General features: G+C 72.3%; 52 protein-coding genes and 1 pseudogene. 20 read left to right on the top strand and 33 right to left on the bottom strand.

The annotated features are described in order from the left end of the window. Positions 1–225 precede the first annotated feature (225 nt). Positions 226–1,779, bottom strand: coding sequence for an acyl-CoA synthetase (locus tag ABZ193_RS25785; RefSeq protein WP_354711782.1), 1,554 nt, complete (start codon positions 1,777–1,779; stop codon positions 226–228). A 90-nt stretch (positions 1,780–1,869) separates the two neighbouring features. On the opposite strand from ABZ193_RS25785, the gene ABZ193_RS25780 reads away from it, so the two are divergent. From ABZ193_RS25780 to ABZ193_RS25770, 3 genes are read left to right on the top strand one after another with little or no spacing between them, the layout of a single operon-like run. After that, positions 1,870–2,826, top strand: coding sequence for an OB-fold domain-containing protein (locus ABZ193_RS25780; protein WP_354711781.1), 957 nt, complete (start codon positions 1,870–1,872; stop codon positions 2,824–2,826). Between the two features lie 12 nt (positions 2,827–2,838). Beyond that, positions 2,839–3,888: a thiolase domain-containing protein gene (locus ABZ193_RS25775; protein ID WP_020418756.1), complete on the top strand. Its 1,050-nt coding sequence runs from the start codon at positions 2,839–2,841 to the stop codon at positions 3,886–3,888. A 2-nt stretch (positions 3,889–3,890) separates the two neighbouring features. After that, positions 3,891–5,048: a thiolase domain-containing protein gene (locus ABZ193_RS25770; protein WP_237338134.1), complete on the top strand. Its 1,158-nt coding sequence runs from the start codon at positions 3,891–3,893 to the stop codon at positions 5,046–5,048. Here the strand turns inward: ABZ193_RS25770 and ABZ193_RS25765 are convergent. Next, on the bottom strand, positions 5,045–5,989 hold the full coding sequence (locus ABZ193_RS25765; RefSeq protein WP_354711779.1) for a sigma-70 family RNA polymerase sigma factor: 945 nt from the start codon (positions 5,987–5,989) through the stop codon (positions 5,045–5,047). The two genes, ABZ193_RS25770 and ABZ193_RS25765, sit on opposite strands and share 4 nt — an antisense overlap. 81 nt (positions 5,990–6,070) lie before the next feature. Between ABZ193_RS25765 and ABZ193_RS25760 the strand changes: the two genes are divergently transcribed. After that, complete coding sequence (locus tag ABZ193_RS25760; RefSeq protein WP_237338132.1) at positions 6,071–6,643, top strand: dihydrofolate reductase family protein; 573 nt, start codon at positions 6,071–6,073, stop codon at positions 6,641–6,643. Here the strand turns inward: ABZ193_RS25760 and ABZ193_RS25755 are convergent. Next, a complete protein-coding gene (locus tag ABZ193_RS25755; RefSeq protein WP_237338131.1) occupies positions 6,601–8,121 on the bottom strand; it encodes an amidase in 1,521 nt (506 codons plus the stop codon). The two genes, ABZ193_RS25760 and ABZ193_RS25755, sit on opposite strands and share 43 nt — an antisense overlap. A 43-nt stretch (positions 8,122–8,164) precedes the next feature. Continuing rightward, a complete protein-coding gene (locus tag ABZ193_RS25750) occupies positions 8,165–9,391 on the bottom strand; it encodes a cytochrome P450 (protein WP_237338130.1) in 1,227 nt (408 codons plus the stop codon). A 221-nt stretch (positions 9,392–9,612) separates the two neighbouring features. Here ABZ193_RS25750 and ABZ193_RS25745 point away from each other — a divergent pair, with 221 nt between their 5' ends. Further along, on the top strand, positions 9,613–10,776 hold the full coding sequence (locus ABZ193_RS25745; RefSeq protein ID WP_237338129.1) for a steroid 3-ketoacyl-CoA thiolase: 1,164 nt from the start codon (positions 9,613–9,615) through the stop codon (positions 10,774–10,776). Positions 10,777–11,230: 454 nt separating this feature from the next. On the opposite strand, the gene ABZ193_RS25740 is transcribed toward ABZ193_RS25745, so the two are convergent. Continuing rightward, positions 11,231–11,674, bottom strand: coding sequence for a pyridoxamine 5'-phosphate oxidase family protein (locus tag ABZ193_RS25740; RefSeq protein WP_354711777.1), 444 nt, complete (start codon positions 11,672–11,674; stop codon positions 11,231–11,233). Positions 11,675–11,746: 72 nt separating this feature from the next. Between ABZ193_RS25740 and ABZ193_RS25735 the strand changes: the two genes are divergently transcribed. Further along, positions 11,747–12,472 (top strand): class I SAM-dependent methyltransferase, encoded by a 726-nt coding sequence (locus tag ABZ193_RS25735; RefSeq protein WP_354711776.1) that lies wholly within the window; start codon positions 11,747–11,749, stop codon positions 12,470–12,472. Here ABZ193_RS25735 and ABZ193_RS25730 read toward each other — a convergent pair. Further along, positions 12,469–13,326 carry a TIGR03620 family F420-dependent LLM class oxidoreductase gene (locus tag ABZ193_RS25730; RefSeq protein ID WP_354711775.1) on the bottom strand — a complete coding sequence of 286 codons (858 nt, stop codon included), beginning with the start codon at positions 13,324–13,326 and terminating at the stop codon, positions 12,469–12,471. The two genes, ABZ193_RS25735 and ABZ193_RS25730, sit on opposite strands and share 4 nt — an antisense overlap. Positions 13,327–13,416: 90 nt before the next feature. Here ABZ193_RS25730 and ABZ193_RS25725 point away from each other — a divergent pair, with 90 nt between their 5' ends. Further along, positions 13,417–14,277, top strand: a complete 861-nt coding sequence (locus ABZ193_RS25725; protein ID WP_354711774.1) for a LysR family transcriptional regulator — start codon at positions 13,417–13,419, stop codon at positions 14,275–14,277. An 11-nt stretch (positions 14,278–14,288) separates the two neighbouring features. On the opposite strand, the gene ABZ193_RS25720 is transcribed toward ABZ193_RS25725, so the two are convergent. Then, positions 14,289–14,687 (bottom strand): helix-turn-helix domain-containing protein, encoded by a 399-nt coding sequence (locus tag ABZ193_RS25720; protein WP_020418768.1) that lies wholly within the window; start codon positions 14,685–14,687, stop codon positions 14,289–14,291. A 120-nt stretch (positions 14,688–14,807) separates the two neighbouring features. Between ABZ193_RS25720 and ABZ193_RS25715 the strand changes: the two genes are divergently transcribed. After that, positions 14,808–15,659 carry an SDR family oxidoreductase gene (locus ABZ193_RS25715; RefSeq protein WP_354711772.1) on the top strand — a complete coding sequence of 284 codons (852 nt, stop codon included), beginning with the start codon at positions 14,808–14,810 and terminating at the stop codon, positions 15,657–15,659. A gap of 49 nt (positions 15,660–15,708) precedes the next feature. Here the strand turns inward: ABZ193_RS25715 and ABZ193_RS25710 are convergent, their stop codons facing one another. Further along, on the bottom strand, positions 15,709–16,359 hold the full coding sequence (locus ABZ193_RS25710; protein ID WP_354711771.1) for a hypothetical protein: 651 nt from the start codon (positions 16,357–16,359) through the stop codon (positions 15,709–15,711). 73 nt (positions 16,360–16,432) lie between these two features. On the opposite strand from ABZ193_RS25710, the gene ABZ193_RS25705 reads away from it, so the two are divergent. Then, a complete protein-coding gene (locus ABZ193_RS25705; RefSeq protein ID WP_354711770.1) occupies positions 16,433–17,236 on the top strand; it encodes an alpha/beta fold hydrolase in 804 nt (267 codons plus the stop codon). A gap of 203 nt (positions 17,237–17,439) precedes the next feature. Here ABZ193_RS25705 and ABZ193_RS25700 read toward each other — a convergent pair whose 3' ends face one another. Together ABZ193_RS25700 and ABZ193_RS25695 are read right to left on the bottom strand one after the other, a co-directional pair. Continuing rightward, positions 17,440–18,660, bottom strand: a complete 1,221-nt coding sequence (locus tag ABZ193_RS25700) for an amidohydrolase family protein (RefSeq protein ID WP_020418772.1) — start codon at positions 18,658–18,660, stop codon at positions 17,440–17,442. Next, complete coding sequence (locus ABZ193_RS25695; protein WP_027935984.1) at positions 18,657–19,856, bottom strand: M20 family metallopeptidase; 1,200 nt, start codon at positions 19,854–19,856, stop codon at positions 18,657–18,659. The genes ABZ193_RS25700 and ABZ193_RS25695 overlap by 4 nt, the downstream gene beginning before the upstream one ends. 396 nt (positions 19,857–20,252) lie before the next feature. Between ABZ193_RS25695 and ABZ193_RS25690 the strand changes: the two genes are divergently transcribed. Further along, positions 20,253–21,626 (top strand): MFS transporter, encoded by a 1,374-nt coding sequence (locus ABZ193_RS25690; protein ID WP_354711769.1) that lies wholly within the window; start codon positions 20,253–20,255, stop codon positions 21,624–21,626. Here the strand turns inward: ABZ193_RS25690 and hsaB are convergent. From hsaB to ABZ193_RS25665, 5 genes are all read right to left on the bottom strand, one after another. Continuing rightward, the gene (hsaB, locus tag ABZ193_RS25685) at positions 21,595–22,125 is read right to left on the bottom strand and encodes a 3-hydroxy-9,10-secoandrosta-1,3,5(10)-triene-9,17-dione monooxygenase reductase subunit (RefSeq protein WP_020418775.1); all 531 of its coding nucleotides are present in this window, start codon (positions 22,123–22,125) and stop codon (positions 21,595–21,597) included. The genes ABZ193_RS25690 and hsaB overlap by 32 nt on opposite strands. Further along, positions 22,122–23,024 carry an iron-dependent extradiol dioxygenase HsaC gene (gene hsaC, locus ABZ193_RS25680; RefSeq protein WP_027935034.1) on the bottom strand — a complete coding sequence of 301 codons (903 nt, stop codon included), beginning with the start codon at positions 23,022–23,024 and terminating at the stop codon, positions 22,122–22,124. The genes hsaB and hsaC overlap by 4 nt, the downstream gene beginning before the upstream one ends. A gap of 1 nt (position 23,025) precedes the next feature. Further along, positions 23,026–23,871: a 4,5:9,10-diseco-3-hydroxy-5,9,17-trioxoandrosta-1(10),2-diene-4-oate hydrolase gene (hsaD, locus tag ABZ193_RS25675; RefSeq protein ID WP_354711767.1), complete on the bottom strand. Its 846-nt coding sequence runs from the start codon at positions 23,869–23,871 to the stop codon at positions 23,026–23,028. A 1-nt stretch (position 23,872) separates the two neighbouring features. After that, positions 23,873–25,051 (bottom strand): 3-hydroxy-9,10-secoandrosta-1,3,5(10)-triene-9,17-dione monooxygenase oxygenase subunit, encoded by a 1,179-nt coding sequence (hsaA, locus tag ABZ193_RS25670; RefSeq protein WP_237338118.1) that lies wholly within the window; start codon positions 25,049–25,051, stop codon positions 23,873–23,875. A 69-nt stretch (positions 25,052–25,120) separates the two neighbouring features. Continuing rightward, on the bottom strand, positions 25,121–26,704 hold the full coding sequence (locus ABZ193_RS25665) for an FAD-binding protein (RefSeq protein ID WP_354711766.1): 1,584 nt from the start codon (positions 26,702–26,704) through the stop codon (positions 25,121–25,123). A gap of 99 nt (positions 26,705–26,803) precedes the next feature. On the opposite strand from ABZ193_RS25665, the gene kstD reads away from it, so the two are divergent. The 5 genes from kstD to ABZ193_RS25640 are packed head-to-tail and all read left to right on the top strand — an operon-like array spanning position 26,804 to position 31,748. Then, positions 26,804–28,471, top strand: a complete 1,668-nt coding sequence (kstD, locus tag ABZ193_RS25660; protein ID WP_354711765.1) for a 3-oxosteroid 1-dehydrogenase — start codon at positions 26,804–26,806, stop codon at positions 28,469–28,471. After that, complete coding sequence (locus tag ABZ193_RS25655) at positions 28,471–29,604, top strand: Rieske 2Fe-2S domain-containing protein (RefSeq protein ID WP_020418781.1); 1,134 nt, start codon at positions 28,471–28,473, stop codon at positions 29,602–29,604. The genes kstD and ABZ193_RS25655 overlap by 1 nt, the downstream gene beginning before the upstream one ends. Beyond that, positions 29,601–29,867, top strand: a complete 267-nt coding sequence (locus tag ABZ193_RS25650; protein ID WP_020418782.1) for a hypothetical protein — start codon at positions 29,601–29,603, stop codon at positions 29,865–29,867. Before ABZ193_RS25655 ends, ABZ193_RS25650 begins: the two co-directional genes overlap by 4 nt. Beyond that, entirely contained in the window at positions 29,857–30,879 is a 1,023-nt protein-coding gene (locus ABZ193_RS25645; protein WP_354711764.1) for a ferredoxin--NADP reductase, read from the top strand. Before ABZ193_RS25650 ends, ABZ193_RS25645 begins: the two co-directional genes overlap by 11 nt. An 11-nt stretch (positions 30,880–30,890) precedes the next feature. After that, the gene (locus tag ABZ193_RS25640) at positions 30,891–31,748 is read left to right on the top strand and encodes a MaoC/PaaZ C-terminal domain-containing protein (RefSeq protein ID WP_354711763.1); all 858 of its coding nucleotides are present in this window, start codon (positions 30,891–30,893) and stop codon (positions 31,746–31,748) included. Here ABZ193_RS25640 and ABZ193_RS25635 read toward each other — a convergent pair. After that, complete coding sequence (locus ABZ193_RS25635) at positions 31,735–32,304, bottom strand: DUF5134 domain-containing protein (RefSeq protein WP_020418785.1); 570 nt, start codon at positions 32,302–32,304, stop codon at positions 31,735–31,737. The genes ABZ193_RS25640 and ABZ193_RS25635 overlap by 14 nt on opposite strands. Before the next feature lie 88 nt (positions 32,305–32,392). Between ABZ193_RS25635 and ABZ193_RS25630 the strand changes: the two genes are divergently transcribed. Both ABZ193_RS25630 and ABZ193_RS25625 read left to right on the top strand, forming a co-directional pair. Next, the gene (locus ABZ193_RS25630; RefSeq protein WP_354711761.1) at positions 32,393–32,800 is read left to right on the top strand and encodes a hypothetical protein; all 408 of its coding nucleotides are present in this window, start codon (positions 32,393–32,395) and stop codon (positions 32,798–32,800) included. 94 nt (positions 32,801–32,894) lie between these two features. After that, complete coding sequence (locus ABZ193_RS25625; protein WP_354711759.1) at positions 32,895–33,122, top strand: hypothetical protein; 228 nt, start codon at positions 32,895–32,897, stop codon at positions 33,120–33,122. Positions 33,123–33,291: 169 nt separating this feature from the next. On the opposite strand, the gene ABZ193_RS25620 is transcribed toward ABZ193_RS25625, so the two are convergent. Genes ABZ193_RS25620 through ABZ193_RS25595 form a run of 6 tightly spaced genes read right to left on the bottom strand, consistent with a single transcriptional unit; the run spans position 33,292 to position 39,323 of the window. Further along, the gene (locus tag ABZ193_RS25620; RefSeq protein WP_354711758.1) at positions 33,292–34,461 is read right to left on the bottom strand and encodes a lipid-transfer protein; all 1,170 of its coding nucleotides are present in this window, start codon (positions 34,459–34,461) and stop codon (positions 33,292–33,294) included. Then, positions 34,458–34,844 (bottom strand): MaoC family dehydratase, encoded by a 387-nt coding sequence (locus ABZ193_RS25615; RefSeq protein WP_354711757.1) that lies wholly within the window; start codon positions 34,842–34,844, stop codon positions 34,458–34,460. The genes ABZ193_RS25620 and ABZ193_RS25615 overlap by 4 nt, the downstream gene beginning before the upstream one ends. After that, positions 34,841–35,707 (bottom strand): OB-fold domain-containing protein, encoded by an 867-nt coding sequence (locus ABZ193_RS25610; RefSeq protein WP_354711756.1) that lies wholly within the window; start codon positions 35,705–35,707, stop codon positions 34,841–34,843. Before ABZ193_RS25610 ends, ABZ193_RS25615 begins: the two co-directional genes overlap by 4 nt. After that, complete coding sequence (locus ABZ193_RS25605; RefSeq protein ID WP_354711754.1) at positions 35,704–36,846, bottom strand: acyl-CoA dehydrogenase family protein; 1,143 nt, start codon at positions 36,844–36,846, stop codon at positions 35,704–35,706. Before ABZ193_RS25605 ends, ABZ193_RS25610 begins: the two co-directional genes overlap by 4 nt. Continuing rightward, positions 36,846–37,868 (bottom strand): acyl-CoA dehydrogenase family protein, encoded by a 1,023-nt coding sequence (locus ABZ193_RS25600; RefSeq protein ID WP_354711753.1) that lies wholly within the window; start codon positions 37,866–37,868, stop codon positions 36,846–36,848. The genes ABZ193_RS25605 and ABZ193_RS25600 overlap by 1 nt, the downstream gene beginning before the upstream one ends. A gap of 57 nt (positions 37,869–37,925) precedes the next feature. Beyond that, a complete protein-coding gene (locus ABZ193_RS25595; RefSeq protein ID WP_027935986.1) occupies positions 37,926–39,323 on the bottom strand; it encodes a wax ester/triacylglycerol synthase family O-acyltransferase in 1,398 nt (465 codons plus the stop codon). Positions 39,324–39,361: 38 nt separating this feature from the next. On the opposite strand from ABZ193_RS25595, the gene ABZ193_RS25590 reads away from it, so the two are divergent. Further along, positions 39,362–40,606 (top strand): alpha/beta hydrolase, encoded by a 1,245-nt coding sequence (locus ABZ193_RS25590; protein WP_354711752.1) that lies wholly within the window; start codon positions 39,362–39,364, stop codon positions 40,604–40,606. Between the two features lie 159 nt (positions 40,607–40,765). Here the strand turns inward: ABZ193_RS25590 and ABZ193_RS25585 are convergent, their stop codons facing one another. Then, positions 40,766–43,417: a DEAD/DEAH box helicase gene (locus ABZ193_RS25585; RefSeq protein ID WP_354711751.1), complete on the bottom strand. Its 2,652-nt coding sequence runs from the start codon at positions 43,415–43,417 to the stop codon at positions 40,766–40,768. Positions 43,418–43,440: 23 nt separating this feature from the next. Beyond that, complete coding sequence (locus tag ABZ193_RS25580) at positions 43,441–45,435, bottom strand: acyl-CoA dehydrogenase (RefSeq protein ID WP_354711749.1); 1,995 nt, start codon at positions 45,433–45,435, stop codon at positions 43,441–43,443. Positions 45,436–45,552: 117 nt separating this feature from the next. Here ABZ193_RS25580 and kstR point away from each other — a divergent pair, with 117 nt between their 5' ends. Beyond that, positions 45,553–46,191: a cholesterol catabolism transcriptional regulator KstR gene (gene kstR, locus ABZ193_RS25575; RefSeq protein ID WP_020418797.1), complete on the top strand. Its 639-nt coding sequence runs from the start codon at positions 45,553–45,555 to the stop codon at positions 46,189–46,191. Positions 46,192–46,319: 128 nt separating this feature from the next. Beyond that, on the top strand, positions 46,320–47,267 hold the full coding sequence (locus ABZ193_RS25570; RefSeq protein WP_354711748.1) for a hypothetical protein: 948 nt from the start codon (positions 46,320–46,322) through the stop codon (positions 47,265–47,267). Here the strand turns inward: ABZ193_RS25570 and ABZ193_RS25565 are convergent. The 9 genes and pseudogenes from ABZ193_RS25565 to ABZ193_RS25525 all read right to left on the bottom strand — a co-directional run bounded on the left by ABZ193_RS25565 (position 47,260) and on the right by ABZ193_RS25525 (position 54,932). Further along, positions 47,260–48,069, bottom strand: a complete 810-nt coding sequence (locus tag ABZ193_RS25565) for an LLM class F420-dependent oxidoreductase (RefSeq protein ID WP_237338104.1) — start codon at positions 48,067–48,069, stop codon at positions 47,260–47,262. The genes ABZ193_RS25570 and ABZ193_RS25565 overlap by 8 nt on opposite strands. After that, complete coding sequence (locus ABZ193_RS25560) at positions 48,066–48,896, bottom strand: LLM class F420-dependent oxidoreductase (protein ID WP_020418800.1); 831 nt, start codon at positions 48,894–48,896, stop codon at positions 48,066–48,068. The genes ABZ193_RS25565 and ABZ193_RS25560 overlap by 4 nt, the downstream gene beginning before the upstream one ends. A 61-nt stretch (positions 48,897–48,957) precedes the next feature. After that, complete coding sequence (gene ptsP, locus ABZ193_RS25555) at positions 48,958–50,631, bottom strand: phosphoenolpyruvate--protein phosphotransferase (RefSeq protein ID WP_354711746.1); 1,674 nt, start codon at positions 50,629–50,631, stop codon at positions 48,958–48,960. Further along, positions 50,624–50,890, bottom strand: a complete 267-nt coding sequence (locus ABZ193_RS25550; RefSeq protein ID WP_017983790.1) for an HPr family phosphocarrier protein — start codon at positions 50,888–50,890, stop codon at positions 50,624–50,626. Before ABZ193_RS25550 ends, ptsP begins: the two co-directional genes overlap by 8 nt. Before the next feature lie 18 nt (positions 50,891–50,908). Beyond that, complete coding sequence (locus ABZ193_RS25545; protein WP_020418802.1) at positions 50,909–52,393, bottom strand: fructose-specific PTS transporter subunit EIIC; 1,485 nt, start codon at positions 52,391–52,393, stop codon at positions 50,909–50,911. Continuing rightward, positions 52,390–52,842, bottom strand: coding sequence for a fructose PTS transporter subunit IIA (locus tag ABZ193_RS25540; RefSeq protein WP_020418803.1), 453 nt, complete (start codon positions 52,840–52,842; stop codon positions 52,390–52,392). The genes ABZ193_RS25545 and ABZ193_RS25540 overlap by 4 nt, the downstream gene beginning before the upstream one ends. A 5-nt stretch (positions 52,843–52,847) precedes the next feature. Continuing rightward, positions 52,848–53,789: a 1-phosphofructokinase gene (gene pfkB, locus ABZ193_RS25535; RefSeq protein ID WP_237338101.1), complete on the bottom strand. Its 942-nt coding sequence runs from the start codon at positions 53,787–53,789 to the stop codon at positions 52,848–52,850. Between the two features lie 122 nt (positions 53,790–53,911). Further along, positions 53,912–54,061: pseudogene (locus ABZ193_RS25530) on the bottom strand (1-phosphofructokinase); the annotation flags it as partial. A 109-nt stretch (positions 54,062–54,170) separates the two neighbouring features. Continuing rightward, entirely contained in the window at positions 54,171–54,932 is a 762-nt protein-coding gene (locus ABZ193_RS25525; protein WP_354711744.1) for a DeoR/GlpR family DNA-binding transcription regulator, read from the bottom strand. Between the last annotated feature and the right edge of the window lie 254 nt (positions 54,933–55,186).

Here is a 55,186-nt window from a genome sequence, read left to right as displayed (position 1 = left end):
CGGCCTCATCGAGGTCCGACACCCGGCGCCAGTCACCGTAGGCATCCCGCGCTCCGGCATCACCGATCCGCACCGACCGCAGCGCGCGGCTACCCGCAGCGCGCGGCTACCCGCAGGGTGCGGGCAGCCCACGGGGCGCGCCCATTTCCGGAACACCGAGCCGAGCCGTGCCCGGCCGGCCGCCCGCCCGCTGCGGCCCGCCCGCCCGCGCGGGCCGCAGGAGGGTCAGATCTTCCGGTCCGTCCAATAAGGATCCCGCAGCTTGCGCTTGTACAGCTTCCCGTTGGGATCCCGCGGCAGCTCCTCGGCGAAGTCCACACTCCGCGGCCACTTGAACTTCGCCAGCCGGCCGCGCACCCAGTCCAGCAGCTCCTCCGCCAGCTCGGGCCCCGGCTGAACTCCCGGCGCCGGCTGGACGACCGCCTTGATCTCCTCGCCCCAGTCCTCGTGCGGGATGCCGAACACCGCCACGTCCGCGACCTTCGGGTGCATCACCAGTTCGTTCTCGATCTCGGCCGGGTAGATGTTCACCCCACCCGAGATGATCATGTCGTTCTTGCGGTCGTGCAGGAACAGGTAGCCGTCCTCGTCCAGGTAACCCACGTCGCCGAGGGTGAACAGGTTCCCGACCCGCGCCTTGCGCGTCTTCTCGGCGTCCTTGTGGTACTCGAACGTCGACGAGCCCATCCGCATGTACACCGTGCCGGGCTGGCCCGCGGGCAGCTCGTTGCCGTCGTCGTCCAGGATCTTGATCACCGAACCCGGCCACGGCAGCCCCACCGAGCCGGGTTTGCGCAGCCACTCCTCGCCGGTGATCATCGTCCCGCCGCCCTCGGTCGCGGCGTAGTAGTCGGTCACCACCGGGCCCCACCACTCCAGCATCCGCCGCTTCACCTCGGGCGGGCACGGCGCCGCGCCGTGGATCATGTTCCGCAGCGACGACAGGTCGTACCGCGACCGCACCTCCTCCGGCAGCGCGAGCAGGCGCCGGAACTGCGTGGGCACCATGTGGCTGTGCGTGACGCGGTACCGCTCGATCAGCCGCAGCATCTCCTCCGGGTCCCACCGGTCCATCAGCACGACCGTGTGCCCCAGCTGGATCGAGATCGACGCGAAGTTCAGCACCGCCGTGTGGTAGAGCGGCGAACCGCACAGGTGGACGTGGCCGTCGAACGGCTTCAGCCCGAAGATCCCGAAGAACCACGTGGACGCCGCCGGCACGCTGTCCGGATCAGCCCCGCTCAGCGGCCGCCGCACACCCTTGGGCCGTCCCGTCGTGCCGGAGGTGTAGAGCATCGGCGACCCCGCCGTCCGCCCCTCCGGGCGCCCGCTCCCCCCGGCGCCCAGCTCGGCCACAGCGCGGAACCCCTCGATGCGCCCCACCGCGAACCGGCCGGAAGCGGGCACCCCGGCTTCGTCCGCCGCGGCGATCGCCACGTCGGCGAACCGCTCGTGCGCGAGGAACGCCTTCGCCCCCGAATCGGACAGGATGTAGGCCACCTCGGGCCCGACCAAGTGCCAGTTGACCATCACCACGTACAGCCCGGTCTGCAGCGCGGCGAAGTACGCGGCCAGCAGCTCGTCGCTGTTGGGCTGCAGCACCACCACGACGTCGCCGGTCTCCAGGCCCAGCTCGCGCAGGCCGCGCGCGTAGGCGTTGGCCTTGTCGGCGAGCGCGCCGTAACCGACCTCGCTGCCGTCGGGGTTCACGATCGCCGTCCGGTCCGGCTGCCCGGCCGCGATGTTCCACAGGCCGATCGTCTCCAGTGCAGTGGTCATGCACCCGAATCTAGAACTTGTTCCACTTACCGCGCAACCTTCCGGCAGAGCGTCTTGCCGCCAGATCGAGAACGTGTTTCACTTCGATTCGTGAGTACACCGCTGTCCGCGCCGCTGGATCTCGCCTTCGACTACACCCGCTCCCTCGGGCCCGTGCTCGGCCGGTTCGCCGCCGGACTGCGCGAGCGCCGCATCGAGGGCGTGCGCGGCTCCGACGGCCGCGTGCACGTGCCGCCGGTGGAGTACGACCCGGTCACCGCCGCGGCGCTCACCGAGTTCGTGCCGGTGTCCGACGAGGGCACCGTGCTGAGCTGGTCCTGGATCCCCGAACCGCTGGACGGCCAGCCGCTGACCACGCCGTTCGCGTGGGCGCTGGTCCGCCTGGACGGCGCCGACACCGCGATGCTGCACGCCGTGCACGTGAACAGCCCAGCGGAGATGCACACCGGGATGCGGGTGCGCGTGCGCTGGGCCGACGAACCCGCCGGCCACATCCGCGACATCGCCTACTTCCTGCCCGTCGGCGCCGAAGACGGGCCCTCCCCCGCGCCACCACCGAAGTCCGAACAGGACGGTGTGATGGTCACCCCGATCGAGCTGCACTACCAGCACTCGGCGTCGCCGGAGGAGAGCCGTTACCTGCGCGGCCTCGCCGAGGGCAAGCTCATCGGCCAGCGCTGCCCGAAGTGCGAGAAGGTCTACATCCCGCCACGCGGCGCCTGCCCTACCGACGGGGTGCCCACAGTGGACGAAGTGGAGCTGCCGGACACCGGGATCGTCACCACGTTCTGCATCGTCAACGTGCCGTTCCTCGGCCAGCGCATCAAGCCGCCCTACGTCGCGGCGTACATCCTGCTCGACGGCGCCGACATCGCGTTCCTGCACCTCGTCCTCGGCTGCGACGCGTCCGAGGTCCGGATGGGCATGCGGGTGAAGGCGAACTGGAAGCCACGTGACGAGCGGTGGACGAGCCTGGAGAACATCAGCCACTTCGAGCCGACCGGCGAGCCGGACGCGCCCTACGAGTCCTTCGCCCACCACCTGTAGAGGGGAACTGCCATGCGAGACGTCGCGGTGGTCGGGTTCGCCCAGGCCCCGAACGTGCGCTCCACACCGGGCACCACGAACGGCGTGGAGATGCTCGTGCCCATCTTCGCCCAAGTCTACGAGCAGACCGGACTGTCCAAGTCGGACATCGGGTTCTGGTGCTCCGGCTCGTCGGACTACCTGGCGGGCCGGGCGTTCTCGTTCATCTCCGCGATCGACGCGATCGGCGCGTTCCCGCCGATCCACGAGTCGCACGTGGAGATGGACGCGGCCTGGGCGCTGTACGAGGCGTGGCTGAAGATCCGCACCGGCGAGGTCGACACCGCGCTGGTCTACGGCTTCGGCAAGTCCTCCGCCGGGCAGCTGCGCCGGGTGCTGGCCCTGCAGCTCGACCCGTACACGGTCGCGCCGCTGTGGCCGGACTCGGTGAGCATCGCGGGCCTGCAGGCGCGGCTCGGGCTGGACGCCGGCCTGTGGAGCGAGAAGGACCTGGCCGAGGTGGCCGCACGCAGCCGCGCCGACGCCACCCGCAACCCGCACGCCCAGTTCTCCGGCGCCAGCGAGATCGCCGACCTGCTGGACGCGCCCTACGTCGCGGATCCGTTGCGGGCGCACGACATCGCGCCGGTGACCGACGGCGCCGCGGTGATCGTCCTCGCCGCGGCCGAGCGGGCGCACGAGTTCGCCGAGCGGCCCGCGGTCATCACCGGCATCGAGCACCGGGTGGACACGCCCGTGCTCGGCGCGCGGGACCTGACCCGGTCGCCGTCCACCGAAGCGGCCGGGCAGGCGGTCGGCACCGGTGACGTGGAGGTCGCCGAACTGCACGCGCCGTTCACCCACCAGGAACTGATCCTGCGGACCGCGCTCGGGCTCGGCGACGACGTGCGCGTCAACCCCTCGGGCGGTGTGCTCACCGGCAACCCGATGTTCGCGGCCGGGCTGGCGCGCATCGGCGAGGCCGCCACCCGGATCCTCACCGGCCAGGCCTCGAAGGTGCTCGCGCACGCGACCAGCGGCCCGGCCCTGCAGCAGAACCTCGTCGCGGTCCTGGAGGCGTGAGAATGGCGAAGCAGCTCGCCGCGGTGCTCGGCACCGGGCAGACCCACCACCGGGCCAAGCGGACCGACGTGTCCATGCCCGGCCTGCTGCGGGAGGCGATCGACCGCGCGATGGCCGACGCGCAAGTGGAGTGGCCGGACATCGACGCGGTGGTCATCGGTAAGGCGCCCGACCTGTTCGAGGGCGTGATGATGCCCGAGCTGTTCCTGGCCGACGCGCTCGGCGCGACCGGGAAACCGTTGCTGCGCGTGCACACGGCCGGTTCGGTGGGCGGGTCGACGGCGCTGGTGGCGACGAGCCTGGTGCAATCCGGCATCCACCGGCGGGTGCTGACGGTGGCGTTCGAGAAGCAGTCCGAGTCGAACGCGATGTGGGCGTTGTCGATCGCGCCGCCGTTCACGATGCCGGTCGGCGCGGGCGCGGGCGGGTACTTCGCGCCGCACGTGCGGTCCTACATCCGGCGGTCCGGCGCACCCGAGCACGTCGGGGCGATCGTCGCGGCGAAGGACCGGCAGAACGGGGCGCTGAACCCGTACGCGCACCTCAAGCAGCCGGACATCACGGTGGAGAAGGTGCGGGCCTCGCAGGTGCTGTGGGACCCGATCCGCTACGACGAGACCTGCCCGTCCTCGGACGGCGCGTGCGCGATGGTGATCGGCGACGAGGCCGCTGGCGACGCGGTGCAGGGCGCGGCGTGGGTGCACGCGACTGCGATGCGCACCGAGCCGACCACGTTCGCCGGCCGGGACCAGGTGAACCCGCAGGCGGGCCGGGAGGCGGCCGCGGCGCTGTGGCGCGAGGCGGGGATCACCGATCCACTGTCCGAAATAGACGCAGCCGAGATCTACGTGCCGTTCTCCTGGTTCGAGCCGATGTGGCTGGAGAACCTCGGTTTCATGCCCGAAGGCGAGGGGTGGAAGCTGACCGAGGCCGGGGAGACCGCGCTGACCGGGCGGCTGCCGGTGAACCCGTCGGGCGGGGTGCTGTCGTCGAACCCGATCGGGGCGTCCGGGATGCTGCGGTTCTCCGAGGCGGCGAAGCAGGTGATGGGCCGGGCGGGCGACTACCAGGTCGACGGCGCACGCCGAGCGCTGGGCCACGCGTACGGCGGCGGCTCCCAGTACTTCGCGATGTGGGTGGTGGGCTCGGAGAAGCCCTAGACGGCGGTGGGCAGATCGAAGGCCGCGAACACCGCCGGGTCCTGAAAGACGACCGTGCGGGTGATCCGCTCGCCGGCGACGGTGAACACCTGCAGGGTGTGCAGGCGGTGCCCGCCCGCGGGATCCGGGGCGTAGGCGGCCGCGGCCGGCTGGCCGTTCGCCCCGGTCGGGACCATCCGCCAGCCCACGCCGCGCATCGCGAACACCCGCCGGATGAACGCGGCGTAGTCGTCGCGGCCGCGGTACCACAGGGGCACCGGCGGCATCTCCAGCACGGCATCGTGGGTGAGCAACTCGACCAGCGCGTCCACGTCGGCCGCCTCGAACGCTCGGACGTAGGCCTCCACGGTGCGGCGCGCAGCGGGGTCGCCGGACGGGGCGACGTCTTCGAGGGCCGCGACGGACAACCCCGCCCGCGCCCGCTGCAGGGCGCTGTTCACCGAAGCGACCGACGTGTCCAGCAGTCCGGCCACCTCGGCGGCGCTGAAAGCCAGGACCTCGCGCAGCACCCAGACGGCCCGCTGCCGCGGCGGCAGCGTCTGCATGGCCGCGACCAGCGCCAGCCGCATGCTGTCCCGCCGCACGGCCTGGTCCGCCGGATCGCCGAGCCGGGCGTCGGGGAAGGGCTGCAACCAGGGCACGTCGAAGGCCGGCCGCAGCGGCTCCCCCGGGTCGGTGCTGGGCGCGCCCAGCCCGGACGGGAGCGGCCGGCGCGCCTTGCCCGCCAGCGCGGTCAGGCAGGCGTTGGTCGCGATGCGGTACAGCCAGGTGCGGATCGACGCCCGCCGCTCGTCGTAGCGCTCGCGGGCCTGCCACGCCCGCAACATGGTCTCCTGCACCAGGTCCTCGGCCTCGTGGACCGACCCGAGCATCCGGTAGCAGTACGCCAGCAGCTCCGCCCGGTGCGGTTCGGTCAGCGCTGCGAAATCCACCGTGGCCATCGCGATGAGTATGGCGGCACCCGCCGGTATGTACCTCCGCCGGGCCACACCGGGCCGGCAGAGGACAACCGAGGAGTGCACATGGGCACGTTGATCGTCATCGAGTTCGTCACGCTGGACGGCGTCGTCGAGGACCCGGACGGATCCGGCGGCACACCGGGCGGCGGCTGGGCGTTCCGGCACGGCCCCGAGGCGGTGGCCGGCGACAAGTTCGGGCTCGGCGCGCTGCTCGACACCGGCATGCTGCTGCTGGGCCGCGTCACGTGGGAGCTGTTCGCGAAGCTCTGGCCGGGCCGGACCGACGAGTTCTCGGCGAAGATGAACGCCATCCCGAAGCTCGTCGTGTCCCGCTCGCTGACCAGCGCGGACGCGTGGCAGAACTCGTCCGTGCTCGACGGGGACCTGGCCTCGGCGGTGCGCGGGACGGACCGGGACCTCATCGTCACCGGCAGCATCGGCGTCGTGCACGCCCTCGCCGCCGAGAACCTCGTCGACGAGTACCGGCTCCTGGTGTTCCCGACGGCGCTCGGCACCGGGCGGCGGCTGTTCACCGCGCCCGCGGATCTGCGGCTCCACGCGGTCCGGCAGCAGGGCGCCGCGGCGCTCCTGACCTACCGGGCGGCGACCGGGAAACCGCCCACCTCCCGCTCATAAGCAGCCGCCACCCGGAGGCACATCGCGTCGTCGAAGCGGCGGCCCGCGATCATCAAGCCCGTCGGCAAGCCGTCCACCGGCGCGGCGGGCACCGAGATCGCCGGGTGGCCGCTCGCGTCGAAGGGTGCCGTGTTGCCGACCATGCCCAGCGCGTTGACCATCCGCTCCTCGCGCGTCGCGTCCGGGCCGGGCAGGGGCTTCGCCACGTACGGGACCGTCGGCAGCACCAGCACGTCCACCTCGGTCAGCGCCGCGTCGTAGCCGGCGCGCAGCTCCCACGCCAGCTCGCGCGCCATCGCGTAGTGGCGCATGTCGTAGCGTTCCGCGGCGTACGCGCCGGTGAGGATCATGGTCTTGAGCGTGTCCGACATGTCGTCGGCGTGCACGCGCCGCCCCTGCGCGAAGTGCACCATCAGCTCCGGGTCGTACCGGCCGGGCACGTTCATGCCGTAGCCGTTGCCGTCGATCATCTGGCGCGCCGTGCCGTCCGTACCGATCACGGTCCACACGTCCAGCCCGTCGCGGTGCCACGGCACGCTGACCTCGGACACCACGGCGCCCGCCGCCGCGAGCCGGTCGGCCGCGGCGCGGACCGCGTCGTCGACGCCCGGTTCGGACATCGGCAGGCCGAAGCCCTCGGTGAGCACGCCGACCCGCACGCCGCGGATGTCCTGCTCGACCGCGGCCAGGTAGTCCGGCGGCTCCGGCGTGCGGAACTGGCGCGGGTCGAAGCCGTCGTCACCGGCGAGGACGCTCAGCAGCAGCGCGGCGTCCCGGACCGTGCGGGTCATCGGGCCGAGGTGGTCGATCGTGGTTTCGATGGGGAACGCGCCGGTGTAGGGCACGAGCCCGTGCGTCGGCTTGTGCCCGACCACGCCGCAGAACGCCGCCGGCATCCGCACCGAACCGCCCTGGTCGCCGCCGATCGCGAAATCGGCTTCACCGGCGGCGAGCAGGGCCGCGTTGCCGGACGACGAGCCGCCGGCGTGCCGGGTGGGGTCCCACGGGTTGCGCACCGGACCGGAGGCGGAGGTGAAGCTGGACCCGGAGTAGCACAGGTCCTCGCACACCGCCTTGCCGACGATCGTGCCGCCCGCCGCGAGCACCCGGCTCACGACGGTCGCGTCCCGGCGCGGCACGAACCCCTCCACCGCGCGGGATCCGTTCATCATCGGCACCCCGGCGACCGCGATGTTGTCCTTGATCACGACCTCGCGGCCGCTCAGCGGACCGTCGCCGGTCGGCGGGATCCGGGTGCGCACGTACCACGCGCCCAGCGGGTTGTCCTCCGGCCACTCGTAATCGCGGTGCGGGGCGCTGGGCGCCGAGCGGGTGTACAGGCGCTCGACGGCCTCGTGGGCGGCGAGGTTGGCCTCCACGAGACCGGCGAAGGACTTGCGGTCGGCTTCGCCGAGGCGGAAGCCGTGACGGGCGGCGAGCTCGGCGAGTTCTTCCGGGGTGGGCGGGACGACGGGCACCGGGCACCTCCTGGCGACGAGGACCAGAGGTGCAGCGTAACCCCTATTCGTAGGCGACCCGGTAGTGCTTGATGCCGTTGAGCCAGCCCGACCGCAGCCGCTCCGGCGCCGCGATTTCGCGGATACCAGGCATTTCGTCGGCGATGGCGTTGAAGATCAGGTCGATCTCCAGGCGCGCGAGATTCGCCCCGATGCAGTAGTGCGAGCCGGTGCCGCCGAAGCCGACGTGCGGGTTCGGATCCCGCAGCACGTCGAACTTCTCGGGCTCGTCGAACACCTCGGGGTCGAAGTTGGCCGAGCTGTAGAACATGCCGACCCGGTCGCCCTTGCGGATGTGCTGGCCGCCCAGCTCGGTGTCGGCGGTCGCGGTGCGCTGGAAGGCGATCACCGGGGTGGCCCAGCGGACGATCTCGTCCGGCGCCGTCTTCGGCCGCTGCTCGCGGTAGAGCTCCCACTGGTCGGGGTGGTCGAGCATGGCCTTCATGCCGTGGGTGATGGCGTTTCGGGTGGTCTCGTTGCCCGCCACGGACAGCAGGATGACGAAGAACCCGAACTCCTCCGAGCTGAGCGACTCACCGTCCACATCGGCCTGGACGAGCTTGGTGACGATGTCGTCCATCGGGCACTTCCGGCGTTCCTCGGCCATGTTCCATGCGTAGCCGACGAGTTCGGCGGAGGCAGCGATCGGCTCGACGTCGTACTCCGGGTCGTCGTAGCCGATCATCTGGTTGGACCAGTCGAAGATCTTGCGGCGGTCCTCCTGCGGGATGCCGATGAGCTCGGCGATGGCCTGCAGCGGCAGCTCGCACGCGACGTCCTCGACGAAGTCGCCGGAGCCCTTCTTCTTCGCCTCGTGCACGATGCGCGCGGCGCGGTCGCGGAGGGTGTCCTCCAGGCGCGCGATGGCCCGGGGCGTGAAGCCCTTCGACACGATGCGGCGCAGCTTGGTGTGCTGGGGCGCGTCCATGTTGAGCAGGACGAGGCGGTTCGCGTCGAGACCCTCGTCGGTCATGTTCTCGTCGAACCGGATGATCGCGAGCTTCTCCTGCGAGGAGTACAGCTCGCTGTCCCTCGACACGGTCTTGACGTCCTCGTGCCGGGTGACGACCCAGAACCCGTCGTCGCGGAAGCCCGCGCGGTTGTGCGGCTGCGCGTTCCACCAGACCGGCGCGGTCTTGCGGAGCTCGGCGAACTCCTCCAGCGGAAGCCTTGCCGCGATCAGGTCGGGGTCGGTGAAATCGAAGCCGGCGGGGATCAGGGGCGTGGCCACGGCTACCTCCCGAGGTGCCTCACGTCGTCGTGGAACACGTTCTAAACCCGATTAGAGCATACGGTGTTAACTAAGTCGAGAGGTTGAGTGAAACCCGTTTACTCGATCTTGAAAGCCCTGGTGGTCCGATTGGTCACCAAATGGCGGTTGACCTGGGTCACACTTGCTCAATATTGAAACAAGTTCTACTTTGAACGAGAGTCGAGTGGAGGAGAGCTGCCGTGGGTGAACCCGTCATCGTCGAGGCCGTGCGGACCCCGATCGGGAAGCGGCGTGGCTGGCTGGCCGGGTTGCACGCGGCCGAGCTGCTGGGCGTGGCGCAGCGGGCGCTGGTCGAGCGGGCCGGGCTGGACGCCGCGATCGTGGAACAGGTTATCGGCGGTTGCGTCACGCAGGCGGGTGAGCAGTCGGGCAACGTGACGCGCACGGCGTGGCTGCACGCCGGCCTGCCGGAGACGACCGGCGCGACGACGATCGACGCGCAGTGCGGCTCGGCCCAGCAGGCCGCGCACCTGGTGGCCGGGTTGATCGCGGCAGACGCGATCGAGGCCGGCATCGCGTGCGGGGTGGAGGCGATGAGCCGCATCCCGCTGGGCGCGAACCGCGGCGTGGACGCGGGCGCGCCGAAGCCCGCCTCGTGGGCGATCGACATGCCCAACCAGTACGGCGCGGCCGAGCGGATCGCCGAGCGGCGCGGCATCACCCGGGAGGACGTCGACCGGTTCGGGGTGGCGTCGCAGACCAAGGCGGCGACGGCGTGGGCGCAGGGCCGGTTCGACCGCGAGGTGACGCCGGTGAAGGCGCCGGTGCTCGACGCGGAGGGCAGGCCCACCGGGGAGACCCGGCTGGTCACCCGCGACCAGGGTCTGCGCGACACCACGCTGGAGGGGCTGGCCCGGTTGAAGCCGGTGCTCGACGGTGGCGTGCACACCGCCGGCACGTCGTCCCAGATCTCCGACGGCGCGGCGGCCGTGCTGATCATGGACTCCGCGCGGGCGGCGGCGCTGGGCCTGCGTCCCCGGGCGCGGATCCGCGCGCAGGCACTGGTCGGCGCCGAGCCGTACTACCACCTGGACGGCCCGGTGCAGGCGACGACGCGGGTGCTGTCGCGCGCCCGGATGGCGGTCGGTGATCTCGATGTGTTCGAGGTCAACGAAGCGTTCGCCTCGGTGGTGCTGTCCTGGCAGCAGGTGCACGAGCCGGATCCCGAGCGGGTGAACGTCAACGGCGGCGCCATCGCGCTGGGGCACCCGGTGGGCAGCACCGGCGCGCGCCTGTTGACGACGGCCCTGCACGAGCTGGAACGCCGCGACGGCGCGACCGCGCTGGTGACGATGTGCGCGGGCGGAGCGCTGTCGACGGCGACCATCCTGGAACGGCTGTAGGGCGCCTCGAGCCGAACCGACGGAGTGGTCGCCATGACGACCAACCCGGGGCCGCTGTAGCGCGGGCACGGGCTCCAGAGGCAACGCTCGCCCTGACCCGCATCCCGCGGCAGTCGCACGTCCCCGGCGCGGGAAAGGCCAACAGTGCACCACCGGCACGGCCGCCCACGGCCCGCCGACGGGCACCACGCCAACCCTCACGTCGGCCGCGTGCGGGGTGTCCTCATACCTGTCTCACGTGCGCTCGAAACGCAGCGCACCACCGGCACGGCCGCCCACGGCCCGCCGACGGGCACCACGCCAACCCTCACGTCGGCCGCGTGCGGGGTGTCCTCATACCTGTCTCACGTGCGCTCGAAACGCAGCGCACCACCGGCACGGCCCCCCACGGCCCGCCGACGGGCACCACGCCAACCCTCACGTCGGCCGCGTGCGCGGTGTCCTCGTACCTGTCTCACGTGCGCTCGAAACGCACCACCTCCCGGCCCGGCCACCAGGTGGTCGCCACCAGCTTGTCGCCCTCGACCGTCGTCAGCACCGCCTGCCGGAGGTCCAGCCGGAAGAGGTGGCTCGGTTGCATGTCGCCCTGGATGGCGTTCAGGACGGCCTTCTCGGTGACCTCGATCGCGACCCCGGACAGCTTCGCGTCGCCCTCGCCGGACGGGAAGGCGTGCAGCGCGAACCGGCCGTCGCGCTGCAGGTCGCGCGCCTTGCGCGCACCCCACATCGACCCGATGTACAACTCGGGCTCCCGGAGGTCGACCTCGGTGCCGCTCACCCGGGGCGACCCGTCCCGCCGCAGAGTCGCCAGCACGTGTGTCTCCGCAGCCGTCAACCGCTCACGCACCGCCGCCGCCAGTGCCGGTGCCTGCTCTTCGAATTCCCGCCAGTTCGCCACGTCCGCAGTGTGACAGGGGGCACCGACAAAAACCGGACGCGCGCGGACCGCCGCCCGGCTAAGGTGCGTGCCGTGCCCGACGCGATCTTCGCCCACCCGCGCCTCGCCCAGGTCTACGACACCTTCGACGGCGAGCGCGACGACCTCGACCTGTACCTGTCGATCGCCGACGAGCTCGAGGCCGAACGCGTGCTGGACGTCGGTTGCGGCACGGGCAGCCTCGCCGTGCTCCTCGCCGCGAAGGGACGCACCGTCGTCGGCGTCGACCCGGCGGAGGCGTCGCTGGCGGTCGCCCGGACGAAGGACCCGGACGGGAACATCACCTGGATCCACGGCGACGCCACGGATCTGCCCCCGGCGGCCGGTGATCTCGCTGCCATGACGGGGAACGTCGCGCAGGTGTTCCTCACCGACGAAGACTGGGGCCGGACCCTCGCGGGCATCCGGACCGCGCTGCGCCCCGGCGGCCACTTCGTGTTCGAGACGCGCCGCCCGGACCGGCGCGCCTGGGAGGACTGGGCCGCGGCGACCGCCCCGCTGGTGCTCGACGTGCCCGGCACCGGCCGCGTGGAGCGCCGCATGGAGGTCACGGACGTCAGCCTGCCGCTGGTGTCGTTCCGCTTCACGTACCGGTTCCTGGCCGATGGCGAAGTGGTCACATCGGACTCGACGCTGCGGTTCCGCGAGCGCGACGAGGTCGAGGAAAGCCTCGCCGCACACGGGTTCCGCGTGGCCGACGTGCGGGACGCCCCGGACCGGCCCGGCATGGAGTTCGTGTTCCTCGCCCAGCGGGACTAGCTCTGGCGCCGCGGCCCCGGTTCACCACTGAGCTGCACCGCCTCCGCGATTTCGACGAGCGTGGCGATCGGGTCGTCGCCGAGGGGGTAGACGCCGACGTGGTCCGCGCCGGCCGCTCGATGGGCCAGCAGCCGCGTCGCCGTCGTGGCCGGGTCGCCGTGTGCGACGAGTGCGTCGATGAGCCGGTCGCTGCCCGCGCCGGAGAGATCGTCCTCGGTGAAGCCGAGACGCCGGAGGTTGCTCGCGTAGTTGTGCACCCCCAGCGCGGTTCCGGGCGGCGCGGACCGGGCGACCGCGCGGGCCCGGTTCACGTCCGGCTCGACGAGGGCGAAATGCCCGGGCAACAGCACCTTCCCGGGGCCGAGGATCGAGCGGGCTCGCCGGGTGTGCTCCGGGGTGACCATGCCGGGAATGGCTCCGGCGGTGCGCTCCCCTGCCATGCGCAGCATCCGCGGCCCGAGCGCGGCCACCACGATGCGGCCGGACGGCACGCCCGCACTGGCGAGCCGGTCCAGGTAGGACACCAGTGTGTCGTACGGGGAGGCGTATTCGGCGTGCACTTCGCGGTGGCCGATTCCGACGCCGAGCAGGAAGCGCCCGGGGTGCCTGGCTTCGATCCGGTGGTAGGAGGCCGCGACGGTGTCCGCGTCGGCGGTCCAGACGTTCACCACGCTCGTGCCGACGGTCAGCCGGGTGGTCGCGTCGAGCAGCTCCTCCGCGAGGGTGAGGTCCGCCGGAGGCGAGGCGTCCAGCCAGAGCGTGCCGTAGCCGGCGCGCTCCACCTCGATGGCGCGGTCCGGGTTCACTGCGTGCTCGCGCAGGTGCGCGCCGAGCAGACCGAGATCGATGTCCATGTCCCGACTCCACCACCAGGGCTTGCCGGGAACCAGAACCAAGGCTGCCGCACAGCGATAACCTCGAAGCATCGTCGCAGAGGAGACCGGGTGGAACTACGGGCGTTGCGGTACTTCGTCACAGTCGCCGACGAGCTGCACTTCGGCCGGGCCGCCGAGCGGCTGCACATCGCCCAGCCGGCGGTCAGCAGGCAGATCGCGGCACTGGAGCGCGAGCTGGGGGTCCGCCTCTTCGACCGCTCACCGCGCCTGGTCCGGCTGACCGAGGCGGGACACCGGGTGCTCGCCGTCGCGCGGGAGGCGCTCGCGGCCGCCGATCGGGTTCGGGTCGCGGCGCGCGAGCGGGCGGGTGTCATGCGCATCGGGACCGGCGCGGGGCAGTTCACCGCGCGGCTGGAACGCGGGATCGACGCGTTGCGGGAGAAGGCCCCGGGATTCGATGTTGTGCTCGTCGACCTGCCCCTGACCGCACGCTTGAACGCTCTGCGGCAGGGGGAGATCGACCTGGCCCTGGCGAGGGAAGTGCGTTCGGCGCCCGGGCTGCGGGTGTTGCCGAGCTGGACCGAGTCCCTGTTCGCGGTCGTGTCCACCCGGCACCCCGCCGCCGGGCGCGGGGCCGTCGGCGTTGCGGAACTGGCCGCCGGTCCCTTGAAGACCTCCCAGGACCACGATCTGTCGGTGCTCGGCGCGCTGCCGGACGTCGGACTCCAGGGACCACCGGCGCACCGCGCGGGGACGGTGCAGGACACGATCGTCGAGGTCGGCTCCGATCCACGCAGCTGGACCGTGTTGCCCGCCGACCAGGTGACCGAGATCCGCTCCACCCGGGTGCGCGCGATCCCGCTCGAGCCGCGAACGACGATCACGGGCAGCGTCGTCGTGCCGGACGACCTCCCGTGCTCCTGCGCGGCGGCCCACGTGACGGCCTTCGGCGACGCCACGGCCGCCTGATCCCAGGACGTCTAGCGCGCGACCGCCGACTTCGCCTCGTCGTAGGCCCGGCGCGCGGCCTCGACCTCCGGCACCCGGCCCTCGACCAGCTCGATCAGCTCCCGCAGGCGGCCGGCCACCTCGGCGCCCAGCGGCGTCAGGCTGTACTCGACGCGCGGCGGGATCGTCGGCTCGGCCTCGCGGTGCACGAAACCGTCGCGTTCGAGCGCCTGCAGCGTCTGGGCCAGCATCTTCTCGCTGACGCCGTCCACCTTGCGGCGCAAGGCGTTGAACCGGAACGGCCCCTCGGCGAGCGCGGCCAGCGCGAGCGTGCCCCAGCGCCCCGTCACGTGCTCCAGCACCCCGCGCGAGGTGCACGCGCGCGCGAAGACGTCGGCGACCAACTGGTCGTGCTCGGCGTCGCAACTCATGACACCGAGGATACCTGGTGGCCCCACGATGCCTGGTGACGGTACTCACCCATGGTTGGCACTTTCCAGAAGTTAGTACTAACTTCAGCGGGGAGCAGTCGTCCGAGGAGGAGCGAAAACATGACCATCGTCGTCACCGGAGCCACCGGCCAGCTGGGCCGCCACGTCGTCGCCGGGTTGCGGGAGCAGCTGCCCGCCGGCCGGATCGTCGCCGCGGTGCGCAGCCCGGAGAAGGCCGCGGACCTGGGCGTCGAAGTTCGGGAGGCCGACTACGACCGGCCGGAGACGCTCGCGGCGGCGTTCGCGGGCGCGACCAAGGTGCTGCTGATCTCGGGCAACGCCGTGGGCCACCGGGTTCCGCAGCACCAGGCCGTGGTGGACGCCGCGAAGGCCGCCGGTGTCACGCACCTGGTCTACACGAGCGCGCCACACGCGGACGACACGCCGCTCGTGCTGGCGCCCGAGCACAAGGCGACCGAGGAGATCATCCGTGCGTCCGGCGTGCCGTTCACGATCCTGCGCAACAACTGGTACACCGAGAACTACGTGCAGAACGCCCAGCAGGCCATCGCGACCGGCGTGCTGATCGGCAGCGCCGGGGCGGGCCGCGTCGCGAGCGCCACGCGGGCCGACTTCGCCGCGGGCGCCGTTGCGGTCCTCACCGGCGAGGGGCACGAGGGAAAGGTGTACGAACTGGGCGGCGACGTCGCGTGGACGTTCGACGACCTCGCCGCCGAGATCTCCGCCATCGCGGGCAAGGAGGTCCGCTACCGCGACCTGACCGCCGACGAGCACCGCGCGGCGCTGATCGAGGCCGGGCTGCCCGCGGAGACGGCCGGGTTCGTGGTGGCGCTGGACCAGAACATCGCCGAGGGCACGCTCGCGGAGGTGACCGGCGAGCTGTCGGCGCTGATCGGACGCCCGACGACCCCGCTGGGTGACGGTCTTGCCGCCGCGCTGAAGGAAGCCTGAGCAACGTCCACTGTGGAGGCTCCGGGATGGCGGAGACCGTCGGAGGCCTCTAGGCCTGGGGAGGCGTGACGTGTGAACCGGTCACGGTGCCGTCCGGCTGGACGCTGATCACCCTGCGTTCGACGGGTTCTGCCTCCGAAACGCGGCGCCCGGTGGGCTCCAGGTCGGGCTCGTCGAAGCAGATGAGTGTGTCCCAGCCGCTCGGGCGGACCGCGTACCCCCACGGGGCGGCGTCGGTCGCCGGTGTGCTGCTGCCACGGACCTCCGCCTCCTCTCCCACCAGACCGTCATCCCGTGCCGCGGGGCAGTCGAGGATCCGCACCAGATCGCCGGGTACGAAGCGGGGCGGCACGGCCGCTTCGGCGGGGCTGACGGTCACCCACTCGAGTTCCGGATGCAGGAGGGAAACCCGGCCGTGGCCCGGCCGCACCCAGGCCGGCCCGACCGGGCTGTCACGCCATCCCTCGGGCGCGAGCGCTCGGAGCGCCGCGATGCAGTCGCCGACCCGGCCGGCCGGCTCGAGCGTCGCGCGGAACTCCAGCAGTGTCTCGTCCTTGTAGTACAGGCCCAGGCTGGAAACATCCACGGCGCCGAACACGGCCAGCGCTCGGCCGAGCTGCTGTCCGACCTCGCCGGTCGACGACGCGGCCCGGACCATGATCCGGAGAAAGGCCCGCCGGTAGCCGGGAAGGGAAGTCATCTCGGTTCCTCTCCACGGACGGCGACCACCGACCGTTGTCCGTCCATCGCGCCCGTTGTGCTTGACTGCGCCCATGATCTCGGAGAGCGGCGCGTGCCCGGTGCCGGACGGGGAATTGCACGTCGAGCGGAGCGGGGCCGGCCCGGCGCTGCTCCTGGTGGCCGGGGGAACCGGGGCGGCCGCCTCCTACCGGGCCCTCGCCGAGCAGCTCGCGAGCCACTACACCGTTCTCGGGTACGACCGGCGTGGGCACTTCGGCAGCACGGACTCCACGGACGGGCCGCTGACCGTCGCGCGGCACGCTGACGACGCGCGCGCCGTCGTCGAGCACTTCGGCTACAGCAAGGCTCTCGTGTTCGGCAGCAGCGCAGGCGGCCAGATCGGGCTGGAGCTCGCCGTCCGGCACCCGGACGTCGTCAGCGGGCTGGTCGTCCACGAGCCGCCTGCCGTGAACCTCCTGCCGGACGCCGACGAGTGGCTGGAGTTCGCCGAGGAGCAGGCCGCCCTCAGCGCGGACGGCGACGTCTTCGCGGCGTTCCAGGGGTTCCTCGGTTCCATCGCGGGCGCCGGGCTGCCCCCGCTGAAAACCGTGCGCCTGCCGCACGAACACGAGTGGCGCCTGCTGTTCGACCGCGAACTCGTCGGCTTCTACCGCTACCTGCCGGACATCGACGCTCTCCGCCGCGGCCCGGTGCCGATCGTGCTCACCGCGGGCGAAGGCAGCCGCGGCTACTACCACTACCGCCCGGCCCGCGCGCTCGCCCTCGAACTGGGCCTGCCGTTCGTCGAACTGCCCGGGGCGCACCTCGCCCCCCAGCGCAACGCGAAAGCGTTCGCCGAGGCTCTGAACACCGTTCTCGCCGACCTGGTCCTCTGACCACCACGCCCGAAACCTGTCGAGTTCCTGTGAAAGCGGTCCGCGCGCCGAAACGCGCGCTATCCTGACTGCACACGGCCGGTGTCATCCTCCCCAGTTTCACACCGGCCGGTGCTCCGGCGCTTACCTCCCCCTCGGGCGCTGGAGCGAGGCCCCCGGGCCGCGCCTTCCTCCCCCAGTTTCGGCGCGGCCCGGGGGTCTTCTCACTTCTGCGAGCCGGGCGCGACCACGCGCACGCCGTCCTGCCACACCTCGCGGATTCGCCCCGGCAACGCGGCCAGGTCGTAGGCGTCGCCGGACACGACCACCAGGTCCGCGCGGAAACCCGGCTCCAGCCTGCCCAGCGAGTCGCCGAACCCGAGCAGCTCCGCGGCCGACGACGTGGACGCGGCGAGCACCTCGCCGGGGCTCATGCCTGCCGCCTGCATCAACGGCAGCTCTTCGAGGTTCGTGCCGTGCGGGCCGACGCCACTGTCGGTGCCCATCGCGATCTTCACCCCGGCTTCGACCGCGCGGCGCATCGACGACGCGTGCACCTCCGCCACGTCCTCGGCCTTGCGGATCATCTCGTCGGTCAGCGCCGCGCCAGCCCTGGCCGCGCGGATGACCGCGATCGGCGCGATCAGCGTCGGCACCAGCCACGTGCCGTGCGCGAGCATCAGTTCGATGGCCTCGTCGTCGAGGTAGATGCCGTGCTCGATGGACCGGATCCCGGCCCGCACCGCGTTCTTGATGCCCTCGGTGCCCTGCGCGTGCGCCATCACCGCCTTGCCCTGCATGGCGGCCTCGGCGACCAGGACGTCCAGCTCGGCCGGGGTGAACTGGGTGTGCCGCGGGTCGTCGCCGGGCGAGAGCACGCCGCCGGTCGTGCACACCTTGAGCACGTCGGCGCCCGCGCGCAGCAGCTCCCGCGCCGCCTTGCGCATCTCGTCCGGCCCGTCGACGACCGTGTGCGGGCGGCCGGGGTGCGGCAGCGTCAGCGGAACGCAGTGCCCCGAGGGCATCCAGTCGTCGCCGTGCCCGCCGGTCTGGCTGATGATGCCGATCGAGATCTCCAGCCGCGGGCCGCTGATCAGCCCGTCCGCCTGTGCCTTCTTGATGCCGAGGTCGGCGCCGCCCGCGTCGCGCACGGTGGTGATGCCCAGTTCGAGGGTGCTGCGCAGGTTCCGCGCCGCCTCGTAGAACTGGTAGGAAAACGGTTTCTGGAACAGCTTGATCAGGCTGATGTCGGACACCGTGACGTGCACGTGGCAGTCGAACAGCCCGGGCAGCAGCGTGGTGCCCGCGCAGTCGACGACCTCGTCGCCGTCCAGGCCGGTGCCGATCGCGGCGATGCGGCCGTCCTCGACCACCACGTCCGCGTCGAACGGGTCGCTGCCGGTGCCGTCGAAGACGCGGCCGCCTGCGAACAGGATGCGGGTCATGCGCGCGCTCCGCTCAACCGCCGCGCGGCCAGCGACGCGAGCAGCGCCGCGCCGTCGGCGACCACGCTGTCGTCGAACGATGCCTCCGGGGAATGGTTGTACGGCGCGGAGTCGGGGTCGTCGGCGAAGGTCGCCCCGAGGAACACGAACGCGCCGGGGACCCGGTCGAGCACGCGGGAGAAGTCCTCCGAGCCGGTGACCGGATCCGGCGCCTCCGTGAACCGCTCCTCGCCGAACACCTCGCGCACCGTCTCGGCGACGAACTCGTGGCCTGCCGGGTCGTTGACCGTGACCGGGTACTCGGGCGAGTAGGTGACCTCGGCTTCCAGGCCGTGGGCGGCCGCGATGTCCCGGCACAGCGGGACGGCCAGCTCCGCGACCCGCTCCCGCGCCTCCTTCGAGAAGCTGCGGATGGTGGCCTCGAAGCGGGCTTCCGGCGGGATGATGTTGCGCTGGGTGCCCGCGTGGAACGTGCCGACGGTGACCACGACCGGGTCGAACACGCTGAACCGGCGGGTGACCATCGTCTGCAGCGCCGTCACCATCTCGCACGCGGCGGGCACCGGGTCGAGCGCCACGTGCGGCCGGGACCCGTGCCCGCCCGCGCCGAGGACGCGGACGAACAACCCGTCGGCGGCGGCCATGATCGGGCCGGGGCGGGACACGAACCGGCCGCGCGGGATCATCGCCGACACCACGTGCAGCCCGTAGGCCTCGGCGACCGGGCGGCCCGCGGCGTCCAGGACGCCCTCGGCGATCATGTGCCCGGCGCCGTCGTGGCCCTCCTCGCCGGGCTGGAACATGAACACCACATCCCCGGCCAGGCGGTCCCGGTGCGCCGACAGCAGCCGCGCGGCGCCGACGAGGCCGGCGGTGTGCAGGTCGTGCCCGCACGCGTGCATGCGCCCCTCGTGCCGCGAACTGAAGGCGGCGCCGGTGTTCTCGGTGACCGGCAGCGCGTCCATGTCGCCGCGCAGCAGCACGACATCGCCGTCGCCGCCCTGCCCGCGCAGCACCGCGGTGACCGACGAGAGCCCGGTGCCGGTGCTGATCTCCAGGGGCAGCCCGTCGAGGGCCTGGAGAACCGTCTCCTGGGTGCGGGGCAGGTCGAGGCCGAGTTCGGGCACCTGGTGGAGCGCGCGCCGCAGTGCCACGAGGTCGTCGGACATCGCGTGCGCGTCTTGCCTGAGATCCATTCCGGAAGCGTAACCGGAACGCGGGGTCTGCCCCAGCCACGCGAACACGGCCTCGCCCGGGCGATACACCGTCCATCCCCGCGCGCCTGCCGCATCGCGATCTCGGGACCGGTCAGGTCGGCCGGCGCCGGGCCGATCGCGAGCGCGCCTGGGGCGAAACGCACCACCAGACCCGATTCCCGGGATTCGACGGTGCCGGTCATCCGATGGCCGATGAAACCGCACAGCGCATCGCGGTAGCCAGGTACGCCGAAGCGCGTGGTGATTTCGCCAGTGTGGACCACCGGCCACACGGAGACGGTGCGAGAAGGTACTCCGCCACGCGGTCATCCCGGCACTCCGGACGAATCCGGCAACCATTGTCAACATCGGCACACGGGGGATAACTTTCCGACCATGACCGCCCCGTCGTCGATGACCGTCCGGCTCGACCGGTTGCCCGTCACGCGCTTCCACCGCCTGCTCATCGCCGTCGTCGGGGTGGCGACCTTCTTCGACCTCTACGACCTCTTCCTCGCCAGCACCGTGAGCACCGTGCTGTCCAAGGAGTTCGGCGTGTCCGGCGCGGAAACCAAGCCGCTGCTGGCGTCGGCCTTCGTCGGCGCCTTCGTCGGCGCCGTGACGCTCGGCAGGCTCGCCGACCGCATCGGCAGGCGCCGGGCCTTCCTGCTCACCCTCAGCGTCTACTCGCTGTTCACGCTGCTCGGCGCGTTCTCCACGGACGTGTGGATGCTGGTGGTCTGCCGGTTCATCGCGGGCATCGGCATCGGCGCGGAACTGCCCCTCGCCGACGCCTACCTGGCCGACCTGCTGCCGGCGCACGCCCGCGGCAAGGCCACCGCCTGGGCCTACACCATCGGCTTCTGCGGCGTGCCCGCCGCCGGGTTCCTCGCGCGCGGCTTGGTCGGCGAGGCGCCGTTCGGCGTCGACGGCTGGCGCTGGCTCTTCGTGATCGGCGCGCTCGGCGCGGCGATCGTGTGGGTGCTTCGCACCGGTCTGCCCGAATCGCCCCGGTGGCTGATCGCGCACGGACGGCACGCCGAGGCCGAGGAAGTCGTGCAGCGCCTGGAAAAATCCGCGCGCACCACGCTCGACGTGCGACCGGCGAGCCACGAAGAAGCCCAGCCGCAACGGTTCCGCGCGCTGTTCCGCAAGCCGTGGCGCACGCGGACCGCCATGCTGTCCGCGTTCCAGGTCCTGCAGGTCTTCGGCTACTACGGCTTCGGCTCGCTGGTGCCGATCATCCTGACCGCCAAGGGGTTCGACGTCGCCCACTCGCTGACGTTCAGCGCGCTGTCGTTCCTGGGCTACCCGATCGGCTCCGCGCTGTCGATCCCGCTGATGGACCGCTTCCAGCGCAAGTGGCTCATCGTCGCGGCCGCGGCGGGCATGGCGGTCTTCGGGCTCGCCTTCGGCTATTCCACCGGCGGCGCGGCCATCGCGATCCTCGGCTTCTGCTACACCGCGGTCAGCAACGTGTTCTCCAACGCCTACCACGCCTACCAGGCGGAGATCTTCCCGACGAGCCTGCGCGCGTCCGCCGCCGGCTCGGCCTACTCACTGTCCCGCCTGGCGACCGCCGCGATGCCGTACCTGCTGCTGCCGCTGCTGGAAGCCAAGGGCGCGACCGCGGTGTTCGTGGTGGTCGCGCTGGCGATGGTGCTGCTCATCCTGATCACCGCGGTGTTCGGCCCGCACACCACCGGCCGGTCGGTCGACGAGATCGCCGGCGAGGCGGTCACAGCCAGTCGTCCGGGCCGGCCCAGCTGAGCACGTCCGCCTTGACCGGCGCCGCGCCGGTGTACTGGCCGCGGTAGAACAGCAGCGGCCGCCCGTTCGACGCCTCCCCCAGCGCCGTCACGCGCCCGACCACGACGAAGTGGTCGCCCGCCTCGAACACGGTCTCCACCGCGCAGTCCACCCAGGTCAGCGCGTCCTCCAGCACCGGGCAGCCGGACGGCGCGGGCTCCCACTCGACGGCCGCGAACTTGTCCGCGCCGCGCGCCCCGAACACCGCGCTGACCCGGTGCTGCCCCTCCGCCAGGACGTTGACCGCGAACCGCCCGCTGCGCTCGATCGCCGGCCACGTCCGCGATTTGCGGGCGGGGCAGAACAGCACCAGCGGCGGGTCCAGCGACAGCGCCGCGAACGACTGGCACGCGAACCCGGCTGGCTCGCCGTCGTCCATCGTGGTCACCACGGTGACCCCGGTGGCGAAGTGCCCGAGCACCTGGCGGAAGCGCGCCGGCTCGATCGCGGACGAGATCACTTCCGCATCCCGACACTGAAGTCGTGACCCCACAGGCTCACCGCCGTGCTCTCGCGCGCGATCCACGACTCGTCGTCGACCTGGCGGCCCTCGCACCCGAATTCGACGTCGAACCCGCCCGGCGTCTTCATGTAGAACGACAGCATCAGGTCGTTCACGTGCCGCCCCAGGGTCGCCGACATCGGCACGTTGCGCCGCTTCGCGCGGTCCAGCGCCAGCCCGACGTCGTCGGTGTTCTCCACCTCGACCATCAGGTGCACGATCCCGCTCGGCGTCGGCATCGGCAGGAACGCCAGGCTGTGGTGGCGCGGGTTGCAGCCGAAGAACCGCAGCCACGCCGGCGGCCCGTCGGCCGGGCGGCCGACCATCTGCGGCGGCAGGCGCATCGAGTCGCGCAGCCGGAAGCCGAGCACGTCGCGGTAGAACCGCAGCGCCGCGTCGTCGTCGTGGGTGGACAGCACCACGTGCCCGAGGCCCTGCTCGCCGGTGACGAACCGGTGCCCGTACGGGCTCACCACGCGCCGGTGCTCCAGCGCGACGCCGTGGAACACCTCCAGGGTGTTGCCGGACGGGTCGTCGAAGCTGATCAGCTCGGTGACGCGCCGCTCGGCCAGCACCTCGGCGCTGCCTTCCTTGTACGGCACGCCGTTGGCGTCCAGCCGCGCCCGCACCTCGTCCAGCTCGGCGGCGTTGGCGGCCTCCCAGCCGGCCACCGCGAGCCGATCGCTCTCCCCCGGCACGATCACCAGCCGTGCCGGGAAGTCGTCCATCCGCAGGTAGAGCGCGTCCGGGTGGGAGCCCTTGCCCTCGACCATGCCGAGGACCTTGAGCCCGTACTCGCGCCAGGCGGCCATGTCGGTCGCCTCGATGCGCAGGTACGCCAGCGAGCGGATGCCCATCTCATTCACCTCGCAGGAAGTCGAGGGCCAGGCGGTTGAACTCGTCGAACTTCTCGACCTGGGCCCAGTGTCCACACCGGCCGAACACGTGCAGCTGCGCGCGCGGGATCGTCTTGAGCGCGAGCAGCGCGCCGTCGAGCGGGTTGACGCGGTCCTCGCGGCCCCAGATCAGCAACACGCGTTGCCGCAGCTTGTATGCGTCGCGCCAGAGCATGCCCTGCTCGTAGTCGGCCCCGGCGAAGGACGCGCCCATCGCGCGCATCGCCGCGAGCGACTCGGGCGTGCTCGCGTTGGCGTAGCGTTCCTCGACCAGCTCGTCGGTGATCAGCGCCGGGTCGAACACCATGAGCCGCAGGAACGCCGCGAGCTTCTCCTTGCTGGGCCCCGGCGGCGCGGCGAACCGGCCGAGCGCCTTGACCCCCTCGGTGGGGTCCGGCGCGAACAGGTTGGTGCTCAGCCCGCCCGGCCCCATCAGCACGAGCCGCCCGGCGCGATCCGGGTGGTCCAGCGCGAGCCGGACCGCGGCGCCGCCGCCGAGCGAGTTGCCGACCAGGTGCGCCTTGCCGACCCCCAGCGCGTCGAGCAGGCCGACGACCGCGGTCGAGCTGTGCGTGAAGTACTGCGGGTGCTCGGTCGGTTTGTCCGACTTGCCGAACCCGGGCTGGTCGACCGCGAGGACGCGGTAGGACTGGGCGAACACCTCGATGTTGCGGGAGAAGTTGCTCCACGCCGAGGCGCCCGGCCCGCCGCCGTGCAGCATCACCACGGTTTCCGCGTGCTCGGCGCCGGCTTCGTGGTAGTGCAGCCGCAGGCCCCCGCCGACCTCGGCGTACTTGCCCTCGGTCACGTCACACCATCGCATTCTCGACGGGCACGCCGAATTCGCCGTTGCCGTACATGATGTAGGCGCGTTCCGGGTCGTTCGCCGCGTGCACGCGGCCGGCGTGCGCGTCGCGCCAGAACCGCTGGATCGGCGTGCCCCGCTTGAGCGCCCGGCCGCCGGAGTTCTCGAAGAGCCGGTCGACGGCGGCGATCGCGCGTTCCGTGCCGCGCACCTGGTCGCGCCGCACCCGCAGCCGCGTGGCGAACGGCAGCTTCTCGCCGCGGCACGCCAGCTGGTACAGCTCGTCGATGTTGCGGGTCAGCTGCAGCCACGCGGCGTCGATCTCGCTGGCCGCCTCGGCGACCCGCACCTTCGCGAAGGGGTCCTCTTTGGACTGCTCGCCCATGTAGGCGGCGCGCACCCGGTTGCGCTGGTGCTCCACGTGCGCCTCGTACGCGCCCTGCGCCATGCCGATGATCGGCGCGGTGATCGTCGACGGGTGCACGGATCCGTACGGCAGCTTGAACAACGGCCCCGGGTTGATCTGCTGCCCCGGGGTGCGGCACTTCGAGGTGGCCTGGAAGCTCAGCGCGCGGTGCGCCGGGACGAACGCGTCCTCGACGATGATGTCGTTGCTGCCGGTGCCGCTCAGGCCGACGGTGTCCCAGACGTCCTCGATCCGGTAGTCGCTGATCGGCAGCAGGTAGGTGCAGAAGTCGACCGGCTTGCCCTCGGCGTCGAAGGCGGGCGCGCCGAGGAACACCCAGGTCGCGTGGTCGCAGCCGGAGGAGAAGCTCCACCGGCCGGTCAGCCGGTACCCGCCGTCGACGACGGTGGCCTTGCCCATCGGCGCGTAGGACGACGAGATGCGCACGTCGACGTCCTCGCCCCACACGTCCTGCTGCGCCTGCGGCTCGAACAGCCCGAGGTGCCACGGGTGCACCCCGAGGATCGAGGCGACCCAGCCGGTGGACCCGCACGCGCTCGCCAGCAGCTTCACCGCGGTGTAGAAGGTCACCGGGTCGGCCTCGTAGCCACCGAAGGTCTTCGGCTGCAGCAGCTTGAAGAACCCGGTCTCCTGCAGCGATTTGATCGACTCGTCCGGAATGCGCCGCGCGTCCTCGGTCTCCTGGGCCCGCTCCCGCAGGACGGGAAGCAGTTCCCGGACCCCGGCCAGCACCCCGCGACCATCCTGATCGGTCATCTGCACGCCCCGTCCGTCATGTCTTTTCTCGGTCACCAGCAAGACTAGAACACGTTCTCGTTTTTGTCATCAGTCGGGCCGTCGAGCTGCGGAAATTCCCGCTCTGCGGCCGGAAAACACGCAGTCGGCGAGCGATAGCCCGCTCACATAGGACCTGGAACAGATTCCCACCGCGGACCGGCCCGCCGCGTACAGCCCGGCGATGCCGGCGCCGTCGGCGCCCCGTACCTGGCCGGTCGACTCGTCCACCACGAGCCCGCCGAGCGTGAGCATCGGGCACGGGAAACCCAGGCTGGGCTTGATGGAGACGTCGATCAGCGAGAACGGCGCCGTCCGCACCGGCCGCACGTACTCGGCCGGCTTGCCCGCCGGGTCCGCGGCGCCTGAATCCGCGGCTGCGTTGTAGGCCTCGACGGTGGCGGCCAGCCCGGCCGGGTCGACCCCGGCCTTGCGCGCCACCTCCTCCAGGGTCGCCGCGGACACCCGGCCGCGTTGCAGCAGGTAGCGGGCCTGCAGCCACTGGAACCACTGGCTCTCCCGCCGCGCGGTGCGGCGCGCCTCGGCGATCGTCTCGGCGTCGGCGAGCAACCAGCCCTTGCCGTCGTGCTTGCCGATCATCACCTCGCCGACCGCGGCGCCGTAGCGGGACTCGTCGATGATCCGCCGCCCGGCCTGGTCGACCAGGACACCCTTGAGCATCGCGCTGGGCGGCGTGACGAACCGCCACGCCGAGATCCGGTGCATCTCGCCGGTCGCCGCGCCCACCGCGGTGCCGAGCCCGATGCCGGACCCGTCGTCGGCGATCGTGCCCAGCGCCAGCCCGCCGCGGTAGGCCGGGGCGTGCTCACGCACCAGCGCGCGGTTGAAGATGAACCCGCCCGCCGCGATCACGACCCCGCGCCGGGCGGTGAGTTCCACCTCGCGCGCGTACCGGCGCTCCAGCCGCTCGATCCGGTGCTGCAGCGCCTTACGCACGCTCGGCACGTAGATCCCGGGCTTCGCGGCATACCGCGCCATGCGGGCGTGCGCGGCGCGGACCCGGGCGGGCGCGTCGCGCATCGTGCGGACCCGGACGCCGGTCACGACGCCGTTCTCGACGATCAGCGACTCGGCACGGGTGCCGGGCAGGACGCGCACTCCGCGGTCGCGTGCCGCCTGCGCGAGCCGGGCGAACAGCAGCTTGCCCGACGTGCCCGGCCCCTTCGTGCGGTGCCCGCGCGCGGCCGGTTTGGCCAGCTCGCGGAACCCGCCCGCGGACTCGCTGCCCGAGTAGTACAGGTAGTAGTCGTCGTTGGGGTAGGACGTCTTGTACGGGCACAGACTGCCCTCGAACGGCACGCCGTTGCGCTCCAGCCACTCGATCATCGCCGGGCTGGAGTCGCAGAAGCGCCGCAGCGTCTCCTCCGACACCGCCTCGCCGACCTCGAGCCGCAGGTAGTCGTACATCGCGTCGGCCGAGTCGTCGACCCCGGCCTCCCGCTGCTGGGCGGTGCCCCCGCCCGCGTAGACGATGCCGCCGCTCAGCGCGGTCGCCCCGCCACCGCCGAAGCGGTCCAGCACGAGCACGTCCGCGCCCGCGTCGGCGGCCTCGATCGCCGCGCAGGCGCCCGCCGCCCCGAACCCGATCACGATCACATCCGCCGTCTGGTTCACACCCGCTACCCTAGAACTGAAACACGTTCTCGTCTATCGTGACGGACGAGGCGGCGAACAGGCGCGCAGCGAAGTGGAACACGTTCCAGCGGAGGTGGCATGACCGACGAGTTCGACGTCGTGGTGGTGGGCAGCGGCGCCGCCGGCATGACCGCCGCCCTCGCGGCCGCCGACGCCGGCCTCTCCGTCGTGGTGATCGAGAAGGCCGCCAAGTTCGGCGGGTCCACGGCCCGATCGGGTGGCGGGGTGTGGATCCCGGGCAACGAGGCGTTGCGCGCGGCCGGTGTCGAGGACACGCCGGAGGCGGCGCGGGCCTACCTCGACGCCATTGTCGGCGACGTCGTGCCGGCCGAGCTGCGTCAGGCCTTCCTCGACCACGGCCCCGAGGTGGTGTCGTTCGTGCACCGGGTCACGCCGCTGCGGCTGCAGTGGGTGCCCGGCTACTCCGACTACCACCCCGAAGCCCCCGGCGGGCGGGCCGGCGGCCGGTCGGTCGAGCCGAAGCCGTTCGACGGCAAGCTGCTCGGCGACGAACTCCACAACCTGGAACCGCCGTACAGCGGCGCGCCGCTCGGTGTGCCGATCACCCAGGCGGACTACCGCTGGCTGAGCCTGCTCGCCCGCCACCCCAAGGGCGCGCTGCGGGTCCTGCGCATCGGCGGGCGCTGGCTCGCCGGGCTGGCGCGCGGCAAGCGGCTGCTGTCGATGGGCCAGGCCCTGGCCGCCGGGCTGCGGGCCGGGCTGCTCCGCGCGGGCGTGCCGGTGTGGCTGGACACCCCGCTGACCGACCTGGTGACCGAGGACGAGCGGGTCACCGGAGTGGTGGTCCGGCGGGACGGGCGGGAGGAGACCGTGCGGGCGCGCCTGGGGGTCGTGCTCGCCGCGGGCGGGTTCGAGCACAACGAGGAGATGCGCGCGAAGTACCAGCGCAGTCCCATCGGCACCGAGTGGACCGTGGGCGCGAAGGCCAACACCGGCGACGCGATCCTGGCCGGGCTCAAGCTCGGCGCGTCGGTGGCCCTGATGGACGACGCCTGGTGGGGCCCGACGATCCCGCTGACCGGCGGGCCGTGGTTCGCGCTAGCCGAACGGTCCCGGCCGGGCTGCATCCTGGTCAACGCGCGCGGCGAGCGGTTCGTCAACGAGTCCGCGCCCTACGTCGAAGCCGTGCACGCGATGTACGGGCCGGGCGACGGGCCCGGTGAGAACATCCCCACCTGGCTGGTGTTCGACCAGCGCTACCGCGACCGGTACATGTTCACCGGGGTCGGGCCGCGGCAGAAGCTGCCCGGCCGCTGGTTCAAGGCCGGGATCGTGGCCAAGGCGGCCACGCTGGGGGAACTGGCCGCCCGCATCGAGGTGCCGACCGCGGCGCTGGAAGCCACCGTCGAGCGGTTCAACGGCTTCGCCCGGCGCGGTGTCGACGAGGACTTCCAGCGCGGGCGGAGCGCCTACGACCACTACTACGGCGACCCCCGCCACAAGCCGAACCCGAGCCTCGGCCCGCTCGACAAGGCCCCGTTCTACGCGGTCAAGATCGTGCCCGGTGACCTGGGCACGAAGGGCGGGCTGCGCACCGACACCCACGCCCGCGTGCTGCGCGAGGACGGGTCGGTGATCCCCGGGTTGTACGCGGCCGGGAACACCAGCGCCGCGGTCATGGGACACACCTACGCCGGGCCGGGCGCCACGATCGGGCCGGCGATGGTCTTCGGGTTCCTTGCCTCACGCCACCTGGCCACCCAGAATCGCACTGGAGGTCGATGATGACTGAAGTCCGCACGATCGACGCGGGTGCGCCGCCGGCGCGGTTCGCGCGCGGCTGGCACTGCCTGGGGCTGGCCGAGACGTTCCGCGACGGGAAACCGCACGCCGTCAACGCGTTCGGCACCAAGCTCGTGGTGTTCGCGGGCGAGGACGGCAAGCTCAACGTCCTGGACGCCTACTGCCGCCACATGGGCGGCGACCTGAGCCAGGGCAGCGTCAAGGGCAACGAGGTGGCCTGCCCGTTCCACGACTGGCGCTGGGGCGGCAACGGCAAGTGCGTGTCGATCCCCTACGCCAAACGGGTTCCGCTGCGTGCCCGCACCCGGTCGTGGATCACGCTGGAGGAGAACAAGCAGCTGTTCGTGTGGCACGACCCGCAGGGCAACCCGCCGCCGCCGGACGTCGTGATCCCGCGCATCGACGGCATCTTCAGCGGCGAGTGGAGCAACTGGACCTGGGACTCGGTGCTGATCGAGGGGTCCAACTGCCGCGAGATCATCGACAACATGGTCGACATGGCCCACTTCTTCTACATCCACTACGCGTTCCCGACCTACTTCAAGAACGTGTTCGAGGGCCACATCGCCACGCAGTACCTCAACACCAAGGGCCGGCCGGACGTCGGGATGGCGTCCAACTACGGCGGCGAGGACAACCTGCTGCGCTCGGAGGCCTCGTACTTCGGGCCGTCGTACATGATCAACACGCTGCTGAACACGTACAAGGGCTTCGAGATCGAGAACGTGCTGATCAACTGCCACTACCCGGTGACGCCGACCTCGTTCGTGCTGCAGTGGGGGGTCAGCGTGAAGAAGCTGCCGGGCGTGTCGGACGAGCAGGCGGACAAGATCGCCGGCAAGTTCGCCAAGAGCATCGGCGTGGGTTTCCTGCAGGACGTGGAGATCTGGAAGAACAAGACCCGCATCGACAACCCGCTGCTGTGCGAGGAGGACGGCCCGGTCTACCAGCTGCGCCGCTGGTACGAGCAGTTCTACGTGGACGTCGAGGACGTCACCGAGGACATGACGCGGCGCTTCGAGTTCGAGGTGGACACCACCAAGGCCAACGAGGTGTGGGCGCGGGAGGTGGCCGAGAACCTGGCCCGGCAGCAGGAGGCGGGGGTCGCGGGATGACCACCGCCGAGCGCACCGAGTTCCTGGCCGGCGGCCTGCGGCCGCACGCGTGCGCGTCGTGCGGCACGCGGGTGCTGGTGAAGAAGAACAGCGTCAAGCACACCAGCATCCAGTGGACGACCGACGCGGGCAGCTGCCCGGTGTTCGCGCAGGAGGTGGCCGAGGGGCGCAACACCGCGCTGCTGGACACCTGCCCGAAGCTGGTGGACAGCATCGACGCGGCGGTGCGGGACGGGGAGTTCGGGGTTCTCGATGCCGGATAGCTACACCCTGACCGTCGCCGAGGTGATCGCGGAAACGGCCGAGGCGTCGTCGATCGTGTTCGACGTGCCCGCCGAGCACGCTTCGACGTTCGCGTACCGGCCGGGGCAGTTCCTGACGTTGCGCGCGGGCGAGGCGGCGCGGTGCTACTCGTTGTCCAGCGCACCGCACGAGGGCTCGCGGCTCAAGGTGACGGTGAAGCGCACCGAGGGCGGGTACGGGTCGAACTGGTTGTGTGACAACGTCTCTGCTGGTTCCACTGTGGACGTCCTGGCCCCGGCGGGGGTGTTCACGCCCGAATCGCTGGACGCCGACCTGCTGTTGATGGCCGGCGGCAGCGGCATCACGCCGGTGATGTCGATCCTGAAGTCCGCGCTGGCCTCCGGCGGCGGTCGGATCGTGCTGGTCTACGCCAACCGCGACGAGTCGTCGGTGATCTTCGCGTCCGAGCTGGCCGCGCTGGCACGGGAGCACCCGGAGCGGCTGGTGCTGGTGCACTGGCTGGAAAGCGTGCAGGGTTTGCCGTCGGTGACGCAGCTGCGTGAGCTGGTCCGGCCGTACGCGGAGTTCGAGGCGTTCCTGTGCGGGCCCGAGGCGTTCATGGCGGCCGGGAAGCAGGCGTTGAAGGACCTCGGGGCGCCGCGCAAGCGGATCCACCTGGAGCGGTTCGTGTCGCTGGGTGGGAACCCGTTCGAGGACGCCGAAGACGAGGCAGCCGCAGTGCCTTCTCAGGAGGCCGGGACGACGGCCTTGTCGGTGGATCTGGACGGGTCGCAGCACTCGTTCACCTGGCCGCGGCAGGAGAAGCTGCTGGACTTCCTGCTGGCCCGCGGGCTGGACGCGCCGTACTCGTGCCGCGAGGGGCAGTGCAGCGCGTGTGCGTGCCGGATCGTCTCCGGCGAGGTGAAGATGCTGAACAACGAGGTCCTGGATTCCGAGGACATCGCCGACGGCATCGTGCTGGCGTGCCAGTCGGTACCGTTGACCGACGAGGTGTCGGTCACCTACGAGTAGGAGTTGCCGCGTTGCCCATCGATCCCGACGTCGCCATCGGTGCCGAGCTCGACGAGCTGACGTTCGCCTGGACGCCGTCCGACGTGCTGCTCTACCACCTGGCCCTGGGCGCGGGCGCCCGGCCGGCCGACCCGCGGGAGCTGCGCTACACCTACGAACGGGACCTGCGGGTGCTGCCGACGTTCGCGACGGTGGCGGCGAACCTGCGCATCTACGAGCCGCCCGCCGTGTCGTTCCCGGGCATCGAGGTCGATCTGGCGAAGGTGGTGCACGGGACGCAGGCGGTGACCGTGCACCGGCCGATCCCGGTCGAGGGCAAGGCGGTCGCGCGGACGCGGATCGTGGACGTGCTGGACAAGGGCACGGCGGCGGTGATCGTCAACGAGACGTCGGTGGTGTCGACGGACGGGGCGCCGTTGTGGACGGCGCGGTCGAGCATCTTCGCCCGCGGCGAGGGCGGGTTCGGCGGTTCGCGGGGTTCTTCTGCGCGGGTGGAACCGCCGGAGCGCGAGCCGGACGCGGTGATCGACACGCCGACCTTGCCGCAGCAGGCGCTGATCTACCGGCTGTGCGGCGACCGGAACCCGCTGCACATCGACCCGGAGTTCGCCCGGTCGGCGGGGTTCGAGGCGCCGATCCTGCACGGGCTGTGCACGTACGGGATGGTCGCCAAGGCCGTCACGGACGCCCTGCTGGACGCCGACGTCACGCGGGTGGGTTCGTTCTCCGCGCGGTTCGCGGGGATCGTGCTGCCCGGAGAGACGCTGCGGACGCGGGTGTGGCGTACGGACGAGGGCCTGGCGCTGACGACGACGGCCGTGGAGCGGGACGCGCCGGTACTGGCGGACGCGCTGCTCACAAGCCGCTGACCAGCATGTAGGCCATGCCGACGCCCATCAGGGCGCGGCAGACCTGGCGGACCGCGCGGTGGTCGCGCAGGCTTTCGGTGCGGGCCCAGCGCGCGCCGAGGATGCCGGAGCGGACGCTGTCGACGGCGAAGTAGCCGATGGCGGCCAGCGCCAGCACGGGCCAGGCGAGCTGGCCGGGTGTCATCGCCATCCAGGGGCCGTCACCGTGGCCCGGCATCGCGGTGATCATGTACAGCATCGCCGCGGCGGACACCAGGTGGTGCACGGCGCAGCACCGCCGCCCCCGCAACGCGGCGACGAGGAACCACCCGGCCGTCAGGACCAGGATCGCCTGCCACCCCGCTGCCGGGATGGGCCCCCCGAGCGGTGAGACCATCGCGAGCATCGCCAGGACCATCAGCAACTCGGCGACGTCCTGCTGGCGGGTGTCCGGGGTGGTCGTGAGGGCGTCCAGGCGCACCAGCCGGACCACGCTGGGCACGGCGAGCAGCGCGAACGCCACCGTCAGGCTCCACGCAACCAGGACCGGTATCTGCACGTCCTCAAGTTCGCCCATGAACGCCAGGTGCGCTAGAGGTCATCGAGGTGAATTCCACACCGCGAGACGGCGCAACCGGTGACGGCCCCGGCCGGACGGGAGGCCAGTGGAGGACGACGCCGCAACCGAAATCCTGCGAGGCTGCCTGCACACGTTCCTCTACGCCGTAACCGGATTCGCCTGGTTCCTCGCGGCCCATCAGGCCGTGTGGTGGTACTCGCGAGCGTGCGGCCCCAGCGGCATGGCCCCATTCCCCGGCATCCCGGTTGCGTTGATCATCGACCTGGTGGTCTTGGCCCTGGCCGCCCGTTTGGTGCACCGGCTGCACCGGCGGTTGTGGCCGCGCCTGCGCTGGTGGACGCCCGTGCTGCTGGTGGGGGTGGTCCTGCTGGTCACCTGGCTCTACTGGGTGGTCAACATCCCCATGTTCGTCGATCCCTACAGCCCCAAGATGTCCTGCTGGTCCGAGCACCCGAACGGCTGGCCCGATTGGATCCCGGTGCCCGTCCACTGAAACGAGACGCCCAACCGGCGGCGACGCGCAAGGGGGAGACCAGGTGGAGCCTGCCGACAGGGCCCGCGGAAGCGCGGGAGGGTGCCTTCGCGCGGTGCTCTATGCCCTCATCGGGTTCGCGTGGTTCTTCGCGGCGCAGAACGCCGTGTGGTGGTACTCGCGGGCATTCCACATCCCCCACGGCCCCGGCCCGGACCTCCGCATCTTGGCGATGCTGCTCGCCGGCTGGCCGGCCGTGATGCTGGCCGTGTACGGGGTGCACCGCCTGCACCAGCGGTTGTGGCCACGCTGGCCCGCCTGGATTCCGGTCCCCGGGTACTGAAAATCGCCGGTGTTTCGGCCCCTCTGTGACGGGAACCACACAGAGTAGGCGACGTCAGGAAAGGACGAAGGACGATGCCGGCCACCGAACCGATCACCGACCAATCCGTCATCGAAGACACCCTCGACACCACCGACCTGGTGGACGACGAGAGCCACCTCATCCGCGGCTACGACTGAGCCAGCACCAGCCCGCTGGTCGGCACGCCGGTACCGGCCGTCACCAGCACGTGCGACACCGTCGGCACCTGGTTGCACGACGTGCCGCGGATCTGGCGGACCCCCTCGGCGATGCCGTTCATCCCGTGGATGTACGCCTCGCCGAGCTGCCCGCCGTGCGGGTTCAGCGGCAGCGAGCCGTCCAGTTCGAGCGCTCCGGACGCCACGAAACCGGGCGCCTCGCCGCGGCCGCAGAACCCCAGCTCCTCCAACTGCATCAGCACGTACGGCGTGAAGTGGTCGTAGAGCACCGCGACGTCCATGTCGGATGGGCCCGCCCCGGCCTGCGCCCACAGCTGCCGCGCGACCACGCCCATCTCCGGCAGGCCCGCGAGCTCGTCCCGGTAGTAGCTGGTCATGATGTACTGGTCCGGCCCGCTCCCCTGCGCCGCCGCGGCGATCACCGCGGGCGGGTGGCGCAGGTCGCGGGCCCGCGCGGCACTCGTGATCACCAGCGCGACCCCGCCGTCGGACTCCTGGCAGCAGTCCAGCAACCGCAGCGGTTCGGCGATCCACCGCGACGCCTGGTGCTCCGCCAGCGTGATCGGCTTGCCGTGGAACCACGCCGCCGGGTTCGTCGCCGCGTGCTTGCGGTCCAGCACCGCCACCCGGCCGAAGTCCTCGGTCGACGCGCCGTACTCGTGCAAGTAACGCTGCGCCACCATCGCGACCGTGGCCGCCGGCGTGGCCAGCCCCATCGGATAGTGGAACGCGTTGTCCACCCCGGAGGAGTTCACCTGCCCCGCCGCCGCGGACGACACCTGCCCGAACCGGTGCCCGGACCGCTCGTTGAACGCCCGGTACGCCACCACCACCTCAGCCACCCCGGTCGCGACCGCCATCGCCGCCTGCTGGACCGTCGCTGCCGCCGCGCCGCCGCCGTAGTGCACCCGGCTGAAGAACGTCAGCTCCGGGATGCCCAGCTCCCGCGCCACCGCGATTTCGGCGTTGCCGTCCATCGTGAACGACACCAGGCCGTCCACATCGGACGGGCACAGTCCGGCGTCGTCCAGTGCCGCGCGCACCGCCTCGGCCGCCAGCCGCAGCTCGCTGCGTCCCGAGTCCTTCGAGAACTCCGTCGCGCCGATCCCGGCGATCGCCGCCTTGCCCGACAGTGTCATGCCGCCAGCTCCACGGTCACCGTCCCGCTCACGTGCGCCCCCAGCTGCCCGGTCCCGGTCACCTCGACGACCGCGACCCGCCCCTCCACCGACGCGACCCGCCCGGTGAACACCAACCGGTCTCCGGCGTAGCACGGCACGCCCAGCTTGATCTTGATCGACCGGACCAGCGCGTCCGGCCCCGCCCAGTCCGTCACGAACCGCTGCACCAGCCCGGTGTCGGTGAGGATGTTGAGGAAGATGTCCTTCGACCCGCGCGCGACCGCGGCGTCCCGGTCGTGGTGCACGTCCTGGAAGTCCCGCGTCGCCAGCGCGGTGCTGATCACGAACGTCGGCGTGACGTCGAAGACCAGCTCGGGCAGCTCGGTTCCGGCGACGGTCATCGCGCCACCCGCCAGGCCGGCAACGTCAGATCGTCGTCCACCTTCAGGAACGTCGCGGTCACCGGCAGTCCGATGTGGACCTCCGCGGGATCGGCCCCGACCAGTTCGCCCAGCATCCGCACCCCCTCCTCCAGCTCGACCAGCGCGATCACGAACGGCAGCTGCTTGCCCGGCACCGCGGGCCGGTGGTGCACCACGTAGCTGTAGACCGTGCCGCGCCCGCTCGCCACCACCCAGTCCGGCTTCGCGTCCAGGTCGCCGTCCGGCGGCATCGGCCCCGGCGGGTGCCGCAGCACTTCGCCCCAGCGCTGGATCCGCAGCTCGCCGGCCTTCGTGCCCTCCCAGAAGAACTCGGTGTCCCGGCTGATCACCGGCCGCAGCGCGCCCCGCGCGGAGGGCGGCGGGGCGAACTTCAACACCCGGAACAGCATGTCGGCGACCAGTTCGTCGCCGACATACCAGGACGTGCGGGTGGTGACGAACCAGCCCTCGCCCAGCGCGGTCCGCTTCGGCCCCACGACCGACTCCAGCGCCGTCGACGCCGACACGTGCTCGCCGACCCGCAGGTAGCGGTGGTAGGTCTGCTCGGAGTTCGTCGCGACCACCGACGTGTAGCCGGCCTCGTCGAGCACGGCCATCATCGCGCCCAGCGGGTCGTCCGCCGCGCGCTGCCCGTGCAGGCCGTTCATCGTCCACACCTGCACCATGGCCGGCGGCGCGACGCCCTCGGCGTAGCGCGGGTTGGCGTCGCCGATCGCCTCGACCCAGTTGTTGATCATCGCCTGGTTCACCGGATCACGGGCCGGGCGGCGCGACGACTCGCCCTGCGCGCGGATCCGTGCGGCCGCCTCTTCGACGCTCATCGCGGCACCCTCGGCAATCCCAGTCCGGCCGTCGCGATCAGCTCGCGCTGGATCTCGTTCACGCCACCCCCGAAAGTGAGCACGATGTTGCGCCGCGCCAGCACGTCCAGCCACTCGGCGAGCGCGGCGGTGCCCGGATCGGACAGATCCCCGTGCCGGGCCACGATCTCCTCCACCAGGCGCGCCACCCGCTGGATGCGGTCCGAGCCGAACACCTTGGTCGCCGAGGCGTCCGCGACGTCCAGCTCCGCGGCCGCGACCTGCCAGTTGAGCAGCTCGTTGATCCGCACCACGGCGAGCGTCTCGCCCAGCGCCCGGCGCACGTCGGGCTCGCCGAGCAGATCGCGCTCCACGGCCCAGGCCCGCACCCGGTCGTAGAGCCCGCCGATCCGCCCGGCCGGGCCGAGCATGACGCGCTCGTGGTTGAGCTGCGTGGTGATCAGCTTCCAGCCCTGGTTCTCCTCGCCCACCCGCATCGACACCGGGACCCGGACATCGGAGTAGTACGTGGCGTTGACGTGGTGCGCGCCGTCGCAGGTGATGATCGGCGTCCACGAGTAGCCGGGGTCGCCGGTGTCGACGATCAGGATCGAGATGCCCTTGTGCTTGGGCGCGTCCGGATCGGTGCGCACCGCAAGCCAGACGTAGTCGGCGTCGTGCCCGCCGGTCGTGAAGATCTTCTGCCCGTTGACCAGGTAGGAATCGCCGTCGCGGACCGCGGTGGTGCGCAGGGACGCGAGGTCGGTGCCCGCGTCGGGCTCGGTGTAGCCGATCGCGAAGTGCACCTCCCCGGCGAGGATCTTCGGCAGGAAGAACGCCTTCTGCTCGGGCGTGCCGTACTCCTGCAGGGTGGGCCCGACGGTCTGCAGCGTCACCGACGGCAGCTGCACGTCGGCGCGCGCGGCCTCGTCGGCGAAGATGTGCTGCTCCAGGTCGCCGAACCCGCCGCCGCCGTACTCCTCGGGCCAACCGACTGCGAGCCGCCCGTCGCTGCCCATGCGGCGCACGATGCGGCGGTAGACCTCGCCGTGCCGCTCGCGCAGCAGCGCCTGCCGCTCCTCCGGCGTGATCAGCCCGGCGAAGTACTCGCGCAGCTCATCCCGCAGTTTCCGTTGCGGCGCGGTCAGTTCGATGTGCATCAGGCCTCCACCAGGTCGCCGAGCCGGTCCAGCCGCTCGCTCGCGCCGCCGGTCAGCGCGGCGAGCTCCTTGACCAGTCCGTAGTGGCGGTGCAGCGGGTAGGTGATGTCGACGCCGAGACCGCCGTGCAGGTGGTGGCACACCGCGAGCGCCTTGGGCGCCTCCTCGGCGAGCCAGTACGCGGCGACCGCCAGGTCCTCGTCCGCGTCGAGCCCCTCGGCGAGCCGCCACACCGCGGACAACGCGGCCAGGTGCAGCGTGCGGGAGGCGATGTAGACGTCCGCGATCTGCTGCGCCACCGCCTGGAACGTCGCAAGTGGACGGCCGAACTGCTCGCGCTGCCGCACGTGCCCGGTGGTCAGCGCCAGCGCTCCGGCCACCGCGCCGTCGCCGAGCGCGACCGCGCCGGCGAGCGCGAACCGGCGCAGGTCCGCGAGCGAGCCGTCGCGCAGCAGGTCCGCCTCACCCACCCGGACGCCGGACAGGCGCAACGACGTGCCGTGCACCTCCGCGCCCTCGGCCCGCGGATCGACGAGGAACACGCCCGGTCCCCACGGCAGCGTCGCGGGCACGAGCACGCATCCGGCCTGCGCCAGCGACGGCACCAGGGTCTTCGTGCCGGTCAGCGCCCAGCCGCCGTCCACGGCGACGGCCTCGGTCGAGGGCTCCGCGGCGAACGGCCTGGACGGCTCGTGCGGCGCGGCGGTGACGACGACCTCGCCCGACGCGATCTCCGGCAGCCACCGCGCGCGCTGCTCCGGGCTGCCCATCCGGTTCAGCGGCAGCACCCCCAGCGCGAGTGCGGCGAGCGCGGGCACCTGCGCGCCCGCCCGGCCGACCTCGGTCAGCACCACCGCGACCTCGGCCGGGCCGAGCCCGTCCCCGCCCAGGTCCTCGGGCAGGGCGAGCGCGAGCAGCCCGGCCTTCGCGAGCGCCTGCCAGGCGTGCTCGGGGTCCCTGGCGAGGACGTCCGCGGTCAGCGCGGCGATCTCGGCCCGGGTCGCGTCCAGGGTGAAGTCCACACCGGCTCCTCGGCTACAAGACTGAAACCTGTTCTAGTCTTAGCCGAGGAGCCGCGTTCAGGCAAGGGCGGAGGCCGCGTCCAGCAGTTCCTTCATCTCGTCCCGCATCGCGTCGGCCAGCGCCCACAGATCTGGAACGAGTTCTCGCGCCGCGAGGAGCCCGATGTCGACCTTGCCGGCGTAGGACAGCACGGTCACGTTCAGCCCGGCGCCGTGGAACACCGGGCCGAGCGGGTAGAAGGCCGTCACCCGCGCGCCGACGAAGTACAGCGGCACCGGCGGGCCGGGCACGTTGGAGACGACCAGGTTGTGCACCACCGGGTGCTTGTCGGCCAGCCGCAGCGCCGCGTAGGCCCGCACCGCGAGCCCGAACAGGCCGGGCGCGGCGAACTGGGCCCAGTCCTGCAGCATGTCCGCGTCGATCTCGTGGTGGTGCTCCTTGGCCTGCCGGTTGCTCTCCGCGACCGCGTAGACCCGGGCGGCGGCCTCCGGCAGGTGGGTGGGCAGGGTCGCGAAGAACGCGGACACCTTGTTGTTGCTGTCGCCCTCCTGGCTGGTGCGGTCCAGCGTCGACACCGGGACGGTCGCCACCAGCGGGTCCTTCGGCAGCTCGCCGCGCGCGTCCAGGTAGCGGCGCAGCGCGCCCGCGCACAACGCCAGGACGACGTCGTTCACCTTCACCCCGAAGGCGTTCTTCACGGTCTTGACGTCGTCCAGCTCGACCGTGCTGTAGGCGATGGCGCGGACGCTGGAGATGGTGGAGTTGAACGAGGTGCGCGGCGCGGTGAACGGCACCGGCATGCCCTGGCGGCGCAGGGCGCGGCCGACCCAGCGGGGCGCCATGCTCGCCAGGCCGGGCAGCAGCTTCGCCAGCTCCACCGGCCGCCGCGCCAGCTCGCCGACGCTGGTCTTGAGCAGTTCGAGGTGCGAGGGCGGCGCGAGGTTGGGTTCGGGCTCGGGCAGCGGCGGAAGTTCACCCGGTTCGGTGCCTGCCAGGTAGGCGATCAGGTTCGCGCCGCCGACGCCGTCGACGGTCGCGTGGTGCATCTTGAACATCACCGCGACACCGTCGCCGGGCAGCCCCTCGATCACGTACAGCTCCCACAGCGGGCGGCCGCGGTTGAGCGGCTGGCCGGCGAAGTGGGCGCACAGCTCGGCCAGCGTCTCGCGGTCGCCCGGCGCGGGCACGGCGACGCGGTGCAGGTGGTGGTCGATGTCGAACGCCTCGTCCTCCACCCACACCGGGTGCAGGAAGTTCAGCGGCGAATTGTGCAGTTTCCGGCGGAACTCCGGGATCGCGGCGATGCGCTCGGCGAGCCGCCGCTTGAACTCGGGGAAGCGATATCCGCCCGGTATGGTCGATCCGTCCAGGGTGAGCAGCCCGCACACGTGCAGCACCTGCGAAGACGTTTCCAGGTACAGGAAACTGGCGTCGAGTCCAGACAGCGGTCGCACCCTCCCAGGGTAGGCGAAACTGACTACGATCACGGGGTATGCGACCCCGATTCCTCACCCGCCGGGCGGTCCAGCTCGCCCTGACCGCGAACGCCCTTCGCCCGGTGCCGGGGGTGCGCGCCTCGGTGCCCGCGTTCTTCGCGGGGTGGCTGACCAGCGAGCTGGCGCCGCACCTGCTCGCGCTGACCGCGGCCGACACGGCGGCGCACCTGGCGCGGCACGGGGCGCGGTCCGTGCAAGACCGGGTCGGCCTCGGCCTGGCCGCGGCGTCGGCCGCCGGGCTGGGGTCGCTGATCGTCACGTCGCAGCGGGCGCGGGGCGCGGTCGAGGACGCGCTGGCCGAGGCGCTGGGGCCGAAGTACGTGGCGGACCTGTCGCGGCCGCCGGACGCGAAGGACCTGGCGACGCCGTGGGGTCAGCTGGTGCTGCCGTTCCGGATGCGCAACCCGGACGTGCGGCGGGACCGCAACCTGGCGTACGCGCCGGGCGGCAAGCGGTTCCTGATGGACATCTACCGGCCGCGGGAGCCGGTCGAGGGGCGGCCGGTGCTGCTGCAGATCCACGGTGGCGCGTGGATGATCGACAGCAAGGACCACCAGGGCATCCCGTTGATGCTGCACATGGCGCAGCGCGGGTGGGTGTGCGTTGCGGTGAACTACCCGCTGTCGCCCAAGGCGCACTGGCCGGACCACATCGTCGGCGTGAAGCGGGCGGTGGCGTGGATTCGCGAGCACATCCATGACTACGGGGGTGACCCGTCGTTCCTGGCCGCGACGGGTGGTTCGGCGGGCGGTCACCTGGCCGCGCTGCTGGCGCTGACCCCGAACGACGCCGGCCTGCAGCCGGGTTTCGACGACGCCGACACGTCCGTGCAGGCGTGCGCCCCGCACTACGGCGTGTACGACTTCGCCGCGACGAGCGGTTCGACGGCGAGCAAGCAGCGGCTGCACGGGCTGCTGGCGCGGTACGTGGTGGGCAAGGACCCGGTGCGGTTCCTGGACGACTACATCGCCGCGTCGCCGCTGGACCGGATCACCGAGAAGGCGCCGCCGTTCTTCGTGATCCACGGCGCGCACGACTCGCTGGTGCCGGTCCGCGAGGCGCGGGAGTTCGTCCGCCGCCTGCGGGAGACGTCCGAGCAGCCGGTGGCGTACGCCGAACTGCCGGGCGCGCAGCACGCGTTCGACGTGTTCCCGTCGATCCGGTCGGCGCACGTGGTGCGCGGCGTGGAGCGCTTCTTGGACTGGACGTACCTCCGCTGGCTGCGCGACCAGCGCGGGTGATGCCCCAGCCCCGCGAAATCTCGCCCGGCGTCGGCCAACGGCGAATCGGCGCGAGTGGCCGGCCCACCGCCTCGCGCGGGCCCCACATGACGAGCCCATGCCCTCGCTCACCTGCTCTCCGGCTCCCTCTGGTGTGCGCCCCTCCCCCGCGATCGCCCGTCATCCTGGCTGTCCCAGTTGCACGAGCGCCGTGAGCTCGTCGTCGGTCAGGTCGGTGATCCAGTCCTCCCCCGCGCCGACCACGGCTTCGGCCAGGCCGCGCTTCTCGGCGAGCACCGTGGCGATCCGTTCCTCCAGCGTGCCCTCCGCGATGAGCCGGTGGACCTGCACCGGCCGGTCCTGCCCGATCCGGTGCGCGCGGTCGGTCGCCTGGTCCTCGACCGCCGGGTTCCACCACCGGTCGTAATGGATGACGTGGGTGGCGCGGGTGAGGTTCAGCCCCACGCCCCCGGCCTTGAGCGACAGCAGGAACACCGGCGCGTCACCGCGCTGGAACCGCGCCACCATCTCGTCCCGCTGCCGCGTCGGGTCGGCGCCGGACAGCAGCTGCACCGGCAGCCCCCGCTCGGTCAGCCGCGTTTCCAGCAGCCGGCACAGCTGCACGTACTGGCTGAACACCAGCACGCTCTCGCCCTCGTCCAGGATCACGTCCAGCAGCTCCTCGAACGCGGCGAGCTTGCCCGACCGCCCGGCGACCGGCCCGCTCTCCTTGAGGTACTGCGCCGGGTGGTTGCAGATCTGCTTCAGCTCGGTGAGCAGCTTGAGCACCTGCCCGCGCCGCTGCACGCCCCGCGACTCGCGGATCTTCGCCAGGTTCTCCCGCACCACCGCCTCGTACAGGGTGGCCTGCTCGGCGGTCAGCGGCACGTACCGGTCGGTCTCGGTCTTGCTGGGCAGTTCCGGCGCGATGTCCGGGTCGGTCTTGCGCCGCCGCAACAGGAACGGCCGCACCGTCGCCGCGAGGCGCTCGACGCTGCCGGCGTCGCGGTCGCGTTCGACCGGGCGCGCGATCGTGCGGCGGAAGTGGTCGAGCGTGCCGAGCAGGCCGGGCGTCGTCCAGTCCAGGATGGACCACAGCTCGGTGAGCCGGTTCTCCACCGGCGTCCCGGTCAGCGCTACCCGCGCCGCGGCCGGGATCCGGCGCAGTTCCCTGGCCGTCGCCGACAGGGGGTTCTTGACGTGCTGCGCCTCGTCCGCCGCGATCAGCCCCCAGTCCACTTCGGACAGCGTGGCCCTGTCGCGGCGCAGCACCCCGTACGTGGCCAGCACGACCTCGTCCGGCTCCAGGTCGTCCAGGTGCCGGCGCCCGCCGTGGAAGCGCCGCACCGGCACCTTCGGCGCGAACCGGGCAAACTCGCGCTCCCAGTTGCCCAGCAGCGAGGTCGGGCACAGCACCAGTGTCGGCCCGGCCCGCAGCGTCCGGCGGTGCAGGTGCAACGCGATGAGCTGGATGGTCTTGCCGAGGCCCATGTCGTCGGCGAGGATCCCGCCGAGCCCCAGCTCGGCCATCCGGGCCAGCCAGGACAACCCCGCGCGCTGGTAGGGCCGCAGCGTGGCCTGCAGGTCGGTGGCCGGCTCGACCGGACCGGCGGGGGCACGCAACCGCTCCACGAGACCGTCGAGCGCGGGCGGGGCGGCGAAGGCCAGCTGCTCGTCGTCGACCTCCAGCTCGCCGGTGAGGGCCGCGGCCAGTGCCTGCGCGCCCGTCACGCTGCGGCCCGCCCGGCGCAGGCGGGCGGACAGGAACGGGTCGGCGCGCACCCACTGCCCGCGCAGCCGCACCAGCGGCCGCTTGGCCTCGGCCAGCGCGGCGACCTCGGCCTCGGTGAGGGTTTCGCCGCCCAGGCTGAGCTGCCAGCGGAACCGCAGCAGGTCGGTCAGCCGGAACACGCCGTCGCCCTCGCTAGCCGGCGACGGCGTGACGCTCGCCTTGGCCCGCACCGGTTCGCCTGCCATGCCGCGCGGCCACAGCACCTCGACCCCCGCGGCGGCGAGCGCCGCGGACCCGCCGTCGAGCAGTTCGACGACTTCGTCATCGTCCAAGAGCAGCTCGCCGGCGGCCCCGAGCACACGGCCGAGCGGGGCCCACGCGCGGGCGCCCCGCCGGAGACCGACGAGCAGCCGGGCCTCGACCTGCTCGCCGAAACGGGACCGGACAGCGCTCGGCGCGCTCCACAACGAAGCCGCGTCGACGACAAGGCTGGGGTCGGCGGCGCTGCGCAGGGCGACGACTCCGGCGAACGCGAAACCGTCGTCGGTCTCGCGCACCTCGACGCGGAGCTGGAGCTGCGCGCCGAACCCGTCGGCGGGACCGCGGACGAGCACGTCGGCGGTGGCGTCCCACAGCGCGCGGACCAGCGTCTCCGGCGAGTGCAGCCGGATGCGTTTGAGGCCGGACAGCGGGAGGGCGTGCGCCTCGGGCGGCAACGCGGCGGCCAGGTCGCGCAGCAGGTCCTCGTCGGCGGCGTCGAGCGGCCCGGCGCGCCAGGAGTCCACTTCGGACGGTGCCCCGGCGGATCGGAACCGGCCGCGCTCGACGAGGTCCACCCCCGCGGAGACGGCGGCGGACCAGGCGGCCAGCGACGGGCCGGCATCGGTGACGGCGAGCAGGCGCGGGATGGCGTCGGCCAGCGGGAGGACGTGCGCGTCCACCTTGGCGCGGCGAAAGGACTTCCCGGCGCCGGCGGGCAGCACGAGCTCGACCGGCGTCGGCCCCGGCTCGTCGCCCCAGACGGCGAGCACGCCGTCCCGGGGCGGGTCCGAGGGCACGAAGATCGCCCTGGTCGTCTCGGTCCATTCCACGGTGATCACCCTAGGCGGGACCACCGACAGTTTCAGGAGCGCGGCAGCCCCAGCAGGCGTTCCGCCGCCACCGACAGCAGGATCTGCGTCGTGCCGCCGGCGATGCTCAGGCAGCGCGTCAGCAGGAACTCGTGTTGCGCCGCCGTCGTCTCGTCGGTCACCAGGACACCCGGCGGCCCCAGCAGCTCCAGCGCCGCCTCCGCCGCGGCCTGCCGGTGCCGCACGCCGATCAGCTTCCGCACGCTCGACTCCGCCCCCGGGTCCTGCCCGGCCAGGCGCCGCAGCGTCGACCGCAGGTCGAGCAGAGCGCACGCCGAACCCTCGGCCACCAGCGCACCGAGCCGTTCCAGCACCGCCGGATCCGGCTCACGCACCGCCGCCAGCAGCGACTCCACCGCCTCCCCCACCGACGAGCCGCCGCTCATCGCCACGCGTTCGTTCGCCAGCGTCGTCCGTGCCAGGCGCCAGCCGCCGTTCACCTCGCCGACCACGTTCGCCGACGGCACGAACACGTCGTCGAGGAAGACCTCGTTGAACCGCTCGACCCCGGTGATCTCGCGCAGCGGGCGGACGTCGATCCCGGGGGACGACATGTCGACCAGAAAGTAGGTGATGCCCTGGTGCTTGGGCGCGTCCGGATCGGTGCGCGCGAGGCAGATCGCCCAGTCCGCCTCCCGTGCGAGCGACGTCCAGACCTTCTGCCCGGACAACACGAACCCACCGTCCACTTCGGTCGCCCGGGTCCGCAGCGAAGCCAGGTCGGAGCCTGCCCCTGGCTCGCTGAACAACTGGCACCAGGTCAGCTCACCACGCAGTGTCGGCATCACGAACCGCTGCCGCTGCTCGTCCGTGCCGTGCTCCAGGATGGTCGGCACCGCCCAGGCGCCGATCACCAGATCGGGCCGCGTCACCCCCGCGCGCGCCAGTTCGGCATCGATGACCAGTTGCCGCGCCGGCGTCGCGTCCAGCCCGTAGGGCGCGGGCCAGTGCGGCATCAGGTAGCCACTCGTCGCCAGCCGCTCGCGACGTTCCCCCTCGGGCAGCGCGGCAATCTCCGCCACCGTCGCCCGCACGGCCGGGTCGAAGTGCTCCGACAGGTCGACCCCCAGCTCCCGCCGCACCCCGGCCAGGGCGAGCGAAGCCGCCGAACGGCGCCACCCGGCCGAACCGCCCAGCCACTGCCGCAACGCCACCGCGCGGCGCAGGTACCGGTGCGCGTCGTGCTCCCAAGTGAACCCGATCCCGCCGAGGACCTGGATGCAGTCCTTGGCGGTGTCCACCGCCGCGTCCAGCGCCCCGGCGGCCGCCACCGCCGCCGCGAACTCGTGCTGCTCCGGCGACTCGCCGGCAGCCCGGGCCGCGTCCCACGCCAGCGCCCCGGCCAGCTCGGCCCGGCACAGCATCTCCGCGCACAGGTGCTTGACCGCCTGGAACGACCCGATCGGCCGGCCGAACTGCTCGCGCACCTTCGCGTGCTCCGACGCCGTCGCCACGCACCAGCGCGCGATCCCGGCCGCCTCCGCCGCGGCCAGCGTCGCCGCGAAAACCCGCAACTCGGCGCCCTCGAACACGGTGCCGTCACCGTCTGGCACCCGCCCGAACGAGCGGGACAGGTCGAACGACTCGACGGCTTCCGCACCCCGCTCCCGCACGCTCCACGTGTCGCCGTCGGCCACCAGCAGGTGGGTGGCGTCCGCGTCGAGCACCGGCCCGTCCGGCGACAACGCCACGCCCGCGCTCGCGGAGCCGTCCGCGAACGCCGGGAGCAGCTCCTTCGCCGCCGGAGACCCGCCGCGTCGCCCCAGCACCAGCGCCGCCAGCACGGTCCCGAGCACCGGCCCCGGCACGAGCGCGGCCGCCGCCTCCTCGACGGCCACCGCGGCGTCGGAGACCGTCCCGCCCGCGCCGCCCAGGTCCTCCGGCACCCCGATGCCGAACACGCCGATGGCGGTCAGGTCGTCCCGGCTCCTGGCGCCGGAGCGGATCGTCCCGGCGAGCGCGCGCTGCTCCGCGGTGAGGACTGACATGCGGCTCACTATAGAACGTGTTTCAGTTTTGTGGCCAGATCCACTCGATGCGCGAGATCAGGAGGCGGGCCGGTAAGCTGTGGAGTGAAACTGAAACAAGTTCCGGAGCAGGTGCCGATGGCCGCCAAAGCGAAGACGTCCACCCAACCGAAGAACGGGATGAGCGCGTTGTCCAGCGACGAGCTCGGTTCCGCCGCGCAGCGGGACCGGCGACGGCGCATCATCGACGCGACCCTGGCGCTGGCGTCCAAGGGCGGGTACGACGCCGTCCAGATGCGGGCCGTGGCCGAGAAGGCCGACGTCGCGCTGGGCACCCTCTACCGCTACTTCCCGTCGAAGATCCACCTGCTGGTCTCCGGCCTGGCCAGGGAGTTCGAGCGCGCGCACGAGAAGCTGCAGCGGACGAGCATCCCGGGCGACACGCCGAGCGAGCGGCTCATCTTCGTGCTCAGCCGCAACACCCGGCTGATGCAGCGAGACCCGCACCTGACCGAGGCGATGGTCCGGGCGTTCATGTTCGCCGACACCACGGCCGCCGCCGAGGTCGAGCAGGTCGGCAGGCTGCTGGAGAGCATGTTCGCGCGCGCCATGGGCATCGAGGAGCCGACCGAGCACGACCGCGCGGTCTTCCACCTCATCGCCGACGTGTGGATGGCGAACCTGGTCGCGTGGGTCACCCGCCGCGCGTCCGCCGCCGACGTCGCCAACCGGCTGGAGCTGTCGGTGCACCTGCTGCTGGACAACAACACGCGCTGACACCGATCGGTCGCGATCCGTCGCGGTAGTTGGGAACTCCCTGGCAGCCCGCTGTGAATTCCCTGTAGATCACCGGAATCCGGGATCCGGCTGCAACAAGCCGCGATCATGGCCGCGTTTGTGTGGTCATGAGAAGCAGGACGGCCGGCAAGGTCGTGCTCCCGGCCGCGGTGTTCGGCGCCGTGACCATGCTGATCTTCACGGTCCAGCACCAGCCGCGGGCGTCCTCGGCGAGCCCGGTCGTGCAGGTGAGCGCCCCGGTGACGTCGATGACCACCCCGGAGCCGTCGACGCCGCCGGCCACCCAGGCCGACCCGGCGCCCGCCGGGGACATCCCGCCGGAGTCGGAGCCGGCGGAGGACGACACCGTCGCCAGGCGGGTCCAGGACCTCGCGCAGGCGAGAGTGGCGAGCGCCGAGGTCGGGGTCGAGGTGTACGACCGGCAGACCGGCGTCGTCCTGACGCAGCTCAACGCCGACCGGCAGTTCTACTCGATGTCCGTGGTCAAGCTGCTGATCGCGCTGGACGTGCTGCGGGCGAGCGGGTGGGCCCTGCCGGCGGGCAGCACGCAGACCCAGCTGACCAGGATGATCACCGCCAGCGACGACGGCATCGCCAGCAGCCTGTGGGTCGCCCACGGCGGCACCGGCATCGTGACCCGCATGGCCAAGCTGATCGGGCTGACCGGCACCGAGCCGCCGTCGTCGGCAGGCCAGTGGGGATCGACGAAGATCACCGCCGCGGACGTGGTCAAGGTCTACAACTACATCGAGGACGAGCTGCCGCAGGCCAGCCGCGACCTGCTCTACGACGCGATGTACCACGCCTCCGAACACGGCTCGGACGGCACGGACCAGTACTTCGGGATCCCGGACGGGCTTCCCGGCACGACGTGGGCGATCAAGCAGGGCTGGGGCACCAGCGGTTCGGAGGCGGTGTACAACACGACGGGCCTGCTCGGCGCCGACGCCAGGTACGTCGTGGTCGTCCTGATCGCGGCGCCGTCCCGCTACTACCGCACCCTGCCGATGGCGCTCACCGCCGGCACCGCAGCCCTGCTGCCGCTGGTCAGCTGACGCGCGGCACGAGCGCGGCCAGCGCGTCCAGCCTGCGCAGGGTGTCGCCCTCCGACGCGGCGGGCAGGCCCAGCGTGACGCGCTCGGCTCCGGCCTCGGCGTAGGCGTCGAGCAGCGCCGGGTCCGGTGGCGCGGACGTCGCGGTCACCGGAACCGATCCGGCCTGCGCCACCTGCGCCGCGGCCGCTTCCGGATCGCGCAGGGCGTTGGGCAGCCAGCCCGCTTCCAGCCGCTTCGCGCGGTCCAGCGCCGCGGTGCTGTTGCCGCCGATGTAGACCGGCACCTCACGCGCGGGCTTGGGCCACTGGAACACCGGGTCGAAATCCACGTGCACGCCGTGGAACTCGGCCTCATCGTTCGTCCACAATGTCCGGAGTGCCTGGATCTGCTCGTCCAGCAGCGCGCCGCGGGTGCGCGGGTCCGTGCCGTGGTTGCGCATCTCCTCGCGGTTCCAGCCGACGCCCACCCCGAACAGGAAACGCCCGCCGGACAACAGGTCGAGGCTAGCCACGGACTTCGCGGTGTGCAGGACGTCCCGCTGGATCAGCAGCGTGATGCCGGTGCCCAGCTTGAGCGTCGTGGTCGCGGCGGCCGCCGCGGTCAGCGCGACGAACGGGTCGAGCGCGCGGTAGTAGGCCCGCGCCATCTCGCCGCCGGCCGGGTACGCGGTCTCCCGGCTGACCGGGATGTGCGAGTGCTCCGCGACGAACAGGGCGTCGAACCCGCGGTCCTCGACCGCCTTCGCCAGGACGTCCGGCCGGGCGGTCTCGTCGGTGACGAACGTCGAAATCCCCAGTTTCACCGGTAGCCCTCCGCGAGGGCGGCGAGCTCGTCCAGCTTGGTGAGCGTCTCCGATTCGGGGCGGGTGCCGAGCATGAACGTCACGCGCTCCACCCCGGCCTCGGCGTACCCGGCCAGCGCCTCCTCGCTGCGGCCGGCGCCGAAGACGGTGAACGGGACGTCGGGGCGGCCCTGCTCGGCCAGCCAGGCGCGGACGCGCTTGATCTCCTCCGGTGGCGTGTGCGACCGCGGCATCCAGCCGTCGGCGTGGTTGAGGAGCCGGGTGAGCGCGGCCTCGCTCTCACCGCCGACGTAGATCGGCGGGTGCGGGCGCTGCACCGGCTTGGGCCACTGCCAGATCGGGTCGAAGTCGACGTGCTTGCCGTGGAACTCGGCCTCGTCCTGCGTCCAGATCGCCTTGAGCGCCTGGATCTGCTCGTCGATCAGGGCGCCGCGGGTGCGCGGCTCGGTGCCGTGGTTGCGCATCTCCTCGCGGTTCCAGCCCACGCCGACACCGAAGGCGACGCGGCCGCCGGAGAGCAGGTCGAGGCTCGCGACCTCCTTGGCGGTGTGGATGACGTCGCGCTGCACCAGCAGGGCGACACCGGTGAAGAGCAGCAGGTCGCGGGTCTCCGCCGCGGCCGCGGTCAGCGCCACGAACGGGTCCAGCGTGCGGTAGTAGACGCGGGGCAGCTCACCGCCGCCCGGGTAGGGGCTTTCCCGGCTGACCGGGATGTGCGAATGCTCGGCGAGCAGCAGTGAATCGAACCCGCGCTCCTCCAGCGCGCGGCCGAGCGCGCCCGGCCGGATGCCTTCGTCGGTGACGAACGTCGAGATCCCGAACTTCATGCTCCGACGTAACTCCCGGACCGGGGCGCGCTATTCCCGCTCGCGTCGTGTGCCGCGGGCCTCACCCGGCCCCGGCAGCGGCGGCGACCCGCTCCCGGGCGCTCGCCGCGTCCGGGGCGGACAGGGCGAGCTGCGCGAGCTCCGCGCATTCGGCGGCGGTGTGGGCCGCGAGGGCGAGGCGGACGGCGGGCAGCGCGGACGGCGCCATCGACAGGCTTGTCACCCCGAGTCCGACCAGCACCAGCGCCAGCAGCGGATCGCTCGCCGCTTCACCGCAGACGCCGACGGGCTTGCCCGCCGCGGTGCCCGCCGCACCCGTCAGCCGGACCAGCTCCAGCAGCGCGGGTTGCCACGGGTCGAGCAGGCCGGCCAGGTCACCGGCCATCCGGTCGGCGGCGAACGTGTACTGGCCGAGGTCGTTGGTGCCGATGCTGACGAAGTCGCAGGCGCCCAGGATCGCGTCTGCCCGCAGCGCGGCCGCGGGCACCTCGACCATCGTCCCGGCGACCCGGAGCCCGTGCGCTCGGGCGGCTGCGGCGAACTCCGCGGCCTCGGCCGGTGTGGACACCATCGGCGCCATCACCCACACGTCGGCCGTGCTGGCGTCGCGGGCGGCGGCGATCGCGGTCAGCTGGTCCGCCAGCATCCGCGGGTGGCGCCGGGCCAGGCGCAGGCCGCGCACACCGAGCGCCGGGTTGGGCTCGTCGCCGTGGTCGACGAACGCGAGCGGCTTGTCCGCCCCCGCGTCGAGCGTGCGCACCACGACCTTGCGGCCGCCGAACGCCTGGAACACCTCGGCGTAGCTCCGGCGCTGCTCCTCGACCGACGGCTCGTCGGCCCGGTCCAGGTACAGGAACTCGGTGCGCAGCAGGCCCACGCCCTCCGAGTCGACGGCTGCCGCGGCCGCGAGGTCACGGGCCGCCCCGACGTTCACCAGCAACGCCACCGGAACGCCGTCCGCGGTCCGGCCCGGGCCGCTGGAGGCCGCCAGCGCGGCAGCGTGCTCGGCCGCCTCGGCCTCCGCCGCCTCGACGAGCGAGTCGGGCGGGTCGACGACCACCTCCCCCGTCGCGCCGCGGACGAGCACCGGCGTCCCGTCGGTCAGCGATGCCGCACCGGCACAAGCCACGACCGCGGGGATGCCCAGCGATTTCGCCAGGATCGCCGTGTGGCTGGTGGGCCCGCCCAGCTCGGTGACGATCGCGCGCACCCGGTCCGCGTCGAGCACCGCGGTGTCGGCCGGCGCGAGGTCCCGTGCGACCAGGACGAACGGATGACCGGGGTCGGGCACGCCGGGCATCGGGACGCCGAGGATCCGCGCCACGGTGCGGTCCCGCAGGTCGTCGACGTCGGCGGCCCGCTCGGCGAGGTAACCGCCGGCCGCGGTGAGCGCGTCGCGGAACCCGGCGAACGCGTCGGCGACCGCGTGCGCCAAGCCCCGCCCGTCCTCCAGACGCGCCCGGATCCGGTCCGCCAGCGCGGGATCGGCGACCATCATCGACTGCGCCAGCAGGACGTCCGCGGCCGCACCACCGGCCTGGGCCGAGCGTTCGTCGAGGAACGCGGCCACCTCGGCCAGCGCCGCACGCGCCCGCTCCACGGCGGCGGGCACGTCGGCTTCCGGCGCGTCCGCCTCCGGCAGCCGCGGTGGTTCGGCGAGCCGGGCGACCGGGCCGTGCGCGACGCCCGGGCTGACGCCGATCCCGGTCACCGGGCGGAGGACGACCTCACCCATCGTGGTTCGCCGCCACGATCGCGGCCAGCTCGTCGAGCGCCTGCTCGGCCTGCGGACCGTCGGCGCTGAGCACCACCTCGTCCCCGCCCCGGGCGCCGAGGCCGAGCACGGACAGGATGCTGCGGGCGTCGACGGGGTCGGCGCCGTCCTTGCCGATGCTCACCGGCACCGGCTGCGCGGCGGCGGCCTTGACGAACAGGGCGGCGGGACGGGCGTGCAGGCCAACGGTGGACCCGACGACGACACGGCGTTCCGGCATGGCAGTTCTCCTCGGGCGTCAGGCCGCGACGGCCTGGGTGGACGTTTCGGGGGTGGCCGCGGCCGGCGCGCGGTCGCGGCCGATGCTCTTGGCGAGCAGCACGCAGCCGCAGGTGACGAGCGTGCCGATCGCGACGGCGAGCAGGAACAGCAGCGGGTTGCCGATGAGCCCGACCACCCAGATGCCGCCGTGCGGGGCAGGCGAGGTGGCGCCGAAGGCCGCGACCAGCGCGCCGGTGGTGGCGCTGCCGACCATCAGCGACGGGATGATCCGGAACGGGTCGCCCGCGGCGAACGGGATCGCGCCCTCGGTGATGAACGACAGCCCGAGCAGCCAGCCGGCCTGGCCCGCCTGCCGCTCCGCCGGGGTGAACCGGTTGCGGCGCACCAGGGTGGCCAGCGCCAGCCCCAGCGGCGGCGTCATGCCTGCCGCCATCACCGCGGCCATGATCACGTAGTTGCCGCTGGCGAGCGCGGCCAGGCCGAAGGTGTAGGCCACCTTGTTCACCGGGCCGCCCATGTCGAAGGCCATCATCAGCCCGAGCAGGGCGCCGAGCACCCACGCGCTGCCGCCGGACAGGCCGGACAGCCAGTCGCTCAGGCCGGTCTGCGCGGCCGCGATCGGCTCGCCCACCACGACGACCATGAGGAACCCGACGACCAGCGTGGACACCAGCGGGATCACCACGACGGGCATCACCCCGGCCACCCCGCGCGGCACCTTCAGCTTCTTCAGGCCCAGCGTGACCGCGCCGGCCAGCAGACCGGACACGAGACCGCCGAGGAACCCGGCGCCGGTCGCGGTGGCGAGCAGGCCGCCCACGATGCCGGGCGCGATGCCCGGCCGGTCGGCCATGCCGAACGCGATGAACCCGGACAGGATCGGCACGAGCATCTCGAACGCCAGCGACCCGATCTTGAACAGCACCCCGGCGATCCCGGCCTGGCTCATCAGGTCGGACACGTTCTCGATGCCCGGGTAGGTGACGCCCTGGAAGTCGCCGCCGCCGACCTTGGCCGCGACCTCCGGGCCGCCGATCAGGAACGACAGTGCGATGAGGATCCCGCCCGCGGCGACGAAGGGGATCATGTAGGACACGCCGGTCATCAGCCACTGGCGCAACCGGGTGCCGAACCCCGCGGAAGCGTCCACCTTGGACGCCAGCTCGGGCGCGGACGGCGCGGCTGGGGCCGTGCCCTCCTCGGCGGCCTTGACGGCCTGCGCGATCAAGCCGGCCCCGTCGTTGATGGCGGCCTTGACCCCGGCCGTGACCGTGGGCTTGCCGGCGAACCGTTCCCGGTCCCGGACGTCGACGTCGGCGGCGAAGACCACGGCGTCGGCCTCGGCGATCCGGGCGGGGTCGAGCGGCGCGGACCCGGCCGCGCCCTGGGTTTCGACGAGCATCTCGTGCCCGGCGGCCTTCGCGGCCTGCTCCAGGGCCTCGGCGGCCATGTAGGTGTGCGCGATCCCGGTCGGGCACGACGTGACTGCCACGAACTTCATCGTCCGAGCACCTCCTGGCGGACGAGCTGGACGACGGCGTCCGCGTCGGGCGCGTCGAGCAGCGACTGGCGGAACGACTGGTGCACGAGGCGCCGGGCGAGCTGGGCGAGGATGGTCATGTGCTCCTCGCCGCCGCCTTCCGGGGCGGCGATGAGGAAGATCAGGCGGGCCGGGCCGTCGGAGGCGCCGAAGTCGACGCCGGCGGCGGACCGGCCGAAGGCCAGCGTCGGTTCGGTGACGAACGCCGAGCGGGCGTGCGGGATGCCGATGCCGCCTTCGATGCCGGTCGGCATCTGCTCCTCGCGCTTGCGGATGTCGGCGAGGAAGCCGTCCAGGTCGGTGACCCGGCCCGCGGCGACGAGCCGTCGCGCGAGCCCGGCGGTGACCTCGGCGCGGTCGGCGCCGGGGACGTCGAGGTCGACCAGATCGGCGGTGATGAGTTCGGCCATCGGTATCACTCCTTGAGTTCTCGGTCGGCGTCGACCGAAGGGTGGATCGTGACGCCGATGCGGGCGACATCGGCGGGTGCGGGCATCCGGCTGCCGGGCAGCGCCGCGGCGGCGGCGCCCCAGGCCAGCGCCCTGGCGAGGGCGTCCCGGCCGGCGCCGCCCGCGGCGAGGAACCCCGCGAGCAGCGCGTCACCGGCGCCGACGGTGCTGCGCGCGACCGGCACGGGCGCCTCCCCGTGCAGGGCGGCACCGTCGTCGACGAGCACCGCGCCGTCGGGCCCGAGGCTGGCCAGGACGGTCCGGGCGCCGCGCGACCGCAGCACCCCGGCCGCCACGACGGCGTCGCCGAGCGTGCGCACCGGCATCCCGGCGCACGCGGCCAGCTCCTCCCGGTTGGGTTTGACCAGGTCCGGCCCCTCGGCGAGGGACCGGTCGAGCGCCGAGCCGGACGAGTCGACCGCGACGCGCAACCCGGCCTCGTGACCGCGCCGGACCAACCGGGCGTAGGTGTCCCGCGGCGCGCCCGGCGGCAGGCTGCCGCAACCGGCGAGCCAGACCGTGCCGTCCTCGCACGCGCCGAGGGCCGCGTGCAGCAACGCTTCCGCGTCACCGTCGGAGCACAGCGGGCCGGGCAGGTTGAGCTTGGTGACCACGCCGTCCGGCTCGGCGAGGGTGATGTTGGTGCGGGTGTCGCCGCCGATGGGCACCTGCCGGACCGCGACCCCCTGCTCGTCGAGCAGTTCGGTGAGCCGCCGACCGTCGGCGCCGCCGGCGAACAGCACGGCCGCGGTCTTGCGACCGTGCGCGGCCAGCGCCCGCGCGACGTTGACGCCCTTGCCGCCGGGGTCCAACCGGGACGGTCCGGCGCGCAGGACTTCCCCGCGCCGCAGGGCATCCACCTCGACGGTGTGGTCGAGGCTGGGGTTGGGGGTGACGGTGACGATCACGCCGGCACCACCCCGAGTCCGGCCGGGCGCAACTCCTCCACTGACCCGGCGAGACGGTGGGACGGAGCGGCGCGCAGGACTTCAGCCCGCCAGGGGGAATCCGTCCCGACGGCGCGCTTGCGACCGTGCGCGGCCAGCGCCCGCGCGACGTTCACACCCTTGCCGCCGGGGTCCAGCCTGGACGGCCCGGCGCGCAGGACTTCCCCACGCCGCAGGGCATCCACCTCGACGGTGTGGTCGAGGCTGGGGTTGGGGGTGACGGTGACGATCACGCCGCCACCATCCCGAGGCCGGCCGGAGCGGCGCGCAGGACTTCCCCGCGCCGCAGGGCATCCGCGTCGACTGCGTGCTCGAGGTCGGGGCTGGGAATCACGGTGACGATCACGCCAGCACCACCTCGGGACCCGCCGCGCGCAGCTCCTCCGCAAGGCCGTCGTCCAGCCCGGTGTCGGTCACGAACTTGTCCACTTCGGACAGCTCGCCGAAGCGGGCGAGGCAGTCGTTGCCGACCTTGGTGTGGTCGGCGAGCACGACCGTGCGGCGGGCGGCGCGGATCATCGCGCGCTTGACCGCCGCCTCCCCGATGTCGGGCGTGGTGAGCCCGCGCTCGGCGGAGATGCCGTTGGTGCCGACGAACGCGACGTCGACGAAGGTGTCGGCGAGCGCGCGCAGCGTCCAGTCCTCCACCGCGGCGAGCGTGCGGCCGCGGACCCGGCCGCCCAGCAGCAGCACGGTGAGCTGCGGTCGGAGGGCCAGCTGCGGGACGACCGACACGGCGTTGGTCACCACCGTCAGCTCCCGGTCGGACGGCAGGATCTCGGCGAGCCGGGCCGTGGTGGTGCCCGCGTCGAGCAGGATCGCGCCCTCCTCGGGCACCTCGGCGAGAGCGGCCTTGGCGATGCGCTCCTTCTCGGCCGTCATCACCGCGTCGCGGTCGGCCAGGCCGGGCTCGAAGCCGAGCCGCTCGACCGGGATGGCCCCGCCGTGCACCCGGCGCAGCACCCCCTGGCGCTCCAGCACCGTCAGATCACGCCGCACGGTCTCCGTGGTGACCGCGAAGTTCGCGGCGAGCCACGACACGTCGACGCGGCCCAGGCTGCGGGCCCGCTCGACGATCTGCTGCTGACGCTCCTCTGCGTACATGTGGCTTCCTTGCCGTCGCCGTGTTGCTTTGTTTGGTTATATGTGGTTTCGAGTGGGGTTGTCAAGGCATGAAAAAACTCCCCGCCGCGGGGGCACCGCGGCGGGGAGTTCTGCCCAGCCGACTAGATGAGTAAGTCCTAACCCTGGGTGGTGTGTGGGGATGGGTGAAGGGTGTTCAAGATCAGTTTGTGAGGACCGACCTGAACACCCTTCTGACCGCACTGTACGTCAAGATCGATGACTATCTCGGTAAG

The sequence above is a fragment of the Amycolatopsis sp. NPDC006125 genome (assembly GCF_040614195.1).
Taxonomy (GTDB): domain Bacteria; phylum Actinomycetota; class Actinomycetes; order Mycobacteriales; family Pseudonocardiaceae; genus Amycolatopsis_E; species Amycolatopsis_E tucumanensis.
The sequence above is the reverse complement of the archived record's forward strand: the minus strand, read 5'-3'. Positions and strand labels throughout refer to the sequence as shown.

Coding starts and splice junctions, on each gene's coding strand:
- ABZ193_RS25785 (WP_354711782.1), bottom strand. CDS start 1,779: ATGACCACTGCACTGGAGACGATCGGCCTGTGGAACATCGCGGCCGGG.
- ABZ193_RS25560 (WP_020418800.1), bottom strand. CDS start 48,896: ATGAAGTTCGGGATCTCGACGTTCGTCACCGACGAAGGCATCCGGCCG.
- ABZ193_RS25770 (WP_237338134.1), top strand. CDS start 3,891: ATGGCGAAGCAGCTCGCCGCGGTGCTCGGCACCGGGCAGACCCACCAC.
- ABZ193_RS25655 (WP_020418781.1), top strand. CDS start 28,471: ATGACTGAAGTCCGCACGATCGACGCGGGTGCGCCGCCGGCGCGGTTC.
- ptsP (WP_354711746.1), bottom strand. CDS start 50,631: ATGGGTGAGGTCGTCCTCCGCCCGGTGACCGGGATCGGCGTCAGCCCG.
- ABZ193_RS25590 (WP_354711752.1), top strand. CDS start 39,362: ATGCGACCCCGATTCCTCACCCGCCGGGCGGTCCAGCTCGCCCTGACC.
- ABZ193_RS25605 (WP_354711754.1), bottom strand. CDS start 36,846: ATGCACATCGAACTGACCGCGCCGCAACGGAAACTGCGGGATGAGCTG.
- ABZ193_RS25720 (WP_020418768.1), bottom strand. CDS start 14,687: ATGAGTTGCGACGCCGAGCACGACCAGTTGGTCGCCGACGTCTTCGCG.
- ABZ193_RS25710 (WP_354711771.1), bottom strand. CDS start 16,359: ATGACTTCCCTTCCCGGCTACCGGCGGGCCTTTCTCCGGATCATGGTC.
- ABZ193_RS25730 (WP_354711775.1), bottom strand. CDS start 13,326: ATGGACATCGATCTCGGTCTGCTCGGCGCGCACCTGCGCGAGCACGCA.
- ABZ193_RS25610 (WP_354711756.1), bottom strand. CDS start 35,707: ATGAGCGTCGAAGAGGCGGCCGCACGGATCCGCGCGCAGGGCGAGTCG.
- ABZ193_RS25760 (WP_237338132.1), top strand. CDS start 6,071: ATGGGCACGTTGATCGTCATCGAGTTCGTCACGCTGGACGGCGTCGTC.
- kstD (WP_354711765.1), top strand. CDS start 26,804: ATGACCGACGAGTTCGACGTCGTGGTGGTGGGCAGCGGCGCCGCCGGC.
- kstR (WP_020418797.1), top strand. CDS start 45,553: ATGGCCGCCAAAGCGAAGACGTCCACCCAACCGAAGAACGGGATGAGC.
- ABZ193_RS25570 (WP_354711748.1), top strand. CDS start 46,320: ATGAGAAGCAGGACGGCCGGCAAGGTCGTGCTCCCGGCCGCGGTGTTC.
- ABZ193_RS25525 (WP_354711744.1), bottom strand. CDS start 54,932: ATGTACGCAGAGGAGCGTCAGCAGCAGATCGTCGAGCGGGCCCGCAGC.
- ABZ193_RS25645 (WP_354711764.1), top strand. CDS start 29,857: ATGCCGGATAGCTACACCCTGACCGTCGCCGAGGTGATCGCGGAAACG.
- ABZ193_RS25690 (WP_354711769.1), top strand. CDS start 20,253: ATGACCGCCCCGTCGTCGATGACCGTCCGGCTCGACCGGTTGCCCGTC.
- ABZ193_RS25695 (WP_027935984.1), bottom strand. CDS start 19,856: ATGGATCTCAGGCAAGACGCGCACGCGATGTCCGACGACCTCGTGGCA.
- ABZ193_RS25765 (WP_354711779.1), bottom strand. CDS start 5,989: ATGGCCACGGTGGATTTCGCAGCGCTGACCGAACCGCACCGGGCGGAG.
- ABZ193_RS25540 (WP_020418803.1), bottom strand. CDS start 52,842: ATGGCCGAACTCATCACCGCCGATCTGGTCGACCTCGACGTCCCCGGC.
- ABZ193_RS25715 (WP_354711772.1), top strand. CDS start 14,808: ATGACCATCGTCGTCACCGGAGCCACCGGCCAGCTGGGCCGCCACGTC.
- ABZ193_RS25775 (WP_020418756.1), top strand. CDS start 2,839: ATGCGAGACGTCGCGGTGGTCGGGTTCGCCCAGGCCCCGAACGTGCGC.
- ABZ193_RS25550 (WP_017983790.1), bottom strand. CDS start 50,890: ATGCCGGAACGCCGTGTCGTCGTCGGGTCCACCGTTGGCCTGCACGCC.
- ABZ193_RS25580 (WP_354711749.1), bottom strand. CDS start 45,435: ATGTCAGTCCTCACCGCGGAGCAGCGCGCGCTCGCCGGGACGATCCGC.
- ABZ193_RS25650 (WP_020418782.1), top strand. CDS start 29,601: ATGACCACCGCCGAGCGCACCGAGTTCCTGGCCGGCGGCCTGCGGCCG.
- ABZ193_RS25615 (WP_354711757.1), bottom strand. CDS start 34,844: ATGACCGTCGCCGGAACCGAGCTGCCCGAGCTGGTCTTCGACGTCACG.
- ABZ193_RS25705 (WP_354711770.1), top strand. CDS start 16,433: ATGATCTCGGAGAGCGGCGCGTGCCCGGTGCCGGACGGGGAATTGCAC.
- ABZ193_RS25635 (WP_020418785.1), bottom strand. CDS start 32,304: ATGGGCGAACTTGAGGACGTGCAGATACCGGTCCTGGTTGCGTGGAGC.
- ABZ193_RS25700 (WP_020418772.1), bottom strand. CDS start 18,660: ATGACCCGCATCCTGTTCGCAGGCGGCCGCGTCTTCGACGGCACCGGC.
- ABZ193_RS25620 (WP_354711758.1), bottom strand. CDS start 34,461: ATGACACTGTCGGGCAAGGCGGCGATCGCCGGGATCGGCGCGACGGAG.
- hsaA (WP_237338118.1), bottom strand. CDS start 25,051: ATGACCGATCAGGATGGTCGCGGGGTGCTGGCCGGGGTCCGGGAACTG.
- ABZ193_RS25545 (WP_020418802.1), bottom strand. CDS start 52,393: ATGAAGTTCGTGGCAGTCACGTCGTGCCCGACCGGGATCGCGCACACC.
- hsaC (WP_027935034.1), bottom strand. CDS start 23,024: ATGGGCATCCGCTCGCTGGCGTACCTGCGCATCGAGGCGACCGACATG.